Below are 57,671 nucleotides of genomic sequence, written 5' to 3'. Positions count from 1 at the left end.
TCTGGTTCGAGCACCGGCTCCGGAATACTCGACGGGTTCGCCGGCGGACCGGGCAAGAGCTACCGGTACCAGTGGGAGACGTTCCTGACCGACAACCTGCGCTGGGCGCTGCGCGACCGGCTCGGCTTCAACCCCAACCGTAATGGCGCGTTCGGTCTGTCGATGGGTGGCAGCGCCGCGCTCACCCTGGCGGCCTACCACCCCGATCAGTTCAGCTACGCCGGTTCGTTCTCCGGATACTTGAACATCTCCGCGCCCGGCATGCGTGAGGCGATTCGCGCGGCCATGATGGATGCGGGCGGCTACAACGTCGACTCGATGGCGCCGCCGTGGGGCCCGCAGTGGCTGCGAATGGATCCGTTCGTCTTCGCGCCCAATCTGGTTCGCAACGGCACGCGCCTGTGGATAGCGGCCGCCAGCGGCCTGCCCTCCGCGACCGACCTGCCGAGCTTCAGCACCCTCAACGGCATGGGCCTGGAGACGCTCGCACTGGCGAACACCCGGGCATTCCAGGTCCGGATGGCCACGCTGGGCGGCGGCAACGCCGTCTACTCTTTCCCGCCCTTCGGCATTCACGCCTGGAACAACTGGGCGGATGAGGCAATGCGGATGATTCCGGACATGTCGGCGAACATCGGCTGAGCTGTGTCCGATGTGCGGCGCCTGCGCCGCCGCGTGTCCGCGGCCCCTTGTGGCTCGTGTCTGAGCGACCGCCGCCTGCGACTTCGTCGCGTGCGCGCCGGCCGCTCAGGCACGAGCCGGGCCGCAAACGATCAATGCTTTGTCTTGTTGCGCTCGAAAATGGGAGTCTCGCCTCTTACCTCGAGTGGGCAGCCGCAGGACTTTCCGCCTTCGGTGTCCGGTCGCCGACTGACCGCTGAGCGCAGCCAGTCTCGGCATCGCCAGTTGACTGCATAGTTGCCGCGTGGGTGGGGGCGGCCTCGGTCCTTGGTCGAACGCACCCGTTCGCAGCGGCTATCACAGCAGATCACGGGCTTGATCACGGTTGCGTCTCGTGGTGCGTAGCCTGGTTCGGCTGATGGTGCGCCTTCAAGCCGCCTCCTCATATGTCCACGACCGCCGCTCCGGCAAGATCTCGGGTCGGTGACAGTTCCCGCCAGCGCCCGAATATCTCGGCTTTCAACACGACATCACCCTCTGAACGCGATAAGGTCACCGCACCATTACCTTGCGTGAACGGACGGATATCGACCACTGGAAAGACCCCGACCTTGCTAAAGCGAAGGGCGTCGAATATCGTCCAGCGAGCGCAAGTGTGACCAGATCGTTGTAGCGCCGTCACAGGACCGGATAGTCGGGACCGTGCCCGTGATATGCGTCTCGTTGGCAACACGGGTGCCGCTTCGCCCTACGGGGCGACGAGTGGCACCACAACAGCAGAAAGAGAGCAGGATTCATGCGTTTCGGCAGGGCGGCCGCGCCGAAGAGAACACAGTCGGGACGGCGAGGCGCGCCTCGCGGTTGGCGTAATCGAATTCTGGCTGTCGGTGCCGCCGTACTGGCGCTACCGACCGCCGCCGGACTGGCGACCCCGACTCTCGCCACCGCGGCACCGTCGGCGCATGCGCCGGTGTTGCGGGCACCCGCGGGTGGCTTCGAGGACCTGATGGTTCCCTCGAGCATGGGTCCGATCAAGGTCCAGGTGCAGTGGGCCTCGCGCGGTGGCAGCGCGGCGCTCTACCTGCTCGACGGCCTGCGTGCCCGGGACGATCGCAACGCCTGGTCGTTCGAGACCAACGCGTTGCAGCAGTTCGGCAACGACAACATCACCCTGGTGATGCCGGTCGGCGGCCAGTCCAGCTTCTACACCGACTGGTACGCGCCGTCGAACTTGAACGGCCAGAAGACCACCTACAAGTGGGAGACCTTCCTCACCAAGGAGCTCCCGGCCTTCCTGGAGGGCTACGGCGTTTCGCGCACCAACAACGCGGTCGTCGGCCTGTCCATGGGCGGTAGCGCTGCGCTGGCGCTGGCGGCCTACCACCGCGACCAGTTCAAGTTCGCCGCCTCCTACTCGGGCTACCTGAACATCTCGGCGCCGGGCATGCGCGAGGCGATCCGCATCGCGATGCTCGACGCGGGCCGCTTCAACGTCGACTCGATGGCGGCTCCGTGGAGCTCCCAGTGGCTGCGGATGGACCCCTTCGTGTTCGCGCCGCAGCTGCGCGGCCTGCCGATGTACATCTCGGCGGCCAGCGGCCTGCCGGGCCAGTTCGACCAGCCGAACTCGGCGGTCGGCGTGTACAACACCGGCAACGCGATGGCGCTGGAAGCGCTTTCGCTGGTGAACACCCGGGCGTTCCAGGCTCGCCTGAACTCGCTCGGCATCCCGGCCCGGTTCGACTTCCCGGCCGCGGGCACCCACTCCTGGAAGTACTGGGAGGGCCAGCTGTTCGCCTCGCGCAACATGATCCTGGACGCCACCGGCGGCTGGTGATCTGATTCGCTCCTGACGCGTTCAGGCCGCACCGATCTCGGTGCGGCCTGAATTGCGTTTGGGGGGCTCGACCGAAGCGGACAGAGTTTGCTGTGCAGCGCGTGTCTCGCATGAACGCCGCCGTAACCGGAGTACAAAGCTCATGTGACAGGGATAACGCGCGGTAGCTGGGGCAAATTCGGGCGCCTCGTCGCTCGTTCGGCACGCGGGCGGCTCGCGCTGCTCGCCACCGCCTTGGTGGTCCCGCTAGCCGCGGGCGCGTCGGTTGCCGCTCCCGCCGTCGCGCAGCCCGCCGCGGTGTCGGCCGCGCCGGTCGTGCAGAAGGTCCACTGGCTCAGCGACCGTCGCGTCGCGCTGTGGGTGATCTCGCCGTCCATGGGCGCGCCGATCCAGGTGCAGCTGCTGCTGGCCAGGGACTGGAACGCCAGGCCGGAGGCCCGTTTCCCCATCTTGTTCCTGCTCGACGGCCTGCGCGCCACCGAGGACGAGAGCGGCTGGACGAAAGAGGCCGGGGCGGTCGAGTTCTTCGCCGACAAGAATGTCACCGTCGTGCTTCCGGTCGGCGGCCAGTCCAGCTTCTACTCCGACTGGCTGGAGCCGAACAACGGCCGCAACTACAAGTGGGAGACCTTCCTGACCAAGGAGCTCCCGCCGCTGCTCGAGAGTCAGTGGCGCGCGTCTGATGTGCGGGGCATGGAAGGCCTGTCGATGGGCGGCACGGCCGCGATGTTCCTCGCCGCGCGCAATCCCGGGTTCGTGCGGCACGCCGCGTCCTATTCCGGCTTCCTGACCACGACCACGCTGGGCATGCCGCAGGCCATCCAGTTCGCCATGCGTGACGCGGGCGGTTTCGACTCGGCCGCCATGTGGGGCCCGCCGACGAGCTCGCAATGGGAAGGACACGACCCGTACGCGCTGGCCGACAAACTGCGGGGCGTCAGCCTCTACGTTTCCAGCGGCAGCGGTTCGATCGGTCCCTTCGACCAAGCCTCTTCCATCCCGGGGGTGAGCACCAACTTCGCGGGCATGGGCCTGGAGATCCTGTCCCGGCTCACGTCGCAGAACTTCGTCACCAAACTGGCCAACCTGGCCATTCCGGCGCAGGTGAACTACCGCCCGTCCGGCACCCACTCCTGGCCGTACTGGGACTTCGAGATGCGCCAGTCCTGGCAGCAGGCCGCGACCGCGCTCGGCGTCGACCTCGGCAAGCCCGCCTGCCAGGCGGGCGGCGCGATCGGCGCGGTGACCGCGGCGGCCGGCTGGCTCGGCGAGTGCCTTACCGGCGAATACCCGGTGGCGGGCGGCATTGCCCAGGACTTCGAGGGCGGCCGGGTCTTCTTCGTGCCGGGCAGCGGCGCGTATCCGGTGGGCGGCATGATCGGCGCCGGTTACCAGGCCGCCATGGGCCCCGGCGGCCCGCTGGGGCTGCCGACGGGCGGCGAGCGCGCCCTCGAGGACGGACGCGGCAGGCTGCAGACCTTCCAGCACGGTTCGCTGTACTGGACGCCGCCGACCGGCGCCCAGATGGTCCGCGGCGCGATCCTGGAGGAATGGGGCAAGCAAGGGTTCGAGCGCGGACCCGCGGGCTATCCGACCGCGCCGGAAATCAAGACGCCGCATCGAGACGGCGCCGTGCAGGCGTTCGAGAACGGCCCGTTCTACTACAGTCCGGCCACCGGCGTGCATCGCGTCCAGGGTTTGATCCTGGGCAAGTACGCCCATCTCGGCTACGAGAACAGCCCGCTGGGGTTCCCGGTCGCCGAGGAGCAGCCGCTGAAGGATCTCGGCCGGTTCAGCCGCTTCGAGGGCGGCAACATCTATTGGAGCCCGCTGTCGGGAGCCTGGGCGGTGCGCAACGGTCCGGTACTGGACGCCTGGCACGAGACCGGTTACGAGAACGGCAGACTCGGCTATCCGATCAGCGACGAGTTTCCCATTCCTGGTGGCATGCAGCAGAACTTCCAAGCCGGATTCATCACGGTGCGCAATGGCAAACCAGAAGTCCACGGCATTTGAAACGTCGGTATTCCGTTCGCTGCGAGTCCGCCACCCGCAAGCCCGCCTGCGCAGCTCCACCGGCCCATCCCGGCTTGGAGCGGCGGGCTTACCGGCAAGCAGCTGACATCCGGTCCCACGGTTCCCCGCCCGCGCTCGCATGGCCCGAGCCCGTCCGACCGAAGCGAGATCGACATTGCCGGTGCGCCGCCCGGACGCGAGCCTAGAGTGATCCGGAACACGCGGCGGCGTGGGCGCTGCAAATTCGACACAGCTAGCCTGGTGGGCGACCCGACCCGCTTCGCGACAGATCGAGGACAAGAATTCATGCATCGGACCCGTGGAAAGGTATGCGGCGTGGTTGCGGCGATCGCCGCAACCGGCCTGCTCGCCGCGTGCGGCGACAATGATTCGACCGCGACGAGCACGCCGACGCCGGCCCGCACCACGACGGTGACCCAGTCGCCTGCCGCGACGACGCCCGCCGACACCGCGCAGCCCGCACCCGCGCCGGAGCAGCCCACCGCGACCGAGGCGCCCGAACGTCCGCAGCCGGTGCCCACCGAGGCCGTCCCGCCCGCGGATACCTCGGGTCTCTCCGCCAAGGACAAGCGTTTCCTCGACGAGCTGGCCAAGCAGGGCATCACCCCGTCCACCCCGGACATCGCGCTCAGCATCGGCGCGTACGTCTGCCAGGGCACCGCCGCGGGGGCGTCCGACCAGGATCTGATGACCTTCGTGAACGCCATGGCCGGTTCCGACCCGTCCTTCGATCCGTCGAAGATGCCGGTCGAGAAGGCCGGACAGATCTACATCTCGACCGCGCGCGCGACGTACTGCCAGTGAGTTCGCGTGTCCGTTCGGCGTCCCGCCGGTCCAAGCCGGCGGGATGCCTGATCGCGATCGGCGGCATCGTGCTGATCGTCCTCGTCGTCCTGCTGCTGTGGTACCTGCTCGCGGGACGGTTGCGCCCGCCTGTTCCCGGTCCGAAGCCGCCGGAACGGCCGACCTCGCAGCCGGCGAGTTGCCCCGATGTGCAGATGATCTCGGTGCCCGGCACCTGGGAGTCGAATAGCTACGACGACCCGCACAACCCGACCGCCAACCCGTTGTCACTGATGCTCAACGTCTCCGGCCCGGTCGCTCAGCGATTCCCGGCGGAGCGGCTGGATGTGTACACCGTCCCGTATGTCGCGCAGTTCTCCAACCCGATCGCGATTCCGCCGGATGGCCAGCAGTCCTACAACAACAGCCGGTCCGAGGGCACGCGACGGATGGTCGATGCCATGGTCGCCCGGCATCAGGAGTGTCCGCTGACCACCTACGTGCTCGCCGGGTTCTCCCAGGGCGCGGTGATCGCGGGTGACGTCGCCGCGCAGATCGGCGCGGGGAAGGGGCCTGTGCCCGCCGACTTGGTGCTCGGCGTGACGTTGATCGCCGATGGACGGCGTACCGGCGAGACCGGCCCGGGTCAGGCGATCCAGGTGGGAACGCCGCCGCCCGGCGTGGGTGCCGAAGTCGCGCTGCGAGGGTTGAATGTGCCCGGCATCACGATGACCGGTCCGCGTCAAGGAGGCTTCGGCGCGCTCGCCGACCGCACGTACACCATCTGCGCGCCCGGCGATCTGATCTGTGACGCGCCGCGTGAGGCACTGAGTCCGTGGAACATCGTGGGCAGCGTGAACGCGCTGGTCCGGGCGGCGGGCAACCCGGTGCACGCGCTCTACAACGGCTTCGTCGTCGACCCCGATGGCAGCACCTCGACGCAGTGGACGGCCAACTGGGCGGCGGGCCTGATCGAGGCCGCGCCGCATCCCGCGCACTCGTGAGAATTCACAGCGCGTGAGATACCCCGCACCCCGTTGGCGTGACAAGCGCAACTCGAGTTCGGCAGCACGCTGTAAAGTGCGCTGGTGATCGCGACGCCGGGCAACGCCGCAGCAGACCTCGGACGGGCGTCGCGCCCGTAATTCCTTACAGCCAGGAGCATGAGTTCATGACAGAAGCCGCCGCACCGGCCACCACGGCGAGCCGCGACGCGGATGCTGCGTTGACCGCGCTGGGCACTCCGTTGCGCCCGTTCCGCTTCGCGGCGGCCGGCGAGGGAAACAAGCAGGAGGGCGGGGCCCGCAAGTTCGTCCAGACCGCCCAGCAGGCCGAGGAGTACGGCTTCGACAGCTTCGTCGTGCCGGACCACCTCGGTGAGCAGATCGGCCCGATCGCCGCGCTCGGCGCGCTGACCCAGGCCACCGAGAAGATCCGGCTCGGAACCTCGGTGCTGGCGAACGGCTTCCGCCACCCGGTAGTGCTGGCCAAGGACCTCGCCACGATCGACGTGCTGTCCAAGGGCAGGCTCGAGGTCGGCCTCGGCGCGGGCTGGATCAAGGAAGAGTTCGAGAACGCCGGCATCCCGTACGAGTCGCCCGGTGTCCGGCTGGAGAAGCTGGACGAGGCGCTGACCATTCTCGACGTGCTGCTGCGCGGCCAGGAGTGCACCTTCGAGGGCAAGCACTACCAGGTGCGCGGCGTCAAGGGGACTCCTCGGCCGCGGCAGGGCCCGCGTCCGCCCATCTGCACCGGCGGCGGCGGCCCGAAGATGCTTCGCCTGGCCGCCAAGCACGCCGACATCATCTCCGTCGTTCCGGTCACCACCAAGAACGGCAAGGGCCTGCTCTCCGGCATCACCATCGAGAAGGCCGTCGAAAAGGTGAATCTGATCAAGGAGGCCGCCGGTGACCGGTTCGCCGACATCGAGCTGAACTGGGCCATCACCGCCATCGTGATCACCGACGATCGCGAGAAGACCGCGGAGATGGCGCTGTCGGCGTTGGACCGGGGACTGCACCCGAATCTCGAGGTAGACGTTCAGCTGTCCGTCGAGGACATCCTGAACTCGCCCTACGTGGCGATCGGCACGTTCGAGGAGATCGCCGAGCAGATCCGACGTGTGCGGCAACTCACCTCGATGTCCTACGTGGGCGTTTTTCCCACCCAGATGGACGCGTTCGCCCCCGTTATTCCCCTGCTGCGGGACGAGTGAGCCGGTCTTCTCTGTAACATGACTCTGGTTTGAGTACATCTAGCCGATAAGCGGTCACCGCGCAGACCGCACAAAATCTGCAGGCTGGCTCTGCACTTGGAGCACCCGCGGGCGAAAGCGAGTCGGGGCCTCACAGGTAATAGCGGCGATCTCGCCGTCTTGCTGCGTGTGCCTCGGAGGAGAAGAAGGAATGGAAGAGACTTTCGACGACTACCTGGACGAAACCGGGAACATCCGAATTCCCGAGGATCACACCCTGGTTGATCACGTCGAGAAGCACACTCGGAACGACGCGAACACCCTGGCGTATCGCTACATCGACTACTCGCGCGAGCGCGACGGCGAGGCGCAGGAGCTGACGTGGCGTGAGTTCGGTATTCGGCTGCGCGCGGTGGCCGCTCGACTGCAGCAGGTGACCAACCCGGGCGACCGGGTCGCGATCCTCGCTCCGCAGGGCTTGGACTACGTGATCTCCTTCTTCGCCGCGATCTACGCGGGCACCATCTCGGTCCCGCTGTTCGACCCGGACGAGCCGGGCCACACCGACCGCCTGCACGCGGTGCTCGGCGACTGTGAGCCCGCCGCCATCCTGACCGCGAGCTCCTCCGCGGCCGGGGTCCGGCAGTTCTTCCGCTCGCTGCCCGCCGCCCAGCGCCCGCGCATCATCGCGGTGGACGCGATCCCGGACAGCGTCGGCGAGGGCTGGGTGCGTCCCGACATCGCCATCGACGACATCGCCTACCTGCAGTACACCTCGGGCTCCACCCGGGTTCCGGCCGGTGTCGAGATCACGCACCGCGCCGTCGGCACCAACGTGCTGCAGATGGTTGACGCGATCAAGCTGGACTGGAACTCGCGCGGCGTCACCTGGCTGCCGTTGTTCCACGACATGGGCCTTTTGACGGTGATCCTGCCCGCGGTGGGCGGCAAGTACATCACCATCATGTCGCCGAGCGCGTTCGTGCGCCGCCCCTACCGCTGGATCAAGGAGCTGGCCGCGGTCTCCGACGGCGCCGGAACCTTCGCCGCCGCACCCAACTTCGCCTTCGAACACGCCGCGGCGCGCGGTCTGCCGAAGCCCGGCGAGTCGCTGGACCTGTCGAACGTCATCGGCCTGATCAACGGCAGCGAGCCGGTGACCACGTCGTCGATGAAGAAGTTCAACGAGGCGTTCGCGCCCTATGGCCTGCCCAAGACCGCTATCAAGCCGTGCTACGGCATGGCCGAGGCGACTTTGTTCGTCTCCGCCACCAAGTCCGAGGACGAGGCCAAGGTCACCTACGTCGACCGCAAGGAGCTCAACGGCGGCCGCATGGTGAAGGTCGACCCCGGTCATGAGGACGCGATCGCGCAGGTGTCCTGCGGTTACGTCGCGCTCTCGCAGTGGGCGACGATCATCGACCCGGAGTCGGTGGAATCCGAGGGCGGCGGCCGCGAGCTGCCCGACGGCTCGGTCGGTGAGATCTGGCTGCACGGCAAGAACATGGGCATCGGTTACTGGGGTCGTCCGGACGAGACCACGTCGACGTTCCGGAACAAGGTCACCCACCGGCTGCCCGAGGGCAGCCACGCCGAAGGCACCGAGCCGGGCGCGAACTGGATGCGCACCGGCGACTACGGCGTGTACTTCGAGGGCGAGCTGTACATCACCGGCCGCGTCAAGGACCTGGTGATCGTGGACGGGCGCAACCACTACCCGCAGGACCTGGAGTACTCCGCGCAGGAGGCCAGCACGGCGCTGCGCCCCGGCTTCGTCGCCGCCTTCTCGGTGCCCGCCAACCAGCTCCCGGCCGAGGTGTTCGAGCAGGGCAGCCACTCCGGCCTGAAGTTCGACGCCGACGACGGCTCCGAGCAGTTGGTCATCGTCGCCGAGCGCGGCCCCGGTGCGGGCAAGGCCGATCCGCTGCCGATCGCCGACGCGGTGCGGGCGGCGGTCTCGCAGCGCCACGGCGTGACCGTTCGCGACGTGCTGCTGGTGCCGGCGGGTTCGATTCCGCGCACGTCCAGCGGCAAGATCGCCCGGCGGGCCTGCCGGGCCGCCTATCTGGAGGGAACGCTGCGGGGTGGTTACACCCAGCAAGCTTTCCCCGATGCACCGGAAGAGTAGATGCCAAGGGCGGCCTCGGACCGACCATTGACGCTCGGCGCCGACCTTCCCACGCCGAGCGTCAATTCACGGTACGCCCGGTTCGCAGACAGGTAGCTTGAGGAATTGATGGCTGACAACGAGGGCACGCCCACCCAGACGACCGACACCCCGCCCGCGGAAACCGTCGCCGATGCGACGGCCCCGGCCGAGTCCGCGAAGGGCGGCGCGCAGACCGACATGTCGGTGGCGGAGCTGCGCGAGTGGCTGCGGCGGTGGGTCGCCGACGCGACCGGACAGCCGATCGAGCAGATCACCGTGGACCGGCCGATGGAGGAGTTCGGGCTCGCCTCGCGCGATGCCATCGCGCTCGGCGGTGACATCGAGGAACTGACCGGGGTGATGCTGAACGCGACCATCGTGTACCAGCATCCGACCATCGCCGCGCTCGCCGAGCGGATCATCAACGGTGAGCCGGACGTACCGGCGGAATCATCCGACGACGCCTTCTATACCGCGGGCTTCACGCCTGGCGAGGCGCACGACATCGCCATCGTCGGTCTGTCGACCCGCCTGCCCGGTGCGGGCAGCACGCCCGAGTCGACGTGGGAATTCCTCATCGGACGCGGCGACGCGATCCGGGAACGGCCCGAGGGCAGGTGGTCGGAGTTCGCCGACGATCCCGTGGCGGCCAAGGCGATCGCCGAGGGCAACACCCTCGGTGGTTATCTCGACCAGGAGGTGGTGAAGAGCTTCGACGCGGAGTTCTTCGCGATGTCGCCCATCGAGGTGGAGCGGGTGGACCCGCAGCAGCGCCTCATGATGGAGCTGACCTGGGAGGCGTTGGAGCACGCCAGGATTCCGGCCAGCGAACTCAAGGGCGAGCAGGTCGGCGTCTTCATCGGCACCTCTACCAGCGACTTCATGCTGATCGCCGCGCTCGGTCTCGGCACGGACGACCCGTCCGCACCCGCCTCGGCCGCAGCGTACGGTCTCACCGGCAGTTCGTCGTCGATCATCCCGAACCGCATCTCCTACTTCTACGACTTCCGCGGTCCCTCCGTCGCGATCGACACCGCGTGCTCGTCCACGCTGGTCGCGGTGCATCAGGCGGTCCGGGCACTGCGCAGCGGTGACGCCGATCTCGCGCTGGCGGGCGGTGTGAACATGCTGCTGGCTCCGATGGCCACGCTCGGCTTCGACTCCGTCGGCGCGGTCGCGAAGAACGGCAGGATCAAGGCGTTCTCCTCGGATGCCGATGGCATGGTGCGTTCCGAGGGCGGCGGACTGGTGGTGCTCAAGCGCCTGGCCGACGCCGAGCGCGACGGCGACCGGATCCTCGGCGTGGTCAAGGGTTCGGCGGTCAACTCCGACGGCCGCTCCAACGGCATCGTCGCCCCGAACCCGGACGCCCAGGCCGACGTGCTGCGCCGCGCCTACCGCGACGCGGGCGTCCCGCCGTCCAAGGTCGACTACATCGAGGCGCACGGCACCGGCACACTGCTCGGCGACCCGATCGAGGCCGACGCGCTCGGCCGGGTGGTGGGCCGTGGCCGCGAGGCCGACAAGCCCGCGCTGCTCGGCTCGGCGAAGACCAACTTCGGCCACCTGGAATCCGGCGCGGGCGCGGCCAGCCTGGCCAAGGTGCTCATGGCATTGCAGCACAACGTCATCCCGCCGAACGTCAACTACGCGGGGCCGAACCCGTACATCCCGTTCGACCAGGCCCACCTGAAGGTCGTCGACGAGCCCACCGAGTTCCCGCGCTACAGCGGCAAGGCCACCATCGGCATCTCCGGCTTCGGCTTCGGCGGCACCAACGCGCACGTCGTCGTGCAGGAGTACGTGCCGCCCGCCGCGGCTCGGGCGCAGGCTCCGTTCGCCGAGCTCGAGACGCAGTTGGACGAGGACGCGTTGAATGAGGACGCGCTGGACGACGAGACCACCGACGTGGTCGCGGAAGCCGACGCCGTCGTCGCCGCGGCCGAGGTGGCCGCCGTCGCCGTGGCTGCCGAGGTCGCCGACGTCGATGCCCCCGTTTCCGAATGGACCGCCGAGCGCGCCGAGCCACTGCCGCTGATCCTGCCGGTGTCGGGCTATCTGCCCTCGCGTCGCCGCCGCGCCGCCGCCGAGCTGGCCGACTGGCTGGAGTCCGAGGCGGGCGCGCGGACCCCGCTCGCCGATGTGGCGCGGTCGCTGGCCAAGCGCAGCCACTGGCGTTCGCGCGGCGTCGTGCTCGCCAAGACGCACGAAGAGGCGGTCGCCGGACTGCGCGCCATCGCGGCGGGCAAGCCGGGCACCGGCGTGTTCACCGCCGATGCGCCCGCCGCCGTCGGCCCGATGTGGGTGCTGGCCGGCTTCGGTGCGCAGCACCGCAAGATGGGCAAGCAGCTCTACCTGGAGAACTCGATCTTCGCCAAGGCTGTCGACGAGGTCGACGAGCTGGTGCAGGACGAGGCCGGATACTCGGTGCGCGAACTGTTCCTGGACGACAGCCAGGACTACGGCGTCGCCACCTCGCAGGTCGGTATCTTCACCATCCAGATCGGCTTGGCCGCGCTGCTGCGCGCGCACGGCGCGGAACCCGAAGCCGTAGTGGGCCATTCCATGGGCGAGGTCGCGGGCGCGTACATCTCCGGCGGCCTGAACCTCGAAGACGCCGTCCGGGTGATCTGCGCCCGCTCCCGCCTGATGGGCGAGGGCGAGCAGATGATCAGCGACGACGACGTGCGCAACATGGCGCTGATCGAATACAGCGCCGAGGACGTCGCGAATCTGCTGCCGGAATATCCGGATGTCGAGGTCGCCGTCTATGCGGCGCCGACCAACACGGTGATCGGCGGCCCGCAGGAGCAGGTCGCGGCGATCGTCGCGCAGGTGGAAGCGGCGGGCAAGTTCGCCCGCGTGCTGCAGACCCGCGGCGCGGGCCACACTTCCCAGATGGATCCGCTGCTCGGCGAGCTGGCCGCGGAACTGGCCGGTATCGAGCCCAGCAAGCTGAAGACCGGTCTGTACTCGACGGTGCACAAGGAAGAGTTCTTCCGCCCCGGCCACGACCCGATCCACGACGAGGCCTACTGGGTCAAGAACATGCGCCACAGCGTGTACTTCACCAACGCGGTGAAGCTCGCGGTGGACGCGGGCCACACCACGTTCCTGGAGCTGGCGCCGAATTCCGTCGCGCTGATGCAGGTGCTCGGCACCACCTTCGCCGCGGGCGTGCACGACGCGCAGCTCATCCCGACGCTCAAGCGCAAGGAGGACGAGTCCGCCGGCGTGCTCGCGGCGCTCGCCCAGCTCTACGTGCACGGGCACAAGGTGGATCTGCCCTCGCTGCTGAGCGCCGGTGACTACGCCGACATTCCGCGCACCACGTTCCTGCGCAAGGAGTACTGGCCGAAGGCCAGGATGTCGTCGGGCGGCAACAGCCGGATTCCCGGTGCGCACGTCGCCCTGCCGGACGGCAGGCACGTCTGGGAGGTGCAGGCGTCCTCGGTGACCGATCTCGCCGCGCTGGTGCGGGCCGCAGCGGCGCAGGTACTCAGCGACGTGTCGCTGGGCGCGTCGATCCCGCACGCGCCGATCCCGGCCGCGGGCACCCTCACCACCACGCTCACGCCGCACCTCGGCGGCGCATCGGTGCAGGTGCACGGCAAGGAGGGCAATAGCTTCCGGCTGGTCTTCGACGCCGTGGTGACCTCCGGCGCCCCGCTGCCCGAACCCATTGTGGCCGAGCCGGTTGCCGCCGTGGCCGCGGCGCCGCAGAGCGACGCGGACATCGAGATCGTGGAGACCTTCGGTGAGCGGTGGGATCCCAACGGCACACAGACCGTCGAGGAGCGGCTCGCGCTGATCGTCGCGGAATCCATGGGCTACGCGGTCGAGGACCTGCCGATGGAGATCCCGCTGATGGAGCTCGGCCTGGACTCGCTGATGGCCATGCGCATCAAGAACCGGGTCGAGTACGAGTTCGACATTCCGCAGTTGCAGGTCCAGGCCGTGCGCGACGCGAGTCTGCACGAGGTCGGGAAGGTGCTGCGCTACGCCATCGAGCACCGCGACGAGGTGCAGGCGATGGCCGACCAGCAGGCCGCCGACAAGGCCGCCGGCGGATCGGGTGAGCTGGCCGTCGACGCCGATTTCATGGCTGCGGCCAGGGCGGCGCTTGCCACCGGCGCCGACCCGGTCGCCGCGGTGAAGGGTGCCGCGACCACGTCGCCCGGCGAGGCCACGTCAGAAACCACTGCGCCCGAGACCCACTCGGCTCCCGTCGCAGCGGCCGCCACGACACCGGAAACGGCTGCCGACGCGGCTCCCGCAGCGCAGGCGATTGCGGAGCCCACACCGGTCGAGGCGGCTCCGGCCACACCGGCCGCCGTCTTCGGCGGCCAGCCGTCCGCTGCTGCGGAGGACGACGTCCCGCCGCGCGACGCCGCCGAGCGCCTGACCTTCGCCACCTGGGCGGTGGTCACCGGCAAATCCGCCAAGGGCATCTTCAACACGCTGCCGATCCTCGACGAGGACACCGCGGAGAAGATGGCCGCGCGCCTGACCGAACGGGTCAAGGCCGAGGTCACCGTCGATGACGTGCTCGACTGCGAGACCATCGAGCAGCTCGCCGACATCGTTCGCAACTTGCAGGACAGCGGCGCGGATGTGGATGGTTTCGTCCGTCCGTTGCGTGCGCGGCCGGAGGGATCGAACGCCGTACCGGTCTTCGTGTTCCATCCCGCGGGCGGTAACACGCTGGTGTACGAGCCGCTGCTGAAGCGGTTGCCCGCCGACACACCGATGTACGGTTTCGAGCGCGTCGACGGCGCGATCGAGGAGCGGGCCCGCCAGTACGTGCCGGAACTGCGCAAGTTGCAGGGCGACGGACCCTTTGTGCTCTACGGCTGGTCGCTGGGCGCCGTGTTGGCCATGGCGTCGGCGCAGATCCTGCGCGCGGAAGGCGCGGACGTCCGCGTGGTCGGCTTGATCGACCTCGCGATTCCGAGCGAGCCCGAGAACAACAGTCCCGAGGAGCGAATCCGTCGCATCGAGCGGTACCAGGCATTCGCGAAGAAGACCTACAACGTGCAAGGCGAACTTCCGCCCGAGCAGTTGCAGGAGCTCGCCCTGGCCCCGGACGACGAACAGATCAAGATGATCACCGACCTCGTCAAGATGACCGGTGCCAAGATTCCCGGTGGCGTGCTGGAGCACCAGCGCACCTCGTGGATCGAAAACCGTGCGCTCCAGCAGGTCCGGCCGACCCGCTACGACGGCGATGTGGTGCTGTACCTCGCCGATCGCTACCACGACGGCGCGATCGAGTTGGAGCCGCGCTACGGCGAGCGGCTGCCCAACGGCGGGTGGGACGACTACCTGACCAACCTGGAGGTCGTCCACATCCCGGGCGATCACCTGCAGATCATCGATGAACCGCGGATCGGGAAGATCGGAGCCGACCTGACCGCGAAGCTCGCCGCGATCGAGGCGAAAGGGGCCAAGTGAGCACTACTGCCGAAAAACTCGCCGACCTGCGCAAGCGACTGGAGTTAGCGCAGGAGCCAGCGGGTGAAGCGGGGGTGGCCAAGCGGGCGAAGAAAGGGATCCCCAGCGCCCGCGATCGGATCAACATGCTGCTCGATCCGGGCACTTTCGTGGAAATCGGTGCGCTGGTCCGCAAACCGGGTGACTCCGCCGCGCTGTACGGCGACGGCGTCGTCACCGGGCACGGCTTGGTCGAAGGCAGGCCGGTCGCGGTGTTCTCGCACGACCAGACCGTCTACGGCGGTTCGGTGGGTGAGATGTTCGGCCGCAAGGTCGCCGGGCTGCTGGAGTACGCGGCCAAGGTCGGCTGCCCGGTGGTCGGTATCAACGACTCCGGCGGGGCGCGCGTGCAGGAAGCGGTGACCTCGCTGGCGTGGTACGCGGAGCTGGGACGGCGTCAGGAGCCGCTGTCGGGTCTGGTTCCGCAGGTCTCGATCATCCTCGGCAAGTGCGCGGGCGGCGCCGTGTACGCGCCGATCAACACCGACGTGGTGGTGGCGACCGACGAGGCGTACATGTTCGTCACCGGTCCGAAAGTGATCCGCGAGGTGACCGGCGAAGACGTGAGTCTCGAGGAGCTCGGCGGCGCGCGCAGCCAGGCCGAGTACGGCAATATCCACCACGTCGCCAAGGACGAGGCGGCCGCGTTCGAGTGGGTGCGCGACTACCTGAGCTACCTGCCGACCAGCTGCCAAGAGCTGGCGCCGATCGTGAATCCGGGTCTCGAACCGGGCACCACCGACAGCGACCTGGAGCTGAATTCGATTGTCCCGGACTCCGACAACGCCGGGTACGACATGCACGAGATCCTGCTGCGGATCTTCGACGACGGCGCGTTCCACGAGGTGGGCGCGTCCGCCGGCCGAAATATCATCACCGGTTTCGCCCGCGTCGACGGGCGTAGCGTCGGCGTAGTCGCCAACCAGCCGATGGTGTACGCGGGCGCGTTGGACGCGCGGGCATCGGACAAGGCGGCGCATTTCGTACGGCTGTGCGATGCGTACGAACTCCCGCTGGTTTTCGTCGTCGACACGCCCGGGTTCCTGCCCGGAGTGGAACAGGAGAAGATCGGCGTCATCAAGCGCGGCGGGCGATTCCTGTTCTCCTACGTCGAGGCCAGCGTGCCGAAGGTGACCGTGGTGATCCGCAAGTCCTACGGCGGCGGCTACGCCGTGATGGGATCCAAACAGCTGGGCGCCGACGTGAACCTGGCCTGGCCCACCGCGCGGATCGCGGTGATGGGCGCCGAGAGCGCGGTCAGCCTGATCGGCGGCAAGCAGATCGAGGCCGCGCCGGAGGACCAGCGGGCGGCGATCCGCCAGCAGATGATCGACTTCTACAACGCCACCGTGGCGACGCCGTGGGTGGCCGCCGAGCGCGGGTACATCGACGCGGTCATCGAGCCGTCGACCACCCGGCTGGAACTGCGCCGCGCGCTACAGCTGTTGCGAGACAAGGCGGTTACCCGCAACCCGCGCAAGCACCACCTGCTGCCGCTGTAGCGACGCCGGAACACGATCGGGCCGCACCCTTTGGGGCGCGGCCCGATTCACGTTCGGTGTAGCGAAAGATCAGCTGACGCTGGCGGATTCGATGACGACATCATCGACCGGCACATCCTGGTGCATGCCGGCGGAGGAGGTCCGGACGCCCGCGATCTTGTCGACCACGTCGGCGCCTTCGGTCACCGCGCCGAAGACGGCGTAGCCCCAGCCGGCCGGGGTGGGGGCGGAGTGGTTGAGGAAGTCGTTGTCGGAGACGTTGATGAAGAACTGCGCGGTGGCCGAGTGCGGGTCGTTGGTGCGCGCCATCGCGACGGTGTACTTGGTGTTCTTCAGGCCGTTGTTCGCCTCGTTCTGAATCGGAGCCTTGGTGCCCTTCTGGCGCAGGCCGGGCTCGAAGCCGCCGCCCTGGATCATGAAGCCGGGGATGACGCGGTGGAAGATCGTGCCGTTGTAGTGGCCTGAGTTCACGTAATCCACGAAATTGCGCACGGTGTTCGGCGCCTTCTGATCATCCAGTTCGAGGACGATCTGTCCGTAGTTCGTCGAGAGATTCACCTTGGTCATACCCCCACCTTTCCATCGTGGCCGCCGTAGGTCAGCATGACGGGGGTCGAAGCGTTGGTTCGCGGTGATTTCGAGGCGAATAATTCTCGCCGTTCGGCCCAGCACTCCCGCGGTCGGCTCCGAACACTCAAAGAGCCTCGAATTCTCCGGCGTACGCTCTGCCCGCTCGGACATGTGTGCCGCTAGCATTGCGAACCGTGCCCGACGCCGCTACCGCTGTTCTGACGAAACCCCCCGCCACCCCGGCGGTGAAACCGAACGATTACCGGACCGCGCGATTGATCGCGCTGGTCGCCGGGGTGCTCGGCGCGCTGTTCGCGCTGGCGACGCCGTTCTTGCCGGTCACGCAGACGACCGCGGTGCTGAACTGGCCGCAGAGCGGAACGCTCGGCAACGTACAGGCGCCGCTGATGTCGCAGGTCCCGATCGAGCTGACGGCGACGATTCCGTGCGACACGATCGCCCAGCTGCCCGAGCGGGGCGGCATGCTGCTGGCCACCGCGCCGCCGCAGGGCGACCGCGCCGCGCTGGAGGCCATGTTCGTGCGGGTCTCGGAGAGCACGGTGGACGTGGTCGACCGCAACGCGGTCGTGGTGTCGGCCGACCGCGCGCGGATGGGCGAGTGCACGTCGCTGAGCATCAGCTCGGACGCCGATCGCACGTACGCGGTGTTCAACGGCCTCACCAAGCAGGTAGAGCGGCCGGTCGAGGGTGGGGCGCCCGAGACGGTGACGGTGCCGGTGGAGGGCCAGCTGAGCGGCGATCTGCGGCCCCAGGTGGTGGGCGTGTTCTCCGACCTGAAGGGCGCGGCGCCCGCGGGGCTGGAGCTCCACATGACCGTGGACACCCGTTTCTCCTCCAGCCCCACGGCGATCAAGCTGATCGCGATGCTCGCGGCGGTGCTGTGCACGCTGGTGGCGCTGGCGGCGCTGGCCCGGCTCGACGGTAGTGACGGGCGCGGGCACCGCCGGTTCCTCCCGGCGAACTGGCTGAAGCCGACCTGGGCGGACGGCGCGGTGATCGGCACACTGCTGCTCTGGCACTTCGCGGGCGCGAACACCTCCGACGACGGCTACATCCTCAGCATGGTGCGGGTGGCCCCGCACGCGGGTTACATGGCCAACTACTTCCGCTGGTACGGCGTGCCGGAGGCGCCGTTCGGCTGGTACTACTACGTGATCCAGGTCTTCTCGGAGATCTCCACGGCCAGTCCGTGGGTGCGGCTGCCCGCGCTGGCCTGCGCGATTCTGTGCTGGCTGGTGATCAGCCGCGAGGTCGTGCCGCGGCTGGGCCGGGGCGTGCGCACCAGCAAGGTGGCGCTGTGGACCGGTGGATTGGTGTTCCTGGCGTTCTGGCTGCCGTTCGACAACGGTCTGCGCTCGGAACCGATCGTCGCGCTCGGCGCGCTGCTGACTTGGGTTTCGATCGAGCGGGCCATCGCGACCGGTCGCCTGTTGCCCGCGGCGGTTGCCGTGCTGGTGGCGGCGTTCACCTTGGCCGCCGCGCCGACGGGTCTGATGTGCGTGGCGGCGCTGCTGGCGGGCATCCGGCCGCTGGTGCGCATCGTGGTGCGCAGGCACCGGCGGTTCGCCGCCGAGGGCGCCGGCCGGTGGGGTTCGACGCTGCCGCTGCTCGCGCCGATCGCCGCGGCCGGTGTCCTCGTGCTGACGGTGGTCTACAGCGACCAGACCTTCGCCGGTATCCAGGAGGCCAACCGCGTGCGTCAGGTCACCGGGCCGAACTTGGCCTGGTACGAGGACTACCTGCGCTACTACTACCTGTTCGTGGAGACCGTCGACGGCTCGCTGTCGCGCCGCTTCGCCTTCCTGGTGATGCTGCTGTGCCTGTTCACCACCATGCTGGTGCTGCTGCGGCGCAGGCAGGTGCCCGGCATCGCGAGCGGGCCGACCTGGCGGCTGATGGGCGTGGTCTTCGGAACGATCTTCTTCATGATGTTCAACCCGACCAAGTGGACCCACCACTTCGGCGCGTACGCGGGTATCGCGGGCTCGCTGGCGGCGGTCACCGCAGTCGCGGTCTCGGCGAGCGCGCTGCGGGCGCGCAAGAACCGGGCGATCTTCCTGGCCGGGTTGCTGTTCGTCCTCGCAGTCGCCTTCTCCGGCATCAACGGCTACTGGTACGTGTCCAGCTTCGGCGTGCCGTGGTTCGACAAGCGCATCTCGCTGCACGGGTACCAGTCGAACACGCTGATGCTCGTGCTGTTCGGCTTGGCGCTCGCGCTGGTCGCCTGGCACGCGTTGCGTGAGGACTACACCAAGCCGCAGCCGTCGGCGAGGACGGCCCGGGGCAGGCGGATTCGCCGGTTCGCCGCGATCCCGCTGACCGTGGTCGCCGCGGCGATGGTGGCGCTGGAGGTGCTGTCGCTGGTCAAGGGCGCGGTGTCGCAGTACCCGGCGTACTCGCTGGCCCGCTCGAACATCGACGCGCTCGGCGGCAGCACCTGCGGCCTGGCCAACGACGTGCTGGTGGAACCGGACCCGAACGGCGGCAGGCTGGAGGCGATCATCGATCCGGCGCATCCGCCGACCGATCCGGCCGACCCGCTGGCCGGCATCGACCCGGTCGGTTTCGCCCCGAACGGCGTGCCCGACGACTTGTCCGCCGACAGCGTCGAGGTGAAGCCGGGCACCGGCAACACCTCCACCCAGTCGGTGGGCGCGGCGTTCGCCGAGGGGCAGAGCGCTGGCACCGGTGGCGGTCAGGGCGCGCGCGGTGTCAATGGCAGCACCGTGGCCCTGCCGTTCGGCTTGGACCCGGCGACCACGCCGATCCTCGGCAGCTACCAGAACGGTGTGCAGCAGCCCGCGAGCGTCACCTCGAGCTGGTACCAGCTGCCCTCCCGTTCGGCGGACACGCCGCTGGTCGTGATCTCGGCGGCGGGTCGCATCCTCTCCTTCGATGACACCGGCGCGATGAAGTACGGCCAGTCGCTCACCGTCGACTACGGCAAGCGGCTGCCCGACGGCAGCGTGCAGAAGCTCGGCACCTACCTGCCGCGCGACATCGGCCCGTTCCCGTCCTGGCGCAACCTGCGGGTGCCGCTGGATGAGATCGCGCCCGATGCCGACGCGGTCCGCATCGTCGCCAACGACCCGATCCTGATCGGTGACCAGTGGCTGGCGTTCACCCCGCCGCGGATGCCGAAGCTGCAGTCGCTGAACAGCCTGCTCGGTTCGCAGCAGCCGATTCTGCTGGACTGGGCGGTTGGCCTGCAGTTCCCGTGCCAGCGGCCGTTCGACCACGAGAACGGCGTGGCGGAGGTGCCCGGTTACCGCATCCTCCCGGACCGCCCGCTTGCCATCAGCTCTACCAACACCTGGCAGGCCGAGGAGTTCGGCGGCCCGCTCGGCTTCGCGCAGATGCTGGGGAAGTCGGTGACCGTGCCCACGTATTTGAAGAACGACTGGGCGCGCGACTGGGGTTCGCTGGAGCGCTACGACCAGTACGACCGCAACGCGGTCCCGGCCACGCTGGACACCGGGACGGCGACCAGGTCGGGCCTGTGGTCGCCGGGCCAGCTGCGGGTGTTCTGAGGCCGAGTGACGCGCGCGACTCTTCCGAATGTGTATGTCCTCGACGAACTGGCTGAGCGCGCCGTGAATGGGGCTCGACGTGTCCTCGCTGACACAGGCCGATTCCGCGCGGGCAGTTCGGCCGGTGACTGATTCCGGTCAGATCGTTCTTTTCGACGGTGTCGCGAGGAACTTCGGCGACCTGGAAATCGGCATGGGTGCGTGCAAGGCTGCCGGTAGTCTCGGGGCATGACGAGCAGCGCGCCCAGCGACTGGTACCGCTGGATACCGGACCAGATCACCGCGCGGGAATATGAACTGCTGCCCGCCGACTTCTGCCGAACCATCGAGGTCGTCGACGGCCATATCGTGAAGTGCGAAAGCCCATCACGGCTACACAACCGGGTGGCGCGGCGCATGGCGGCGCACATGGAAGCAGCGCGCAAACCAGAGCCATGCTTGATGGTCGAGACAGACGTCGATGTCCGCCTCAGCGATGTTCCGCTCAGCCTCCGTCGCCCGGACATCGTCGTATATCGCTGTCTGGACGATGATGCGAAGCTCTACGCCGATGACGCCGTGCTTGTGGTTGAGATCGTCTCTCCGGACAGTTCGCATCACACCGATACGGTGGAGAAGAAGGCTGCGTACGCAGCGGCCGGTATCCCGGTTTACCTCATCGTTTTTCTCACCGAGCCAGGCGACGGAATCGAGCAGATCGAGGAATATCGGCTCTCCGAGGGCCGGTATCACCTGGTGTGCCTGCATACTCGTCGATTGACCGCGGACGTGCCGATTCCCATCGACGTCGCGTTCGGCGAGCTGAGCACGGGTTAGGAGCCCGTACCCGGACACAGGGCCGCCGCGCAGGCAATCCTGCGCGGCGGCCCTGCCGTTTGTTTCCGGTGCGATACCGGGCGCTCAGACCTTCAGGCGAAGACCGAGCTCGCGCCGGAGCACCTCTTGCGAGGGGAGGCGGTTGAGCACACGCAGCACCGCAGGCCGCAGCTCCCGTTGTTCCTCTTCGCTGAGCAGTCCGACAAGATCGCGCAGATCCATATCATCGAATGCCGTTGTCATGAATCTCAGATTAAGGCCATGAGGCCGATTCGTCCTGCGATGCATCGCCACAGGTGGGAGCATGTTTTCATACCGTACAACCGGTTTTTTCCCGCCATGTCGTGTCCGTCGCTGGACGCGTAATTGTTCATCCGTGTGGCTACCGCCCAGCTTCGTCGGCGCCAACGGTCGGCTGCACAATTCCTGAGTCCACTGAGTGCGTAGCCGAAGCGGCCCGCTCTCTCGGAGCATACGAAAAGCCATGGCTCCAAAGTGCCGGTGCCCTGATAAACCGAGCCTAGTGCGCCGTAGCAGCAAGTCGGGGTACACGTTTCGTGCGCCCCGACTTGGTCAGCGGATTCGGATCGGGTCGTCGTTGGCCAGCCCGTTGCGGGTCTCGACGGTGACGTCGATGGTGGCGGGCCCGGCCTCCGGGTCGTAGGGGGTGAACTTCTCCAGGGAGCCCCAGTCGCGGGACCAGTCTCGGTTGAGGTAACTCGGCACGGTTTGGGACTTCAGCAGGAGGCCGGTCCAGCCGAGGGGGCCGCCGCCGATGTCGTCCTGCCAGGCGTTGGAGGCGTCGGAGCCGACGCGGTCGGGCAGGATGCGCCAGTTCGGGATCTCGGCGACGCCGTCCTTGTGGTCGAACGGCCGCTGGCACGGGAAGGCCAGGCCGACGTGCCAGTCGAGCAGCACCGGATCCTGCGATCCGACCACCGAATTCAGCGTGGCCAGTTTGGGCAGCCGGGGCGGGGTGACGGCCAGCCACTGCTTGGGCGTGATGTCGTTGTCGATCGCGACCAGCCGCACCGCGTTCACCTCGACCGGCAGTTGGTCCAGCGGCACGCGCAAGTTGCGCCAGGACGGCGCGGGTCCGATGTCGAGCGGGTCGACGGAGCCGAGGGTGCGCACGTCTCCGTTCTGGTCGCGGACGCCGTATTCCAGATGCAGTTCTTGCCCGTAGGTGAGCACACCATCGGCGTCGACCGAACGGATGCGGCCCGCCGCGGTGATCGCGAGTACCTGGTAGGCGGGGTCGTGGCGCATGCTGTCGGTCAGGTCGAGCCGGTACCACTGCGTGGTCAGCTTCGCCTGCTGCTGCTCGCCGTCCTGGTAGCTGCCGAGCACCGGAGTCTCGGCCGGGTCGAGACCGAACGGCAGCGCGACGGTGCTGCCGTTGATGCCCGCCTGTTCGGTGGTGCCGCCACCCGTACCAGCGCCGGTGGTCTTGGTGGTCTTGTTCTCGGAATCTTTCTCCACCGAGTTCGCGCCGCCGCTGACCGTCTCCTCGGCGTCGGCGGTGAGGTCGCGGGCGACCCCGTTCGGCGTGAAACCTTTATTCTGCGCGGCCAATCCGTCCGCGGGCGCGCCGGTGTAGGGCTGCAACAGCGAGTCCGCGGTGTCGGTCTCCACCAAGACATCGTTGGCCAGCGCGCACGAATCGCCTTGCACCGATTCCACGTTCGACTTGGTGATCGAGTACGCGGGGTACTGGCCGGCCGCGGCCTTGGCCAGCGAGGCGACCTCGAAGATCACGAGCAGGGCGGCCGCGATGGTCAGCGGGGCCGATGCCCACCGGTCGAAACGCCGTGGCGCCGCGGTGCTCTCCCGCCGATACGGCTCCCGATAGTGCTGCCAGATGGCGATCAGCAACGCGACGCCGCTGAGCCCCAAGAAAAGCGTTGACAGTCCTTTACCCGCGACCAGCGGCGCCTTGTCCCACCACGGGACGCCGTAGCTGGAGACGTACCACCACCCGTTCGACCCGGTAAAGGTCACCGCGAGCAGGAACAGCACCGCGGCGGCGAACAGCGAGCGATTGCGCGGCGAGCGGATGCCGGTGGTGCCCACCGCGACCGCCGCGAGTGCCGCCAGTGACCCGGCCAGTCCGGCGTACACGCCGAAGTGATGCGTCCACTTGGTGGGGGTGAACATCATCAGGAACAGCGACGCGAAGACGATGCCGAGAATGCGCACCGACGGACCGCGCGAGGTGCCCGGGATCCGTCCTTTGCGCAGCACCTGCAATACGCACACCAGCAGGCACAGCAGCATCACCAGCACGCCGAAGCGCCGCGCCAGCGAGCCGTCCGGCGACAGCATCAGCAGTGAGTCCCAGCGGGTGCGCTCGTCGAACCACGCCACGTTCGGGCCGACGATCGTGCGCACCCTGGTCGCCTCCAGCACCGTCGCCAGCGTCTGGTCGGCGAAGATCACCACCAGCACGAGCGTGCCCGCGGCCAGGCCCGGCGCGAGGAGCGCTGCGAACCGGAACACGGTGGCCGCCCGGGATGGCTTCCGTGCGTCCGCGGGGGCATTCACCGAGGCCGCGGCATCCGTGGAACCAGCGGCGGCCGCATCCGCGTCCGGTCCGGTCCTGGTCGGCACCACCCCGCGCGCACGCTTGATCAGGATCAGCAGCACCGGACGGGAGCCTGCGATCAGCGCCGCGATGCAGATGAGGCCCGTCGGGCCTGCCGCGAGCGAGAACGCGGCGATCAGAACGGCCACCGCGGCGGGCAGCAATCGCCCGGTCGCGATGGCGCGTTCGATCGAACACCAGGTGAGCAGCGCGCCCGCCGCGATCAGCGGCTCGGGACGCAGACCGTTGTCGTAGGGCAGCCAGAACGCGAGGAACACCAAGCCCGCCGTCCACAGCGCCACCTTGTTGCGCCGCACCCGGGCGCCGAGACGCGGCAGCACTTCCCGGCTGATCACCAGCCAGCAGACGATGCCGGCCGCCAACGTGGGCAGGCGCATCCACAGGCTCGCGTCGGAGATCCCGGCCATCCACGCCAGCACCTCGTAGGACCAGCCGAAGGGCGCTTCGGGCACCGCGAACCACCGGTAGTAGTTCGCCATGTAACCCGCGTGCTCGGACGCGCGCGCCATGTTCAGGATGTAACCGTCGTCGGAGGTGTTCGCCCCGATGACGTGCCACAGCGCCAGCGTGCCCAGTACCACACCGTCCGCGGGCGTGACCCGCCACCAGTGCGCGGGCAGGAACCGCCGCGGTCTGCGGCCGTCGCTGGCGTCCAGCAGATGCAGTGCGATCAGTGCGATCAGCGTGAACACGGCGGCGGCGATCATCGCGGCCAGCTTCAGCGGCGTCGGCGTCGAAGAGAATCGCGAGTCGATGTCCGCGTGCACCCGCGCGCCGTCGAGGCGGCCGGCGTCCAGATCGGTGAACACGCCCACCAGTTGCGGCCGGATGTCACGGCTCACCGTGGCCCCGAATGGTGTCCCATCCTGCCGGGACACTCCGGTGAGTTCCGCGGTGGTGGCGGCCGCGGTGGACTCGATGGTGAGCGCCGCGCAGGACCCGATCTCGGCCAGTGGCGCCGACAGCAGCGGGATGTCCCGCAGCACCACCGAGAGCACGCCGTCGGCCACCGAGACGACCAGGCCCTTGGTCGCCGCCTGCCCGGAGGCCGGGGGAACGGTGGACAGCACCGTGCCCCCGGCGGCCGATCCGGTGAGTGAGCAGGGCAGCGTCGCGTTGAACCGCAGGGGTTCATAGGACACCAACGGCGCCGCGACGCTCGCGGTGCCGGACTCGGGCCAGTCCAGGCTCGCCCGATCCTGCCGTACGTGCAGCAGCGGGGTCAGCAACGCCAGGAGGAAGCCGAGGAGCCCTGAGACGAGGGCGATCAATCGGTTACGGGTGAACGCTCGTGAAGCTCGGTCCGGTCGCACGGTGGTTGATGCTAGCTACCGTCCGATGTGACCCGGACTACCGCAGCATGTGAACGTCCCACAGCCAGACGTCCTCGACGCGGGTCGGTGCGAATCCGAACAGCTGGGTGACGGTTTCGCGGAGCACCTCGCCGTTCGTGGTCGGCGGTAGCACCACCACGTCGGCGTGCCAGAAGCGCAGGTCGCTCAGGGCGCGGGCGCGGGTGTCCGCGTCGATCCGCGGCACCACCCCGGTGTCCTGCGTCTGCACGAGCAGCGCGGTGGTCGGGCGGGTCTCCGGGCCGTAGATCCCTTTTTTGGTGGCGCCGGTCGGGCCGACGAAATAGCCCCCGGCCAGCGGGAAGGTGAAGCCGGCGTCGACCTGCCAGCGCAGCGCCCGCGCGTCCGGCGGTCGCGGGGGCGGCACCATGACCACCGAACCGTCCCCGACGTAGCGCCCGACCGCGCCGTCGGCGAAGAAATCCGGTGTCGGCACCCGATCGACCACCGGGAGGATGGTCGGAGTCAGCGGTAGCAGCGCGCAGATGACCGCGGCGAACCAGGCCAGCGGCCGCCAATCCGCCTCCGACTGCCGCCAGGTCGTCACCGCGCGCTCGGTGCCCAGCGCGAGCACCGCCGCGATGGCGGGGATCGCGGCCATGCTCAGCCTGCTCTCCAGCACCGTTTTCAGCAGCGGCACCTGCTCGGCCCATCGCCACGGCAGCGCGATGCCGGTGGGCTGCTTGCCGATGGTGACGACCCCGCCCAGCGACAGCACGCCGAAGACCGCGATCACCATGCTCGCCGCCCGTACCACCCGGTCACGCCACAGCAGCACCACCGTGAGGGCGACCAAGAGCAGCAGCGGCCAACCGAAGTAGGCATTTTGCTCGGTGGGGTTGATCGCCACGTTCTCGCCGGGAGCGAAGACGCCGCCCAGCGATTCGGACGGGAACTGGACCAGCGCCTGGAGGTCGTTGCCCATCGGACCGTGGTCGATCGAGCGGTAGCTCTGCGGGCCGAAGAACTGCCACCAGAGCGGAATCTCGGTGAGCGCCAGCGTGATCACCGCAGCCAGCGCGAGCGTGGGTGCGATCCCGCGCACCACGCGCAGCGCCGTGCGCGGTGTGTGCAGGTAGTAGACGACGGCGAACAGTCCGAAGGCGAGGGCGAAGATCAGCAGCGGTTCTTCGCCGAGCGCGATCTGCAACGCGACCAGCAGTCCCAGCACCAGCGCGTCAGGAACCCGCCCGCGCGGCCGATCCGGTCCGATTCCGCCGGCCTGCCGCGCCATCCGGATCACCCGTCCCGCGATCACCGGAAGCAGTAGCAGGACGACGAAATTCGGGTGCGCGCTCGCGTGCGAGATCATCCCTGGCGCGAAGCCGCAGAAGAGGCCACCGATCACCGCCGCGACTCGCGCGTCGACGAGTTCACGGCAGAACAGCCGGTACCAGGCGAACGCCGTCCCGGCCAGGCCGGCGGTGAGGACGAGCACGAACGTCACGGTGGGTCCGAAGAGGAGGGTGACCGGTGTGAGTGGCACGCCGACGCCGAACATGGCCGTATTGGCCATCATGTTCACCCCGGCCGGGAAGTTCTGCAGGTCGGTGCCGAGTGGGTTCTGCAGGTTGGCTACCGCGTGCGCGGTGACCGCGAAGAACCATTCCCACATCGTCTGGTCCTGACCACTTTTGATCAGGTAGCCACTGCCGGTGTTGCGCCACTGACCCGATAACACGGTGGCCGCGAGCGCCAGATAGCCGATCGCGACGAGAAGGTCGGCGCCGCTGAACCGGATCCGGGTGGGGAGGCGCGGGCGCGCGGGTCTGGTGAGCACCTCTGCCGCTGTGACCACCGCGACGGCCGAGTCCGCCCATTCGGCGGTTTCGACGTCTTGTGCCTGTTTCACCTGCACATCTCTCCTCGCCAGCGGTGCGGCAGCCGCCCACCGTAACCAACCACGCGGTGCGTGGACTCACAAACGGAGTGGTTATCCACTGGGCGGCGGGTTCAACCTCCGCGCTCGGCTCGGCTTGCGGGGCGGAACAGGTCAGCGGCGGACGGTGACGAGCGTGAACGGGCCGATGTCGGTCGTGGTGAAGCCCGGGTCGGCGAACAGCTCTTTGGGGAAGCTCACCGTGTAGCGGGCCACGTTCGGGTCGTTCGGGTAGACGTCCTTGGCCAGCCGCAGCGTGTACGTGTCGCCGCTGCGGCGGAACAGGAACGCGTCCGGCGCGCGCCATGGGCTCGTCGCCAGTGCGTCGTGCAGTTCCAGGGGCGTCTTCAGTTTGCTCCAGCGTTCGATCGACGCCGCGCGGCCCGCGAAATCGGCCAGCGGGTTGGCGTAGTGCGAGGTGAGCGCCTGGAAGCCGAAGTAGGGGTAGAAGGAGAGGAAACTGGTGTCGGCCGTGAGCACCACGGTGTCCGAGCGCGGGCGTCCGGTCTGCGCGGTGAGCGCCGCGTCCACGTCGCGGTAGAACGAGACGGCCGAGGGGGCCCGTTGGTCGGCACGCCGTCCGTCGCCATCGGTGTCGGTGTAGGCGGTGGTGATCTCCGGCGCCAAGACGTGCGGGATGTCCTGGGTGAACGCCAGCGCACCGACCGTCGCGACGATGATCGCCACGAGCCGGAACCGGGCGGGCTCGTTCAATGCTTGGTAGATCGCCCGCGCGCCCTCCACGAACCCGAACGCCCCCGCGACCGCGAGCAGGACCAGCAAGACCGGTTCCAGCCGGAACGACAGCAGCGTGGTGCCCGCCGCCGTCGCCGCCATGGACAGCAGCGCCCACAGATAGATCGCGGCCACCCCGATGCCAAGCGCCTGTGCCCGCCGTGACGACGCGGCACGCAGTACCAGCCACGCCGTGCCGATCAGGCAGAGGGCACCGAGCAAGGAGAAGTCGAACATCGGCAGCGGCAGCTCCGAACCCGCTTCCGGCAGGTAGTGCAGCGCGGTGCCAGAGCTGGCGGTCGTGCTGCGCAGCGCCTTCGCCAGGTACGGCGCCCACACGACGAGCGCGACCACTCCGGCAATCGCCCCGATCACCCCCAGACGCACCAGCGGTGGCGCCGCCGCGCGCCAGGGACGACCGGTGCCCGCCGCGTCCCGGGTGCGGCGCGGATGGTCGGCGGCGCGCTGTTCCCGCACCGCCAGCACGGCCGCCAGCAGGCCCATCAGGCCGACCGCGAAAGCGGCCACAAGGAAGTACAGGGTGTAGAAAGTGGCCGCCCAGCCGAGAAACAGCCCGGTGCCGACGACCGCACCCCATCCACCGGCCGTGCGTTGCGCGGCATCCTCCGGCGTGCTGCCCGACCGGACGTCCTCCAGCGGCCGGTACAGCGCGCCCCAGGCGAGCACGAGAGCGGGCGGAAGCAGCACCACGATAACGGCGCTATAGGCCTCCGGCGCGGCGTACGCCACCGTGACCGCGGTGCTCGCCGCCGCGACGCCCACGGCCCAGTCCGCGCGGATCAGCTTCGACCACAACACCAGCGCGACGACCGCGGCCACCGCGAGGAAGCCGATGGCGTACGGCTTGAAGACCTCCCAGGCGTCCATCCCGAGCAGATTCGCCACCCGCCCGCCGATCCAGAACCAGCCCGCGGGGTAGAACGACGGCAGGTCCGCGTACGTCATGTCGCGCAGCGCGGCGGAATCGGTGAGCCGGGTGAGGAACTCGGTGCGGAACTCCTGGTCCACCGAGACGCCGAACAGATACAGCTTGGTCGCCGCCAGCGGCATGCCCAGCGTGACCGTGACGAATGTCGAGAGCCCCACCCAGGAAAGCAGTCTCGCGGCCCAAGGCCATTTGCGCAGCCGCAGCAGCGCGATCGCGACCGCGAGCAGGACCGCCGCGACGACCTGCCCGACCGTGGTCAGCGCCCGCGTGACGTTCGAGGAGTTGAAGGCGGGCCATTGCACCATGGAGAACGCGACGAGCCCGGCCGCGGCCACCACGGCCGCCACGACCGCCGCGAGCGCGGCCTCCCCCAGACCGGCGGCGATCTGCCGCACCAGCAGCGTTGTCCGCCCTGGCGCCGGCGCGGGATCGGCGGAGCGCGATGGCGCCTCGCCCGTCGCGGTGACCGTGCTCAACGGACCGCTCCGCGCTCGTCGCACTCGATTACTCGCATGGCGCCTCCGGATTCACTGGGGTCGACTCCGTCAGACGATAGGTGCCCGCGTGATCGAGGATCACGCGGGCACTGGGTCCTGGCCCGATCGCCGGATCAGATGGGCAGTCGGCGGAAGATCGAACGCGGGATGTGCCGCAGGACCATCATCACGTAGCGGAAGCCGCCCGGCGCCCAGACCAGTTCCTTGCCCTTCTGTGAGGCCGAGACCGCCAGCACCGCGACGTCTTCCTTGTCGACGGTGAGCGGGGCCTCTTTGACGTGCGCCGAGAACTTGGTGCGCACCATGCCGGGCCGGATCACCAGCACACGCGGGCCGTGCGGGCGCAGCGCCTCGCCGAGTCCGAGGTAGAAACCGTCCAGGCCGGCCTTGGTCGACCCGTAGACGAAGTTCGCGCGCCGTACCCGTTCACCGGCGACGGAGGACATGGCGATGATCCGCCCGAAGCCCTGCGCCTTCATCTTCTCGCCGACCAGCACACCGACCGAGACCGCCGCGGTGTAGTTGATCTGGGCCACCTGCACGGCCTTGCGCTGGTTCTGCCACAGCTGTTCGGGGTCGCCGTCGAGGGCGAAGGCGACGATGGCGACGTCCACGTCGCCGGAGTCCCACGCGGCGTCGATCACCTTCGGGTGACTGTCGGTGTCCAGCGCGTCGAAGTCGATGACATCGACCTGGCTCGCGCCAGCGGCCTTCATCTGGGCGACCGCGTGCTCGCGCAGCGGATCGCCGGGCAGCGCCGCGAGGGTGATGCGCGCGGGGCCTTTCTTCAGGTACTCCGCGCAGATTGCCAAGCCGATCTCCGAGGTGCCACCCAGCAGCAGAATCGACTGCGGATTGCCAACGGCATTGATCACTGCAGCTCCAGCCTTCTCGCCATATCGGACATGAAAACGCCTGTGGGATCGACGCTGCGGCGGACCTTGATCCACTCGTCGATCCGGGGATACATCTGGTGGAACGTCTCCGCGGTGGTCCGCGAATCCTTCGCGGTGTACAGCCGGCCGCCGAATTCGAGCACGCGCCGGTCCAGTTCGCCGACCAGCTCGTTCAGGCCCCGCTTGATCGGGAAGTCGACGCAGATGTTCCAGCCCGGCATCGGGAAGCTCAGCGGGGCCTGGTTGCCCGGGCCGAACAGCTTGAACACATTCAGCGCGGAGTAGTGCCCGGACGCCTGGATATCGATGATGATCCGCTTGAACTCCTCGACCGCCTCGGTCGGCACCACGAACTGGTACTGCAGGAAGCCGTTGGAGCCATAGCCGCGGTTCCACTCCGCGATCATGTCCAGCGGGTGGTAGAACTGCGTCAGGTTCTGCACCTTGCCGGTGTAGTTGCCGCCCATCCGGTAGTACGCCTCGCCGATGGACATCAGCGTGACCTTGTTCATCGTCCAGTTCGGGAAGATGTCCGGGACGGTCATCAACTGCGGCGCGTCGAACTTCAGCGGCTTGCTGCGCAGCCGCTTGGGCAGCTCGTCCAGCTTCGCCAGCCTGCCGCGGGTGATGGTGGCCCGGCCCAGCTTGGGCAGCGGGCTGATCACATCGAACCAGGCGCTCGAGTAGGTGTAGTTCGCCTCGCTGCCGTCGCTGTGCGCGGCGATGGTCTCGTCGAGCGTCGTGGTCTTCACGCCGTCGTTGAGGAAGTACGCGGTCTCCGTCGGCGCCATCTCGATGGTCGCGCGCAGGATGATGCCGGTGAGCCCGTTGCCGCCGACGGTCGCCCAGAACAGTTTGGCGTTGCGCTTCGGCGTGATGTGCTGCACCTGCCCGTCGGCGGTGAGCAGATCGATCGAGCGCACGTGGTTGCCGAAGCTGCCCTCGCTGTGGTGGTTCTTGCCGTGGATATCGGAGGCGATCGCGCCGCCGATGGTCACCTGGCGGGTGCCGGGCAGCACCGGTACCCAGAGCCCGAACGGCAGGGCTGCCTTCATGAGCTGGTCCAGGCTGACGCCGCCGTCCACGTCCACGATCCGCGTATCGCGGTCGATCCGGTGGATGTTGTTCAGGGCGGTCATGTCGACGACCAGGCCGCCCGCGTTCTGCGCGTGGTCGCCGTAGGAGCGGCCGAGGCCGCGGGCGATCACACCGCGCCGCAGGTGGGCGGGCTTGCCGTCGTTGTCCTCGGCGACCATGGCGACTGCCTTGGCGATCAGTTCGGGATCGCTGGTCGAGAGCACTTCGGAAGAGGTGGGTGCGGTGCGACCCCACCCGGTCAACGTACGGGTGCGCGTCGGAAGAGTGAACGCGTTCCCCGCGGCCGGGCCGTCGTTCGTGACGCCGGCGCCGTTGTCGTTCCCGGTTGTCGTGGTGGCGGTCGGAGCTTTCGTGGACATCGGCATAGAGGCTACAGGTATGACGCCGGATCCGGTCGGGGTCGCTGAACCCACGGGTAGTGACGTACACGTCGCCCGAGAACCGAATCCATCCCGCGGGCCGGTCGGCGCTACGCTCGTCGGCGTGCAAGCCGAACCCCACCTGCCGCTCCCGGCCGAGCTGCCGCTGGTCGACGAGCCGGGCGGCACCGATGTCGACCTCAAGACGCAGATCATCCGGTTCACCCTCACCGGCGGGTTCTCGGCCGTCGTCGACTACGGGCTCTACAGCCTGCTGCTCAACCTGGTCGGCCTACCGGTCAGCGTGGCCAAGTCGATCGGCTTCGTGGCGGGCACCACGACCGCCTACCTGATCAATCGCCGCTGGACCTTCCAGGCCCCGCCCAGCCGCCTGCGCTTCCTCGCGGTGGTCGTGCTCTACGCGGTCACCTTCGCGGTGCAGGTCGGCATCAACGCGATGCTCTACCACGCCTTCGACGAGGTGTGGTGGCGTCAGCCGCTGGCCTTCGTCGTCGCCCAGGGCACCGCGACGGTGATCAACTTCGTCGTCCAGCGCCTGGTCATCTTCAAGATCGGGACCGGACGCTCGGCGGCGTCCGGCGAACGCGGGACCGGGGCCGAAGCAGTCGGCGGGTGATCCGGGGTTCGGCCGTCTTCGCGGCTCTCCGCTTTGGCGCCGAAGTAATCCCCGCCCTTGGCGCGCATGTTGTCGGTGCCCCACTCGCGTTGCTCGCGTGCGGCGGGTACCAGGTGCGGGATGTGTTTGCGGCAGTGGATATATGCCTCTTCGACGTCGACCACTACCCACTGCTGCGCGACGCGGCCCTGGTAGTTGGAGGGTAGGTCGCTCACACTGGCGCGTAGCACGGGGTCGGCGACGATGCGCGCCGAACCGTTGATGTGCAGTCCGATGAGATCCTGCACGAAATCGATCAGCAGAATGCCGACGTGCGGGTTCTCCAGGATGTTGCCGAGGCTGGCCATCACGCCGTTGCCTCGGTATTCCGGATAGGCGATCGTACGTTCGTCGATGACGTGGAGAAACCCGGGCGGTCCGGCGCGAAAACTCGCGTCGCATTCGCCGTGTTCGTCCGCCGTGGCGACGAAGGCCATCTCCATGCGGCCGATGAATTCGATCATGGCGGCATTCAGCCGGTCCAGCAGCTGATCGTCGTAGAACCGCTGGGCACGGTCTTGTGTGCCATACCTTTCCTGCAGTTCGCGCTCGCCGACACTGCCAGTGTGTGTCCCTCGCATCTCCGCCCCTCTGGTCGTCGGAATCAGGATCCACGAGGCTCGACGTTGAACCGCGGTCGCACCGGAAATCCTGTCCATTTTAGATGAAACCCGCACGGCAAAACTTCGAAATCAACGTTGAGAATGCACGGAATACTTCGGTGGCGCAAGGGTTTCCGAAGAGTAGCCAAAAGCCGACCGGACGGAATTTTCTGGGCGGTTCAATTGCCTACCAGCCGCGAAGATCTGGCGTCCGAGCGGCCGCCGCGCAAGCGACGAAGTCGCCAGCGGCGGTCGCTCGGACGCGAGCCACGAACACGCAGCGCCGTAGGCGCTGCGAATCAGACAGAGCTCAAGGTGACCGGGACCCCGTTGAACACGGCGTTGCCGGACGGCACGTCGACCACCGAATCATCGGTGAGCACATTGGCGTTGACCCCGGCGTGTGCGCGGGCGACGGTTTGGGCGCTGTCGACGTGGCCCCAACCGTGCGGCAGGCTCACCACCCCGGGCATGATGGCGTCGGTCGGTTCCAGCGGAACCGTCAGCGTCCCGGCGGCGGACTTCACCACGGCGTGGTCGCCGAGTCCGAGCCGCGCCACGTCGGCGGGATTGATCTGCAGCGTGCAGCGATTCGATCCGCTGACCAGCGGTGCGATGTTGTGCATCCAGCTGTTGTTGGACCGCAGCTGTCGTCGCCCGATCAGCACGAGTTCCGGTGCCGCGTGGTCGAGCCGGTCGCGCATCCGCGCCACATCGTCGAGCAGCGGCTGCGGCGCCAGATCGACCTGCTCGGTAGCCGTCCGCAACACGCCGGGCAGCCGCGGCCGCAGCGGGCCGAGGTCGATGCCGTGCGGGTTGTCCAGCAGTACTTGCAAGTTGAGCGTGCCGCCGTTCCACTCCCCGTATGGACCCAGCCGCAGCATCAGGTCGATGCGCTGCTCGGTGCTGTTCTCGCCGAGCAACTCGCCCCGACGGTCCGCGAGCCCGGCCTTGTGCAGCAGACCCGCGATGACCAGTTCGTCCACGGCGGTGAGCGGGTCGACGCCGTCGGCTCCGTCGTGCGGACGGCCGGTGAGCGCAGCGGCCAGGCGGGCCAGGACGCCGGGCTCCGAAGGCCGGTCGCCCAACGGCACCAGCGGACGCGAATAGCGCGCGTAGTTGCGGACCGCGAACTGCAGCAAGGCGAAATCGTAGTGCGGCGATTGGGTCGGTCGCGGCGGCGGCAGGATCACGTCGGCGTGCCTGGTGGTTTCGTTCACGTACCGGTCCACGCTCACCATGAAGTCCAGCTGGGCGAATGCCGCGTCCAGGCGGGCGCCGCTCGGCGCGGACAGCACCGGGTTCCCGGCGACCGTCACCAGCGCCCGGATCTGTCCATCGCCCGGCGTGGTGATCTCGTCGGCGAGCGTCGCGACCGGCAATTCGCCCATGGCCTCGGGCAGCTCGCGCACCCGGCTGGTCCAGCGCCCGGGGCGAAACGGCCTGGTGCGGGGAATGCCGCCCGCGGCAGCCATGGCGAACATCGCGCCGCCGGGAGAGTCGAGGTTGCCGGTCAGCGTGTTGACCGCGTCGACCAGCCACTGAGTGATCGTGCCGAACTCGGCGGTGCAGGTGCCGATCCGGGCATAGACCGCCGCGGTCGGCGCCGCGGCGAGCTCGCGGGCGAGGCGCACGATCGTCGACGCGGGTACCCCCGTGCGGGCCGCCACCGTTTCCGGGTCGAATGCCGCCGCGGCCGCGCGCAATTCGTCCAGTCCGGTGACCTCGACGCGCACGTCGGTCAGCTGCTCGGCGAACAGCGTGTGCACGATCCCGAACAGCAGATACGCATCGCTGCCGGGACGGATGAACAGGTGCTCGTCGGCCAGCTTCGCGGTGCGCGTCACCCGGGGATCGACCACGACGAAGCGGCCGCCCCTGCGCCGCAGCGCCTTCAGCCTGCCGGGAAAGTCCGGTGCGGTGCACAGCGAGCCATTGGATTCCAGCGGGTTCGCCCCGAGCATCAGCAGATAGTCGGTGCGGTCCAGGTCGGGTACCGGCACGGTCAGCGGATCGCCGAACATCAGCCCGCTGGCCACCTGCTTGGGCATCTGATCGGCCGTGCTCGCGGAGTAGATGTTCCTGGTGCTCAACGCGCGCAGGAGGATCGGTACGTACAGCGTGCCCGCGACGGTGTGCGCATTGGGGTTGCCCAAGTAGGCCGCCGCCGACTGGTTTCCGTGCTCGGCCACGATGGCGGGAAACCGCTCGGCGATGTAATCGAAGGCTTCGTCCCAGGAGGCGGTGCGCCAGGTATCGGTGGTGCGGTCGCGGATCAGCGGTTCGGTCACCCGGTCCGGGTCCTCGTCGAGATGCCCGAAGCTGGCCCCTTTCGGGCAGAGGAAACCCTGGCTGAAGGGATCGTTCCGGTCGCCGCGGACCGAGGTGACGTGGTCGTCGGCATCGAGGGTGAGTTCGAGTCCGCAGACCGCCTCGCAGAGCGGGCAGGTCCGCAGCAGGGTGCGCGATTGCGTGATCGGGGCCATACCCCATCTTGGCGTCCGGCGGTGAAACTGAAAAGAGAACGCTCGATATCCGAAACGCCGAACGACCGGCACCCGGCGGCGCTCTGGGGTGGGGAGCCAGAGCGCCGAGACGGATACCGGTCGCGAACAGGCCGGTCAGCGCGGTCCCGGCCCGCGATCAGCAGGTGAACTGGATCTCGGAAGCGTTCTTCAGCAGGCGATGGTCAGCTTCGCGCGGCGCGGCGCGCGGGCGGCACGGACGGCGGCGGCGACCGCGACGACCGGCGGTACCCACCGGGCCTCGGCGGGCGCGACACCCCAGCAGGCCGAGCCGGCCGAGAGCTGGGTGGGCGGCAGCGGGATGCCCGCGCCGTCGCTGTACACGGTGGCGCCGGCCTCGCGCAGCGCCTGCAGCGCCATGGCGGCCTTGCGGACACCGGTGACCAGGTGGATCTCGCGACGCTCCGCGCCGGGGATCTCGATCACCGGGCCGGACAGGTTGTTGGCGCGCAGGAAGCGGCGGACCTCGTCGGCCAGTTCGCCGGTGACCTCGATGCCGGACAAGTCGTCGTCGGTGATCAGGCTCAGACCGTTGGCCGTTTCGGCGACCGTCCATCCGCGCTGGTTGTAGTCCTGCGCAGCGGCGGTCATCTGGGCCGCCGAGACGGAAGTCGGAAACGTGGTGCGCACTGTCTTCTCCATTCCCCGGTAGATCTCTGGGTCCTGCGTTCATGGGTCGTATCGCCAGGGGCCGCCAGGAGCGTTACGCGATCTTCGGAACAATTTTCTGGAGTGTCGCCTAGGTCTCATTTCCCAGCGGAACGACCGTGTGCCGCCGAGCATCCCGCCGTGGCTCGCAGGTGTTGTTACGCAGCCACTTTCGCTCGCCGACCGAAACACGCGCTGGGTCGGAGCTGTGAAACTGCTGGGGACGGTGTGATTGATGTTGCATGCGCGAAAACTTCCCGGTCGGCCCCGTTTCCGGGCTGGATCGCGCCGCGGCGAACGGGGAGGATTCTCGGCATGAGGGAGCGCAGCGAGCGAATCATCGACACGGCGCGCGTCGCGCATGCCGAGCCGAGCGTCTGCGAGGCGGGGGCATGAGCGTCAGGCCTGGAGCGGATGAATCGAACGACGCCGGGGTGCCTGCCGGCGGCGGGCACGCGGAGGAGTTCGAGGCCGAGTCGCGATGGATCGCGCGGAAGGCGGCCGAGCGGTACGCCCGCGAGGAGCCCGAAGAGGAACTCGCCGAGCCGTTCGGCAGCCCGCGGGCGTTCATGCAGTGGAGCGAGGCCGCCGCGCGCGCCCTGCTCGACGTGCAGTTCCATCGGCCGGCCACCCGTACGCTGCTGCCGCTGGCCTACATCCTCGGGTTGGTGTTCGCCATCGCCGTGCCGATCGCGCTGACTGTCTCGATGTGGCGCGTGTCGGCGGTGTTCGGTGTGCTCGCCGCGCTGCTCGGGGTTCCGCTCGCCCTGACCATCGCCGCCGCCGTGCGCCTGATGCTCGAATTCCTGGTGAACGCCTCGCGTCTGGCGACCAGGGTGGAGCACATCAGCGAGCTGGCCGACGATCTGTTCCAAGCGCTGGCCGATGTGGCGGAGCCGGTCAACCAGCTCTCCGAAGACGTTCGGGCGGTCCAGTTCTGGCGTTTCCGCAAGCGCACCCCGCGCAGGTAGGAGCGCGAAATACGTTGCGCGGCCGCCGTTTGGCGCCGAAGTGACACCGGCCTGACTGAGACACGTGCCGTGACCGGTGTAAGTTTCGCTGTGAACAATGCTGTTCGGATGGCCCCGAACATCCAGGGGGTATCCGAGAAGGTGGGCCGCGTGCCGACCGGACGTGATCGGTCGCAGCGCGGTCGGTGTACGGATAGAAGGGGGGAAGTATGGGTCTATCGCAGGGGACCACCGGTTCGACCATGCCGCGGCGGCAACTCGGCCGCCAGCTCCGCGATCTGCGCAACCGGGCGGGGATGACCACGCGGGTGGCCGCGCAGCAGCTGGAGTGGTCGGAGGCGAAGATCTGGCGGATCGAGACCGGGCAGACCTCGCTGCGCGGTCTGGACGTCGAGGCGATGTGCAAGATCTACGGCGCGCCGTCCGAACTGCTGGAACCGTTGACGGCGTTGGCCCGCGACACCAAGGCCAGGGGGTGGTGGACCGCTTATGGCGACGTCATCCCGGAGGGCTTCGAGGTCTACATCGGGCTGGAGGAGGCGGCCGCCCGGCTGTCCACCTACGAGAACGAACTCGTGCCAGGCCTGCTGCAGACCGAGGGCTACACCCGCGCGGTGCTCTCGGCGGCCCATCCGGAACTGTCCGCCGACGCGGTGGACCGCCGGGTGCGGCTGCGTCAGGCCAGGCAGGCGCTGGTCACCCGCGCCGACGCGCCGTTGCGTTTGGATGTGCTGATCAACGAGGCGGTGCTGTGGCGGCGTGTCGGCAGCCCGGTGGTGACCGCCGAGCAGCTCGATCACCTGCGCCGCATGTGTGATCTGCCGAACGTCCGAATCCGCGTGGTGCCGATGGATTCCGGGTATCACGAGGGGATGAGCACGGGCAGGTTCGTGCTGCTGGAGTTTCCCGAGGTCGGTACCGGGGAACTGCCCGAACCGCCCGTGGTGTACGTGGAGGCGTTCACCGGATCGATCTATCTCGACAAAGAGCACGAGATCACGCGCTTCCGCGCGGCTTTCGCGAGTATCGAGGCAGTGGCGGTCGACGCGCGTGCGGGCATCGAGAACGTGCGCATGGACCTCGGATAGCGCCGCGCGTCAGCACTTGGGCGGGCCCGGCAACTCCCACGTTTCGTTCAGGACGGCCCGATGGGTGGGCAGCGCCTGCTCGTAGACTTCGCGGCCCTTGTCGGTCAGGCAGACGAACACGGCGCGGCGGTCTTCGGCGCACATGGTGCGCCGCACCAGGCCGTCGCGCTCCAGCCGGGCCACCGCGCGCGACAGCGCGCTCTGGCTCAGGTAGATGTCGCCCGCCAGATCGCTCATGCGGTAGTCGCCGCAGTTGGCGTCGATCAGCCGGTCCAACGTCTCGAACTCGCTGAGTCCGATTCGATGCCGGCCCTGTAGTGCTTTCTCCAGCGCACAACTCACCGCCGCGTGCCGGTCGAGCAGAGCACGCCACTCGTCGACCAGCCCGGCCGGCGCGGCGGTGCGCCGGGCCGTGTGCACCGTGGACTGCTTCGACATGGGCTCATCTTAGTGGTCCGCGCAGTCGTATGCAACCGCATTAAATGTGTTGGCATTTAATGCACACGCATGTAATGTCCTCCGCATGACTTCACCAGCAACGCTCTCGGCCGCCCCGGCGACCGATCCGACCACATGGTCCGCCCGGCTTTGGGGCATGCTGATCACGCTGTGCATCGTGCTGTTCCTCGATGGTCTCGACGTTTCGATGATCGGTATCGCGCTGCCGTCCATCGGCGCGGAACTCGATCTGTCCACCTCCACCCTGCAGTGGCTGGTCAGTGGCTACGTGCTCGGTTACGGCGGTCTGCTGCTGCTCGGCGGACGCACCGCCGACCTGCTCGGGCGGCGCAAAGTGTTCCTGATCGCGCTGGCGCTGTTCGCCCTCGCCTCGCTGGTCGGTGCTCTGGTCAGCTCCGGTCCGCTGCTGATCCTCACCCGGTTCGTCAAGGGCCTGGCCGCCGCGTTCACCGCGCCGACCGGCCTGTCCATCATCACCACCAACTTCGCCGAGGGACCGGCCAGGAACAAGGCGCTGTCCATCTACACCGTGTTCGGTGCGGGCGGCTATTCCATGGGCCTGCTGTTCGGCGGTCTGATGACCGGTGTCGGCTGGCGCTGGACCTTCCTGCTTCCGGTGCCTGTGGCGCTCGCCGCGCTGGCCGCCGCCTACGTGCTGGTTCCGAAGGACAAGCCCGCTGAAGAAGGCGGCCACGACCTGCTCGGCGCGCTGCTGTCCACCGCCGCGATGCTGCTGCTGGTCTACACCGTTGTGTCCGCGCCGGAAGCGGGCTGGGCCTCGGTGCGCACCATCGGCTCGTTCGTCGCGGTCGCGGTGCTCTTCGCCGGATTCATCGCGGCCGAGCGGCGGGTGCGCTACCCGCTGGTGCGCCTCGGCATCCTGCGCAAGTCCTCCCTGGTGCGTGCCAGCCTGGCGATCGTCGCGGTGGCCGGGTCCTACTTCAGCTGGCAGTTCATCGTGACCCTGTACCTGCAGGACACCCTGGGCTGGTCGCCGCTGAAGCTCGCGATGGCGCTGCTTCCGGTGGGTCTGCTGGTCGTGCTGTCGGCGTTCTTCTCCGACCGGCTGGTCGATCGGTTCGGCACCGGGCCGGTGATCGCGGTCACCATGGTCGTGATGGCCGTCGGCTACCTGCTGTTCCTGCGGCTGGACACCACGCCGTCGTATCTGACCATGCTGCTGCCCGCGGTGCTGCTCATCGGCATCGGCTGGGTCGGCTTCCCGGCCATCAACATCCAGGCCACCAATGGCATCGATGACGACGAACAGGGCTTGGCGGCGGGCGTGTTGCAGACCGCCATGCAGGTCGGCGCGGCCATCGTGCTCGCGGTGACCACGGCGATCATCTCCTCCGGCGCGCACGCCGACATCTCGGCGGCCGGGATGCTCGACACTTACCGGCCCGGCCTGGAGTTCGTCGCCGGCGTGTCCATCGTCGGCGCGCTTGTCGCCCTGCTGGCCTTCGTGCCGAAATATCGCGGGCAGCAGCAGGCGACGGCCGAGACGAAAGAGCTCGAGCTCGTCGGCTGATCACCGCGCGTCGAGCGCCGTCACCGTACCGGGTGGCGGCGCTTCGGCGTTTGCGGCCGGCTCGAGCCGTCGCTCGGCCCGGCACCACGGGCTACCCGGATGCGCCTTCGCAGCTCAGGAGAACGGCGGGGCCACCGTGTCTTTCGCGGAACGGATGAAAGTCAGCTCCTGACCGTCGCGACCGACCCGGGGCCACTCGATACCCAGCGTGGGATCGAAGGCGTCGATGTCCCGGTCGAACTCGGGCTGATACTCCAGCGAGCACAGATAGGTGACCGTCGACCTGTCCTCCAGCGAGAGGATCGCGTGCCCGAGGCCCTCGGACAGGAACACCGACCGCCGGTCGACGTCGTCGAGCAGCACGCTGTCCCAGCGCCCGTAGGTCGGCGAGCCAGGGCGCAGGTCGACGACCACGTCGAGGAACGCACCGCGCACACAGGTGACGTATTTCGCCTGACCCGGCGGATCCTCGGTGTAGTGGATGCCGCGCAGCACCCCGGCCGCCGAGACCGAGCAGTTCACCTGCCGCAGGTCGAACGCCCGCCCGGTCGCCTTTTCGAACTCCGATGCCTTGAATCCTTCGAGGAACATGCCGCGATCGTCGCCGTGCTGGCGCGGGGTGACCACCCACGCGCCGGGCACCGCGAGTTCTCGGAACTCCATGCTCACCAGTCCCGTCCGCGTTCGAGCAAATCGAGCAGGTAGCGGCCGTAGCCGGAGCGGATCATCGGTTCGGCGAGCGTGCGCAGCTGCTCGTCGTCGATGAAGCCCATCCGCCAGGCCACTTCCTCGGGCACGCCGATCTTCAGGCCCTGCCGCTCTTCGATGGTGCGCACGTAGTTGGCCGCGTCCAGCAGTGAATCGAAGGTGCCGGTGTCCAGCCACGCGGTGCCGCGGGCCAGCACGTCCACGCGCAGCCGCTCCTGTTCCAGGTAGGCGCGGTTGATGTCGGTGATCTCGTACTCGCCCCGCGCCGATGGCCGCAGCGACCGGGCGATCTCGACGACATCGTTGTCATAGAAATACAGCCCGGGAATCGCGTAGTTCGACCGGGGAGCCTTCGGCTTCTCCTCGATGGACACCGCGCGCCCCTCGGTGAACTCCACGACGCCGTAGGCCGTCGGATCCGAGACCCAGTAGGCGAAAACCGCGCCGCCGTCGATCCCGTGGAAGCGGCTGAGGCTGGTGCCGAGCCCGGGGCCGTGGAAGATGTTGTCGCCGAGCACCAGTGCGGCGCACTGAGTGCCGATGTGGTCGGCGCCGAGAACGAAGGCCCTGGCCAGGCCGTCCGGCTCGGGCTGGACCACGTAACTCAAGTCGAGGCCGAACTGGCTGCCGTCACCGAGCAGCCGCGTGAACGCGTCGGCGTCCTCCGGTGTGGTGATCACCAGGATGTCCCTGATCCCCGCGAGCATCAGCGTGGAGAGGGGGTAGTAGACCATGGGTTTGTCGTAGACCGGGACCAGCTGCTTGCTCACCCCGCGCGTGATCGGGTGCAGCCGGGAGCCGGTGCCGCCCGCCAAGATGATTCCGCGCATGGTTGGAGTCTGCCAGTTTCGCGGCGCCGGGATTCGATGAGGTTCCGACTAGTCTTCGATTCGATTACGGACGTTTCGTTTCCTCCTGCGTCAGGCGATCCTGTTGCGTAGGTCACGTGTGCACGGTGTTCTGAACGACATCGTGCGAGATGTCAGCGCCGACAGCTCGCCTGGGCGACCTCGGTCCGGTCGTGACTCGGCGCGCCAGTGTGAGGTAGGTGCGCGATGTCCGACCTTGACGCCCAGTTCGGACGCCGGCATGGCGTGCGAGCCCCTGCCGGAGACGGCGAGCCCGGCGTGGTGATGAATCCGGAGGGCCCCAGCGCGCAATCACGCTTGCTGTTGGCGGCGTGCATGGGTGTGCTGCGGCCCGTGCTGCGGACGTTCCCGGTCACCAAGGCGACCATTCCGATCGGCGCCGCCTCGGTGAACGGGCTGGCATGGTTGCGGCCGGAGCCGCGCGGCATCCACCGGGAGCAGGTATCGCTCAACGGGTTCCACTTGGAGATCATCCGGCCGGCAGGCGCGGCGCGTGCGCTGCGGCACGGCGCGCTGCTCTACACGCATGGCGGCGGTTTCGCGATCTGCAACACCCGCAGCCACCGGCCGATCGCGGCGAGCCTGGCCCGCCGTACCGGACTCCCGGTGATCAACGTCGAGTATCGCCAGTTGCCCGGCCGGCGCATCGAGCAGTCGGTGCGGGACTGCCTGACCGCCTACCGATGGCTGCTGCGCCACGGCGCGAATCCCGCGCGGATCTTCTTCGTGGGCGACTCGGCGGGCGGATACCTCGCTTTCGCGACGGCACTGCGTGCGCTGGCCGCGGGACTGCCCGCGCCGGCTGGGCTGGTGGGGCTGAGCCCGCTGCTGGATCTGGACTATGGCGCGAAGCGGGACTACATGAATGCCGCGCGCGATCCGTATATCCCGTTGTCGGCGTTGGAGGCGGTGGTACGCATCGGTGCGGAGGTCGACGGTGTACTAGATCCGGCCCTGTCACCGGTGAACGCGGCGCTGTCCGCGCTGCCTCCGGTGCTGCTGATCGCCGCCGAGGCCGAGCTGCTGCGGTTCGACTGCGAGCTGATGACGCAGCGGCTCACCGCGGCGGGCGTGCCGAACGCGCTGGAGCTGTGGCGCTGCCAGGTGCACGCCTTTATGAGCATCGCGCCGAACCTGCCGGAGAGCAGGGCGGCGCTGGCGCGGGTTTCGCGGTTCGTGCGGGCCCGCATCGAGGACGAACAGCAGGCTCGGACGGCCTGACCGCCCGGCCTCTCCGAGGCGAGCCCCGCCCCGCATCTGGACGGGACGGGGCTCGCGTCCGTCCGGACTCGTTCGGCGTCGGGCGAGGCGCGACCTGGCCCGCGCAATGGAGATTAATTTCCAAATCGAAGTTCATCGGACCTAATAGGGCAGGTCACGGCTATAAAAATAGTCGTCGTTCGGTATTTGTTCAGCATTTGTTCATCTTTGCCATAGCCGTCATGAATAGCAAAGCCCCGCCGCGTAGCGCAGCGGGGCTTTGCTCGGTTTTCAGTTGTATGCGTTCAGCCGCGGATTACTTGGCCGGCGGGTTGAACGGCTGGTTGATCGTGGTGAAGTACTGGATCGCCGCACCGATCGCGACCGGGGCGGTGATGAACAGCTGGCCCGCGACGGTGCCGAGGGCGCCGACCGCGATGATGCCGCCGAGGCAGCCGATGGCCGCGGCCGGGATGAACGCGCCGAACAGGCCGACGATGGTCGCCGAGGCGACGGTCGCGCCGGCGATGCCACCGAGGACACAGCCGACGGCCGCGCCGCTCAGGCCCCCGACCAGGGTGCCGATGGAGGCGCCGGTCGAGATGGTGTCCTTCATGCGGTTGAACGCGGCCGTTTCACGGTCGTACTCGGTCTTCCACGGCGCCTTGTCCTCGAACGGCAGCGCGACCGGCTTGTAAACAGCCTTTTCCATGTCGAGCTGCGGGGTGAGGGTGGCGGTGCGGTCGGAGATGTCGGCGGCGATCGGGAACTCGAAGTCGTCCACGCGGAAGGTCAGCGGCGCGCCGGCGACGACGGCGCCGTTGGCGGCCTTGACCTTGAAGACGCCGTCCTCGACGACCATGGAACCGGCATCGGTCGTGATGATGGACTGGGTGTCGGTCGCGTGCGCGGTGAAGTTCACCGCGCCGCTGTCGGCTTCGGTGTCCGGAGCCGCGTTGACGGTGCCGGCGGTGACGCCGAGGGCGGCGATCAACAGCGCCGACGTCGCGGCGAATTTCCTCATCAGCATTTTGTTTCGAACCTCGATCTGAAGCATTCGGAGGGGACTAGACGAGCAAAATCTAGAGCAGCTAACGAGTGGTGAACCCGTTGTGACTGTTTATTCAAATTTTGTTCACCGCGCGGACTCGCGGCTCGGTGGGGTTGTGGAAATCTGGGCGTTGACCGGGCATTTCCGCAACAGACCGAACCTGCGGTTCTCATCGATGGGAAAGAGATGAGACGAAGGTCACAGATCGAAACCCTGGAAGTTCCTCTGCGGCACCGGGCTTCGAGTCCGTGGTCGGCGCGACCGTACCCGACGTAGAGTCATGGGGTGCGATTGCTCGTCACCGGCGGAGCCGGATTCATCGGCGCCAACTTCGTCCAGCAGACCGTGTCCGACCATCCCGATACGACCGTCACCGTCCTGGACGCCTTGACCTATGCCGGGAACCGGGCCTCGCTGGATCCGGTGGCCGACCGCATCGATTTCGTGCACGGCGACATCGCCGACCTGGATCTGGTCGACGAGCTGGTCAGCGGCGTCGACGCGGTGGTGCACTTCGCGGCCGAGTCGCACAACGACAACTCCCTCGCCGAGCCATGGCCCTTCGTGCAGACCAATATCGTCGGCACCTATTCGCTGCTGCAGGCCGTGCGCCGCCACGATGTGCGCTACCACCACGTGTCGACCGACGAGGTATACGGCGATCTGGCGTCGGACGACCCGGCGTTCACCGAGACCACGCCGTACAACCCGTCGAGCCCGTACTCGGCCACCAAGGCGTCGAGCGATCTGCTGGTGCGTGCGTGGACTCGCTCGTTCGGTGTCCGGGCCACCATCTCCAACTGCAGCAACAACTACGGGCCCTACCAGCACGTGGAGAAGTTCATCCCACGCCAGATCACCAACCTGATCGATGGGGTGCGTCCCCGTCTCTACGGCGCCGGGCACCAAGTGCGCGATTGGATCCACGTCGACGACCACAACCGCGCGGTGTGGGAGATCCTGCGGCGCGGCCGGATCGGGCAGACCTACTTGATCGGCGCGGACGGGGAATTGGACAACAAGTCCGTGGTGCGGCTGCTCCTGGCGGAGTTCGGGCGAGATCCCGACGACTTCGACCACGTCACCGATCGGCCCGGTCACGACCAGCGCTACGCGATCGACGCGACGCTGCTGCGCACCGAACTCGGCTGGCAGCCGCGCTACGCGGACTTCCGCGCCGGACTGGCGGCGACCATACAGTGGTATCGGGACAACGAATCCTGGTGGCGGCCGGTCAAGGCCGACACCGAGCGCGCCTATCACGAGGCGGGAGAGCGGACTCTCAGCGCGGCCGGAGACTGAGCGGCACGAATAAGAAACCCCGCCCGCACTGAGATGCGCGGGCGGGGCTTCGGTTCGTTTTAGTTGTGCACGCCAGGTTGTGGATTACTTGGCCGGCGGGGTGAACGGCTGGTTGATCGTGGTGAAGTACTGGATCGCGGCGCCGATCGCGACCGGAGCGGTGACCAGCAGCTGGCCCGCGACGGTTCCGAGCGCGCCGACCGCGATGATGCCGCCGATGCAGCCGATGGCGGCGGCCGGGATGAACGGACCGAACAGGCCGACGATCGTGGCGGCGGCGACGGTGGCGCCGGCGATGCCGCCGAGCACGCAACCGACGGCCGCGCCGCCGAGGCCGCCGACCAGGGTGCCGATGGCGGCGCCGGTCGAGATGGTGCTGGTCAGGCGCGACCAGGCGGCCTGCTCACGGTCGTACTCGGTCTTCCACGGCGCCTTGTCCTCGAAGGGCAGGGCGACCGGCTTGTAGACCGCGTGGGACCGGTCGAGCTGCGGGGTGAGGGTGGCGGTGCGGTCCGAGACGTCGGCGGCGATCGGGAACTCGAAGTCGTCCACGCGGAAGGTCAGCGGCATACCGGCGACCACGGCGCCGTTGGCGGCCTTGACCTTGAAGACGCCGTCCTCGACGACCAGGGAACCGGCGTCGGTCTTGATGATGGACTTGTTGTCGGTGGCGTGCGCGGTGAAGTTCACCGCGCCGCTGGCGGCTTCACCGGCCGGGGCCGCGTTGACGGTGCCGGCGGTGACGCCGAGCGCGGCGATCAGCAGTGCCGACGTCGCGGCGAATTTCCTCATCAGCATTTGTTCGGAACCTCGATCTGAAGCGTTCGGGGACTAGACGAGCAGAAACCTAGTCGAAGAGTGGCCAGATCGTGACGTGTCCGTGATTGACTATTAATTGATCTTGTGCTGGATGAAGCGTCGAACTCCTACGCCCGCTTGAGTTTCCGCGATAGGTAACATGCTGTTCACGTGAATTATGTGATACATATCACATTCATTCGGCATGAATTGCCGACTCGACCTGGCATACGAGCAGGTCAGCGGTGTTCGGATGGTGGTCCGTGGGAGCGCGCCGTCCGCCTGCCCCCGCACCTCGAAGTTGTCGGCGGAGTTGCTGAGGTGATCGGCGATAGGTGCTCGACCCTGCTGCGCGCCGAACGGTGGCTGTCGGCCGCGCGATCCGGCCTTCCGTATCGCACTCGCGGCGACCGTCGAGTGGTATCGGGCAACGAATCCTGGTGGCGGCCGGTCAACTCCGATGATGGCGGCCGGTCGATCCGATCCCTGCGCGCGCCAGGAGAGCGGACGCTCAGCGCGGCCGGAGACCGAAACGGCCGCGGTGCCCGGGTACGAATCCCGTGCGCCGCGGCCGAATGAGGTTGCCGCTCAGCCCCACACGATGGTGTAGTACTTCGCCGCCGCCGCGATGAGCGCCGCGCTCGTCGTCACGAGCACGGTGACGGCCGGACCCACCGTCGGGGTCTTGCCCGCGGTATCGGTGAGCCGCAACGGCATCCAGCGCAGCAGCACCGCGAACGCGATGATCGCCAGCGGCACGAAGTAGCGGCCTTGTACGCCGTCGACGATGTAGTAGCCGACCGGCGTGAACGACATGTAGAGCGTCACGTAGATCATCGCCACGCTCGCCGCCACGGTGAGCGCGACGATCAGCGTGCGGCGGAAGGCGGGGGCGTCCATCCGCTCGGCGATGCCCAGACTCACCGCGAACGCGAGCAGGCAGGCCAGCATCGAGATCGCGGGAACGTCGATGTAGGCGAAGCCGAGCTCACCGAAGAACTGGCTGAACCAGCGCTGGTCGCGCAGCGCGATGCTCTCGCCGAAGACGTGCACGAACTCCGGCGGGTCACGGAGGATGCCGCTGAGCTGGTCACCGGGGCGCACCGAGTGCCACTGGTGCTGCGGCCGCATCAGGCCCATGCCGTCGCCGGTCGGCGCCGCGATCTTCATCCACACCGCGAATGCGAGCGCGCCCGTCGCTGCGAAAACCCATGGGATCCAGCGCTGCCAGCCGCGGAATCCGAAACGGTCGGCGGGCACCAGCACGACGAGCAACGCGAGCAGCACGTACGTGGGCTTGCTCACCGGCAGCAGGACCGTCGCGGCCAGCAGCGCGCCGATCTCCGCCCGGCCCAGTCGCTCGCCGAGGAACACTGCCTTCACCAGCAGCGCGGAAACCATGATCGCCAACGCGTTGGTCATGGTGTCGGCGGTGACCGTGCCCGCCTGGAACACCGCGATCGGCAGCACCGCGACGGTGAACGCGAGCCACTGCACCCGGTGCGCGCGCAGCGCGTACAGGCCGAAGCCGACCACCGCGAGGTAGGCCGCCAGCCCGGCGAGCCGGGTGAGCAGGAGCAGGCCGCCGACATCGAGCCCGAGCAGTTCGCCGAGCCGGATGCCGATCGCGGCCGGGGTATAAGGCACCGGCGAGTAGGCGGCGGTATTGGTGAACCACACCGGTTCGGTGGCGTCCGAGACCGCGGCGCTCGTCAACTGCTCGTAGTGGGCGGGGCTCTCGACCATGGGGTCCGGCTCGTCCGGGTTGGTGGTGTAGTCCTTCAGTGCGTAGCCCATCAGCACGGTGATGCTGGAGGGAACCTCGCCGCCGTAGGCGATGCCGCGGTCGTCTTGAATCCGCTGCGGCAGGAAACCGCCGTGCGCGACCTGGTAGGCGCGGCCGAACTGGGTGATCTCGTCGTGACCCCAGAACGGCGGCGTGAGCACCGTGAACAGGGCGCCGAAGATCGCCGCGAGCATGGTGAAGGCGATCGTCGCAGCGCCGAAACGCGCCACGGCTCGGTGGGCGAAGCCTTGCCCGGACCCGCCCGCAGGTGTCGGCTGCGTCGCGTCGGTCGCCGGTAGTGGTGCGGTGTCGGTCGCGGGTAGCGGCGCGGTGTCCGCGGGAGTTGTCAGATCCTTGTCAGGCGTCGCGGTCCGATCCGCCGATGTGGTCAACGCCCGGCTCCGCCGTCGCTGGCGGCGTCATAGGTGTCGTTCAGGCGCTGATCGTCCGCGCCAACCGCGGCGTACCGCAGGTAGACCAGGCGCGCGGCTTCGTGCCTGGAACGCCGGATGCCGTCCAGGATCAGGCCCGCGGTCCAGGCCAGGCTGCCCAGCAGCAGCAGGGTGAAGCCGAGGAACAGCGTCGGGAACCGCGGCACCTCATGGGTGTTGTAGAACTCGACGACGATCGGGATGGTCAGGATGATCGAGACCAGCCAGCTCAGCGTGCCGAACAAACCGTAGAAGGCGACCGGCCGCTCATGCCTGGCCAGCCCGATGATCAGCGCGAGGATCTTGAACCCGTCGTGGTAGGTGCGCAGCTTGCTCTCACTGCCCGCGGGACGGTCCCGGAAGCCGACCGGTACCGCGGTCCGCGGCACCCGCAGATGCAGTGAATGCACGGTGAGCTCGGTCTCGATCTCGAACTCGCGGGAGACCGCGGGAAAGCTCTTCACGAAACGGCGGGAGAACACCCGGAAGCCGGAGAGCATGTCCTCGACGTTCTCGCCGAACACCTTCCCGACCACGCCGTTGAGCACCTTGTTGCCGGTCTCGTGTCCCGCGCGGTAGGCCGAGGCGCCCTCGTCCTGCTTGCGCACGCCGAGTACGTGATCGTAGGGGCCGTCCAGCAGGGTCTTGATCATCAGCGGCGCGGCCGACGCCTCATAGGTGTCGTCGCCGTCGATCATCAAGTAGACGTCGGCCTCGATGTCGGCGAAGGCGCGGCGCACCACGTTGCCCTTGCCCTTGGTGTACTCGTGCCGCACGATCGCTCCGGCCTCGCGGGCCCGCTCGGCGGTGGAGTCCGTACTCAGATTGTCGTAGACGTAGACGACGATGCCCGGCACAGCGGCCTGCAGGTCGGCGACGACCTTGGCGACCGAAGCCTCTTCGTTGTGACACGGAACCACGGCGGCAATACGAAGCTCGGTGGAGTCCACCCCGGTCAATCCTCGCGATCGGTGCTGAATGTGGGAACACGGGGAGGGTACAGGGAACCCACCGCGGACGCGTGGCCGACCTCACCGCGTGCGGAGACGGAATTTCCCCTTACGGCCGGTTCCGCCGGGCTGCGGTACCGTCGGGCCGTGCCATCCCGTGAGTCCACCGCACCCGCCGCCGAGCCCGTGACCAAGGAGCCGGGATCGCTCGTCCGCACGGTGCTCACCGCGCTGCGCCGAGGCGGCGCCTTCCTGGTCGTCGGCGCGATCGGGTTCCTGGTAGACGCGGGCACGTACAACCTCCTGGTGTTCTGGGGCGGCGAGGGCCTGCTCTATCACTACCCACTGCCGGCCAAAATCATCGCGATCGCGGTGGCAACGGTGGTGACCTACTTCGGCAACAAGTGGTGGACCTTCGCCCACAAGCAGACCGGCAACCCCGGGCGCGAGTACCTGCTGTACGCGATGTTCAACGTCGTCGCGATCGGCCTGCAATTGGGCTGCCTCGGTTTCTCCCGTTATGTGCTCGACCTGTCCACCCCGCTGTCGGACAACATCTCGGGCACCCTCATCGGGCAGATCGTGGCGGTTGTGTTCCGCTATTGGGCGTACGACAAATTCGTGTTCACGGGGGCTCGCGAGGATACGGGCAACACCACGGACAACGAATCGGCGAACGTTCAGCAATAGTTCAGGCAACGGGCGGCGCGGCTACACGGCGGGCACGCCGACAGGCCGGTTGATATCCTCACCCCCGCCGTGAAGGCATCCAGGGGCGTGTCTGTCCCGTCCGGCACAATGAGAATTTCGAGGATTTCATGGATCAGTCGGCTACCCAGGCCGTTACCGAAACAAACGATCGCTCGACGGCCGCTGACGCGCCTGCCGCACTGCGCGCCGACCATCGGGCGCCGGACCGGCTCGTATTACAGCGCGGCATCTTCACCGGCCCGTCGGCCAAGGTGAGCGACGACCTGTATGCCGTCGTCAAGGGGGGTGCGCATCGGGAACGCCTGACGCTGCGACTGGACAAGGGCGCGACCGCGCACACCAATACCTACTTCGGCCGATTCGCCGCCAGCTATTGGCAGCGCTGGACCACGGTCACCGAAGTGCGGGCCACCATGGTGCTCGACGTCGTCGCGAAGGCGAAGATCCGGCTGGTCGCCTCCGACATCGCGGGCCACCGCAGGATCATCGACACCACGCGGGTCGACGCGAGTGGCTCGGTGACCCTGACCGCTCCGCTCGACCAGTACGTCGACGGTGGCGCGCTGTGGCTGGAATTCGACGCCATCGGCGGCGCGCTCGGCATCGCCGAGCTCACCTGGACCGCCGTCGCGCCGGAGAAGGTGCGACCGGTCGCGATCGCCATCTGCACCTTCAACCGTGCCGAGGACTGCGCCGAGACCGTCGCCGCGTTGTCGTCCGACCCCACCGTGCTCGCGGCGATCGATGCGGTGTACGTCGTCGACCAGGGCACCGATCTGGTCGAGAACCGGTCGCGCTATCAGGAGGTCCTCCCGGTCTTCGGGGACAAGCTGCGCTACATCCGTCAGCCCAACCTGGGCGGCGCGGGTGGTTTCACACGCGGTCTGTACGAGGTGTCCGCCGTCAACGAGCACGCCGACGTCATCCTGATGGACGACGACATCCTGTGCGAGCCGGAGACGGTGCTGCGGCTCAACGCCTTCGCCAACCTGACGGTGGAGCCGACTTTGGTCGGTGCGCAGATGTTGTTCCTGCTCAACCCCGACTACCTCAACGTCGGCGCCGAGGAAGTGCACCTGCACCGGCTGCGGCACGGGCAGCGGGTGCCGAAGGCGCTGCGCAACACCAGCATGCTGAAGAAGAACCAGGAGCGCCGCGTCGACGCGGGGTACAACGCCTGGTGGACCTGCTTGATCCCGGCCGAGGTGGTCGCGAAGATCGGGCTGCCGATCCCGATCTTCTTCCAGTGGGACGACGTGGAATACGGCATCCGGGCGCGCGAGCACGGTTTCGTCACCGTCACGCTGCCCAATGCCGCCGTGTGGCACGCGGACTTCTATTGGAAGGACTACGACGACTGGGCGCGCTACTTCAGCACCCGGAACTCGCTGATCGTCGGCTCGCTGCACGCGGATCTGGACGCGAAGGAGATCACCCGGAAGCTGTTCCGCGAACTGTCCGAGCAACTGGTCGCGATGCAGTACGGCCTGGTGCACACCACCTTGCAGGGCATCGAGGACTTCCTGAAGGGTCCGAAGGTCTTGCAAGACGGCGGTATCGAAGCCCTCGCCGCCGCGCGCACCAGCCGGGGCGACTACCCCGAGACGATCAAGCACCCGGCCGCGACGCCCCCGGTCCGCTCGGCCGATATCCAATTGCGCCGCGCCGGTGGGGAACCCAGCCGCGCACTGCTGGTGCTGGTCAAGCGTGCGATCAATCAGTGGCTCGGCCGCACCCAGCACGGTGTCATCGGCGTCACCAGGGAAGACGCCTACTGGTGGCATGTCTCGCTGTTCGACCACGTGGTGGTCACCGACGCCTCGCAGTCCGGCGTGCGGGTGCGCCGGCGGGACAAGGCCCGCGCCCGTCAGTTGCTGCGCCGCACCCTGCGCGTGCTGCGCCGCCTGCGCCGCGAACTGCCCGGCGTGCAGGCGCAATACCGGGCCGCAATGCCGGAACTCACCAGCCGCACCAACTGGGAGCGGTTGTACGGCATCACGCGAGACTGATCAGAATGCACGCGGACGGCGCCGCCCGGGCTGGGTGGCGCCGTCGCGGACCGCGTCGAGCACTGCACGGTTCGATGGCTGACTCACCAGGTGCCCCCGTGCCCGATCAGGCCCCTTTCGTAGGACCTGAACGCAACTTTGGGGGCACCGGCGGTCGGCCCGAGCACGCCCGGGCGAGCTCAGAGAAACAGGTCGGTGGTCAGCTCGGCGTCGCCGGGCGTCACGCGGTACTTGTCCAGGTCGGTGATGCCGTGGGCCGCGAGGACGTCGTCATCGATGAAGAAGTTGCCGCTGGTCTCTTTGCCCGGCGAGGTGAGCACCAGGTAGGCGGCGTCGGCATAGATGTCGGGGGTGCGCGAGGTGGCGACCATCTCCTCGCCGCCGAGCAGGTTCTTCACCGCCGCGGTCGCGATGGTGGTGCGCGGCCACAGTGAGTTGACGCCGATGCCGTCGCCCTTCAGCTCCTCGGCCAGACCCAGGGTGGTCAGCGACATTCCGTACTTCGCGATGGTGTAGCCCAGCGCCATGCCCGCCCACTTGGGGTCCAGGTTCAGCGGCGGGGACAGGGTGAGGATGTGTGGGTTGCGTCCGGCCTTCGCCGATTCGCGCAAGTGCGGGATGCTCAGTTTGGACAACAGGAAGCTGCCTCGGCAGTTGATGTCCTGCATCAAGTCGTACTTCTTCATCGACAGCGCATCGGTGGGCGAGAGATCGATCGCCGAGGCGTTGTTCACCACGATGTCGATGCCACCGAACCGCTCGACCGTCTGGCGCACGGCCTCGGCCACCGACTCGTCGACGCGGACATCGCCGACGAACGGCAGCACCTGCCCGCCCGCCTGCTCGAGTTCCGCGGCGGCGGTGTGGATGGTGCCGGGGAGCTTGGGGTGCGGCTGGTCGGTCTTCGCGATCAGGGTGATGTTGGCGCCGTCGGCCGCGGCCCGCTTGGCGATCTCCAGACCGATGCCGCGGCTGCCGCCGGACATGATCATCGTCCGCCCCGCTAGCGGCTTGGATCCCGGTTCCGTCATGTGACCTGCTCCTTCGTGTGTGCCGCGGTCAGGACGTCCGCGGCGTCGCGCGCTTGCACACTAAGCGTAAACCTCGGCAGTATGCAATCAGTTGCATAGGGTGTGCGAAGAGAGGGCACCGGTATGCCGGTGCCCTCTCTTGTTCAGAGCGCAGCGAGCGTCAGGATGTTCAGCAGGATCAGCAGGCCGGTCAGTGCCCAGACGATGTACAGGAACACCATGCCCGGCGCCTTCTGCGGAACCGGGCCGATCGCGCCGTTGAGGAAGATCACCACCGGCGCCTTGTAGTAGAAGCGCGTGGCTTGTCCCTCGGCGATCGGCACCGTCACGTTCGCCGGACCCATGTCGAACAACCACGGGGTGGTCACGCGGACGTGGTACTGGCCGGGGCCGACCGGAATGTGGTTCGCGCCCCACCGGGTGTTGGGCACCTGCTGGCCGTTGACCAGGATCTTCGGCTTGGTCAACGCGAGCAGGAACGCCCAGCCCGAGTACGAGGCATCGATGGTGATGCCGGGCGGATCGGCGGGCTGGCCGTAACCCTGCTGCTGCCCGTACTGCTGCTGCCCGAACGGCGCGGGTTGACCATACGGCTGCGGCTGGCCGTACTGCGGTGCGGGCTGGCCGAATTGAGGCGCGGGCTGCCCGTACGGGGGCTGCCCGGCCTGCGGTTGCACGAGGTGCGGTTGGCTCGGATGCTGCCCGGCGGGCGGCTGCATGAGGTGCGGTTGGCTCGGATGCTGCCCGGCGGGCGCCGGCGCGTACTGCGCGGGCGCCTGCGGGGGCGGGTACTGGCCGACGGGCGGCTGCTGACCGAACGCCGGCTGTCCAGGCCATTGCCCGGGCTGCTGGCCATGAGGCGGGTACCCGCCGGGGTGACTCATCTATCCCTCCCAGATAGCGAACAGTGCGAGGGCGACCCTACCGTGCCTCCGGGGGTGTCAGCGCCGCGAGTTCTTCTCCCGGAACATCTTGCGATGCTGTTTGGTGATGTCCCGCCAGGCTCGCTCGCGTTCGGCCTGCAACCGCTTGTCGGTGCGCGCTTGGATCCACTCGTTCTCCCGCGCCAGTTTGCGGTAGCTGTCCAGCCTGCGCTGGGTCAGCTCGCCGTTGTCGATCGCGTCCCGCACCGCGCATCCCGGTTCGCCGCGGTGTGCGCAATCGCCGAAACGACACTGGGCGGCAAGGGATTCGATGTCGCTGAACGTCTTCTCGATGCCTTCGGTGGCGTCCCACAGTCCGACGCCACGAAGCCCGGGCGTGTCGATCAGCGTGCCGCCGCCGGGCAGCGGGCGCAGCTCCCGGTGCACGGTGGTGTGCCTGCCCTTCTTGTCCGCGTCGCGTACCGCGTTCGTGGCGAAGATCTCCGCGCCGAGCAACGCGTTGGCGAGCGTCGACTTCCCAGCACCGGAGGGTCCGATCAACGCGACCGTGCCCGCCAGCATCGCGACGAGCACATCGAGCCCGGTGCCGGTGTCCGCGCTCACCGCGAGCACGGCCGCGCCGGGCGCCACCGCGCGCACTTCGTCGAGCGGGAGGTGGGCCGCCGCGTCGGACTTGGTGAGCAGCACGATCGGCTGGGCATTGCTTTCCCAGGCCAGCGTGAGCATGCGCTCGATCCGGCCGAGGTCGACGTCGCCGTCAGCGGCGGTGCAGATCAGCACGGTGTCGACATTGGCGGCCAGCACTTGGCCCTGCGACCGGCCGGACACCGACGAGCGCACGATCGCCGACCGGCGCGGCAGCAGTCGCCGCACGGACGAATCGCTATCGATGCTCACCCAGTCGCCGGTGCACAGCCCGCTGACCTCGGAATCCGCGCGCGGACAGCGGGCCCGGGCGAGCCCGCTCGGCGTGGCCACGTCGCATTCGCTGCGGTCCATCCGGATGATCCGCGCGGGCACACAGCCTTCCTCGATCATCGAGGCGTAACGGGTGGAAACGGCTTCGGTCCAGCCGTAAGGGACGAGAAGGTCGTAGTCGACCATGGTGGAAGGAATCCTTCGTCGGGCGCCGAACCCGACCAGGGTTCAGCGAATGGAGAATGAGCAGGAGTTTCGTGTGGCCGAATGGGTAACGCACCCGGACACGACAATCCGAACGTTCCTCGTCACGGTCCACCTCCTTGCCTCTCTCGCAGTTGCCCTACCTTCGCACCCAACCCCTCACCCGCGCAACCGAATTTCCGATCGCACGGGCCGGCGACTATTCGGGCTTGCCGAACTGTTCGTGGCGGCCGAGGGAACGCAGGTGGAACCACTCGCGCAGTCCCGCGGGGTCGCGCCGAGTGACCAGGAAGAACCAGGAGAAGCGGATCCACTCCTGGGGCAGCAGTTTCCGCATGCCGGGCTGGGACATCAGATAGCCGCGGTTGCGGTAGGTGAAATAACGCTTCACCGGGTCGTCGGGGTACTGCGTGTGCATCCGGCCGCCGAGGATCGGCTTGAACTCGGCCGCACCGTTGGGATGCAGATACGCCGTCTGCAGGCAGGTGCCGAACGGCAGGCCGGAGCGCACCAGGCGGCGATGCACCTCGACCTCGTCGCCGCGGACGAACAGGCGCAGGTCCGGCACGCCGATCACGTCGACCGCCTTCGCGGAGATCAGCGCGCCGTTGAACAGCGAGGCGATCCCGGGCAGGAAGTCCTCGTCGCCGAGTTCCGAGCGCAGCCGCCGCCACACCACGCCCCGGCGCAGCGGGAAGGCGAGGCGGTCGGGTTCATCGATATCGCAGACCACGGGCGACACCTCGACCAGCCCGTGCCGGTCCGCGCAATCGAGCAGGGTGGACAGCACATCGGGACCTTCGGGCCTGCCGTCGTCGTCGGCGAGCCACACCCAGTCCGCGCCGATGCTCAGGGCGTGCAGCATGCCGAGCGCGAAACCGCCCGCGCCGCCGAGATTGTGCGCAGAACCCAGATAGGTGGACTCCACCGGCTGGTCGCGGACCAGCGCGGCCACCTCCGGTTCGTTGCCGTTGTCGACCACGATCAGGTGGTCCACCGGCCGGGACTGGGACGTAACGACTTTCAGCGACTCGGCGAGCAGTTCGCGGCGCTTGTGCGTGACGACGACGGCGACGATGCGTGCGCCCGAGCCGGAGCCCGGGGTCGCGGGGTGTCGAGCGCTGCGCGGGTCGTCGACGCCTTCCTCCGGCACGGAGCCAATCCGGGACTGCGCCCCTTCGTCGATCGGGGTTTCCTGCCCGGTCGGCTCACTCATGCCTGATTCCGCTCCAATTCTCGCTCGGTTCGCGAGGCCCGTTCGGCCTCCATTTCGCGTAGCACGGTCGCCACATGATTCCCCGCTTCCGGCCCCTCATAGGCTCGCACCACTTCTTCGATGCCGCCACGCAAGCGGATCTGGCCGTGGTCGATCCACATCGCCGTATCGCACAACTGCGCGAGGAATTCGTTGGAATGACTGGCAAAAACCAGGATGCCGGACCGGGCCACCAGCGACTGCAACCGGAGCCGGGCCTTCTTCATGAATTCCGCGTCGACCGCGCCGATGCCCTCGTCGAGCAGCAGGATCTCCGGATCGATCGAGGTCACCACGCCCATCGCGAGCCGGACCCGCATACCGGTGGAATAGGTGCGCAGCGGCATGGACAGATATTCGCCCAGCTCGGTGAAATCGGCGATCTCATCGATTTTCGACAACATCTGCTTGCGCGTCTGCCCGAGGAACAGGCCGCGGATGATGATGTTCTCGTAACCGGAGATCTCCGGATCCATGCCGACGCCGAGATCGAAGACCGGCGCGACCCGCCCGCGGATGCGCGCACTGCCGCGGGAGGGCTCGTAGATGCCCGAAAGCAACCGCAGCAGCGTCGATTTGCCCGCGCCGTTGTGCCCGACCAGGCCGATCCGGTCGCCCTCTTGCAGCGAGAGCGTGATGTCCCGCAACGCCTCGACCACGACGACGTCGGACTGGTTGCGTCCGATCGCACCGCCGGCCTTGCCGAGGAACGCCTTCTTCAACGAGCGCGATTTGGCGTCGAAGATCGGGAATTCGACCCACGCCTCCTGGGTCTCGATACTCACACGGCTCACGGGCGCTCCTATACCCAGTACGGTACGCGCGAACGGTACTGCTTCATGGCGAAGATCGCCACGATCCAGCCCAGCAGGGTGATCGCGCCGACGACCAGCCAGTGCCGCAGTTCCTGCGGTTCGCCGAGCAGGGGCGCCCGGACGATTTCGAGATAGTGGAATGTCGGCACGAGTTCGGCGAGCTTGGCGCGGTCGCCGGTGCCGACCTGCGATTCCAGGGTCTTGGTCGTCCACATTACCGGCGTGAGCACGAACAGCATCAGCGTGGTGCTGCCGAGAATCGGTGCGATATCGCGGTAGCGGGTGCTGAAGATGCCGAACACGATCGAGACCCACGCGCAGTTCAG

The 57,671-nt window shown here is 68.1% G+C and carries 42 protein-coding genes and 1 pseudogene (2 of these 43 running past the window's edge); 20 read left to right on the top strand and 23 right to left on the bottom strand.

All coding sequences use genetic code 11. The features are described 5' to 3' along the window. The 10 genes from IU459_RS12600 to IU459_RS12555 all read left to right on the top strand — a co-directional run. Positions 1-642: the 3' portion of an alpha/beta hydrolase gene (locus IU459_RS12600; protein WP_195129669.1), read on the top strand. It extends 420 nt beyond the left edge of the window; the window shows 642 of its 1,062 coding nt (coding positions 421-1,062); the start codon falls outside the window, past its left edge; it ends in the stop codon at positions 640-642. A 10-nt stretch (positions 643-652) separates the two neighbouring features. Further along, positions 653-706: a hypothetical protein gene (locus IU459_RS40055; protein ID WP_369123093.1), complete on the top strand. Its 54-nt coding sequence runs from the start codon at positions 653-655 to the stop codon at positions 704-706. 711 nt (positions 707-1,417) lie between these two features. Beyond that, positions 1,418-2,458, top strand: a complete 1,041-nt coding sequence (locus IU459_RS12590; protein ID WP_228837781.1) for an alpha/beta hydrolase — start codon at positions 1,418-1,420, stop codon at positions 2,456-2,458. Positions 2,459-2,602: 144 nt separating this feature from the next. Then, positions 2,603-4,474, top strand: a complete 1,872-nt coding sequence (locus tag IU459_RS12585; RefSeq protein WP_440446484.1) for an alpha/beta hydrolase-fold protein — start codon at positions 2,603-2,605, stop codon at positions 4,472-4,474. A 336-nt stretch (positions 4,475-4,810) separates the two neighbouring features. Further along, a complete protein-coding gene (locus IU459_RS12580) occupies positions 4,811-5,299 on the top strand; it encodes a DUF732 domain-containing protein (protein ID WP_324198844.1) in 489 nt (162 codons plus the stop codon). Then, positions 5,290-6,282 (top strand): cutinase family protein, encoded by a 993-nt coding sequence (locus IU459_RS12575; protein ID WP_440446487.1) that lies wholly within the window; start codon positions 5,290-5,292, stop codon positions 6,280-6,282. Before IU459_RS12580 ends, IU459_RS12575 begins: the two co-directional genes overlap by 10 nt. A 167-nt stretch (positions 6,283-6,449) precedes the next feature. Beyond that, positions 6,450-7,493 carry an LLM class F420-dependent oxidoreductase gene (locus IU459_RS12570; RefSeq protein ID WP_228837780.1) on the top strand — a complete coding sequence of 348 codons (1,044 nt, stop codon included), beginning with the start codon at positions 6,450-6,452 and terminating at the stop codon, positions 7,491-7,493. A gap of 190 nt (positions 7,494-7,683) precedes the next feature. Then, positions 7,684-9,600 (top strand): long-chain-fatty-acid--AMP ligase FadD32, encoded by a 1,917-nt coding sequence (gene fadD32 / locus IU459_RS12565; protein WP_195129666.1) that lies wholly within the window; start codon positions 7,684-7,686, stop codon positions 9,598-9,600. Between the two features lie 108 nt (positions 9,601-9,708). Further along, positions 9,709-15,075: a polyketide synthase Pks13 gene (pks13, locus tag IU459_RS12560; RefSeq protein WP_195129665.1), complete on the top strand. Its 5,367-nt coding sequence runs from the start codon at positions 9,709-9,711 to the stop codon at positions 15,073-15,075. Then, positions 15,072-16,616: an acyl-CoA carboxylase subunit beta gene (locus tag IU459_RS12555; RefSeq protein ID WP_195129664.1), complete on the top strand. Its 1,545-nt coding sequence runs from the start codon at positions 15,072-15,074 to the stop codon at positions 16,614-16,616. The genes pks13 and IU459_RS12555 overlap by 4 nt, the downstream gene beginning before the upstream one ends. A 69-nt stretch (positions 16,617-16,685) precedes the next feature. On the opposite strand, the gene IU459_RS12550 is transcribed toward IU459_RS12555, so the two are convergent. Further along, the gene (locus IU459_RS12550; RefSeq protein WP_195129663.1) at positions 16,686-17,183 is read right to left on the bottom strand and encodes a peptidylprolyl isomerase; all 498 of its coding nucleotides are present in this window, start codon (positions 17,181-17,183) and stop codon (positions 16,686-16,688) included. Between the two features lie 197 nt (positions 17,184-17,380). On the opposite strand from IU459_RS12550, the gene IU459_RS12545 reads away from it, so the two are divergent. Together IU459_RS12545 and IU459_RS12540 are read left to right on the top strand one after the other, a co-directional pair. Then, positions 17,381-20,737: an arabinosyltransferase domain-containing protein gene (locus tag IU459_RS12545; RefSeq protein WP_440446483.1), complete on the top strand. Its 3,357-nt coding sequence runs from the start codon at positions 17,381-17,383 to the stop codon at positions 20,735-20,737. Positions 20,738-20,965: 228 nt separating this feature from the next. Continuing rightward, the gene (locus IU459_RS12540; RefSeq protein ID WP_195129661.1) at positions 20,966-21,553 is read left to right on the top strand and encodes a Uma2 family endonuclease; all 588 of its coding nucleotides are present in this window, start codon (positions 20,966-20,968) and stop codon (positions 21,551-21,553) included. A gap of 84 nt (positions 21,554-21,637) precedes the next feature. On the opposite strand, the gene IU459_RS12535 is transcribed toward IU459_RS12540, so the two are convergent. The 6 genes from IU459_RS12535 to IU459_RS12510 all read right to left on the bottom strand — a co-directional run bounded on the left by IU459_RS12535 (position 21,638) and on the right by IU459_RS12510 (position 31,929). Next, complete coding sequence (locus IU459_RS12535) at positions 21,638-21,796, bottom strand: hypothetical protein (protein WP_169333839.1); 159 nt, start codon at positions 21,794-21,796, stop codon at positions 21,638-21,640. A gap of 330 nt (positions 21,797-22,126) precedes the next feature. Continuing rightward, on the bottom strand, positions 22,127-25,471 hold the full coding sequence (locus tag IU459_RS12530) for an arabinosyltransferase domain-containing protein (protein ID WP_195129660.1): 3,345 nt from the start codon (positions 25,469-25,471) through the stop codon (positions 22,127-22,129). Between the two features lie 37 nt (positions 25,472-25,508). Continuing rightward, complete coding sequence (locus IU459_RS12525; RefSeq protein WP_228837779.1) at positions 25,509-27,362, bottom strand: glycosyl transferase; 1,854 nt, start codon at positions 27,360-27,362, stop codon at positions 25,509-25,511. A gap of 141 nt (positions 27,363-27,503) precedes the next feature. Continuing rightward, entirely contained in the window at positions 27,504-29,459 is a 1,956-nt protein-coding gene (locus IU459_RS12520) for a galactan 5-O-arabinofuranosyltransferase (protein ID WP_440446486.1), read from the bottom strand. A gap of 224 nt (positions 29,460-29,683) precedes the next feature. After that, the gene (locus IU459_RS12515) at positions 29,684-30,445 is read right to left on the bottom strand and encodes a decaprenylphospho-beta-D-erythro-pentofuranosid-2-ulose 2-reductase (protein WP_195129658.1); all 762 of its coding nucleotides are present in this window, start codon (positions 30,443-30,445) and stop codon (positions 29,684-29,686) included. Then, positions 30,442-31,929, bottom strand: a complete 1,488-nt coding sequence (locus IU459_RS12510; RefSeq protein ID WP_228837778.1) for an FAD-binding oxidoreductase — start codon at positions 31,927-31,929, stop codon at positions 30,442-30,444. The genes IU459_RS12515 and IU459_RS12510 overlap by 4 nt, the downstream gene beginning before the upstream one ends. A 13-nt stretch (positions 31,930-31,942) precedes the next feature. Between IU459_RS12510 and IU459_RS38445 the strand changes: the two are divergent. After that, positions 31,943-32,497 (top strand): annotated as a pseudogene (locus tag IU459_RS38445) (GtrA family protein); the annotation flags it as partial. On the opposite strand, the gene IU459_RS12505 reads toward IU459_RS38445, so the two are convergent. From IU459_RS12505 to IU459_RS12495, 3 genes are all read right to left on the bottom strand, one after another. Beyond that, entirely contained in the window at positions 32,416-33,180 is a 765-nt protein-coding gene (locus IU459_RS12505; RefSeq protein ID WP_195129657.1) for a pyridoxamine 5'-phosphate oxidase family protein, read from the bottom strand. The pseudogene IU459_RS38445 and the gene IU459_RS12505 sit on opposite strands and share 82 nt — an antisense overlap. Positions 33,181-33,500: 320 nt before the next feature. Then, positions 33,501-35,687 (bottom strand): molybdopterin-dependent oxidoreductase, encoded by a 2,187-nt coding sequence (locus IU459_RS12500; protein ID WP_195129656.1) that lies wholly within the window; start codon positions 35,685-35,687, stop codon positions 33,501-33,503. 189 nt (positions 35,688-35,876) lie between these two features. After that, complete coding sequence (locus IU459_RS12495) at positions 35,877-36,356, bottom strand: hypothetical protein (RefSeq protein WP_324198843.1); 480 nt, start codon at positions 36,354-36,356, stop codon at positions 35,877-35,879. Between the two features lie 410 nt (positions 36,357-36,766). On the opposite strand from IU459_RS12495, the gene IU459_RS12490 reads away from it, so the two are divergent. Together IU459_RS12490 and IU459_RS12485 are read left to right on the top strand one after the other, a co-directional pair. Further along, a complete protein-coding gene (locus IU459_RS12490; protein WP_195129654.1) occupies positions 36,767-37,345 on the top strand; it encodes a DUF4282 domain-containing protein in 579 nt (192 codons plus the stop codon). A 209-nt stretch (positions 37,346-37,554) separates the two neighbouring features. Further along, positions 37,555-38,433 (top strand): helix-turn-helix domain-containing protein, encoded by an 879-nt coding sequence (locus IU459_RS12485; RefSeq protein ID WP_195129653.1) that lies wholly within the window; start codon positions 37,555-37,557, stop codon positions 38,431-38,433. A gap of 9 nt (positions 38,434-38,442) precedes the next feature. Here IU459_RS12485 and IU459_RS12480 read toward each other — a convergent pair whose 3' ends face one another. Further along, positions 38,443-38,871: a MarR family winged helix-turn-helix transcriptional regulator gene (locus tag IU459_RS12480; RefSeq protein ID WP_195129652.1), complete on the bottom strand. Its 429-nt coding sequence runs from the start codon at positions 38,869-38,871 to the stop codon at positions 38,443-38,445. Positions 38,872-38,956: 85 nt separating this feature from the next. Between IU459_RS12480 and IU459_RS12475 the strand changes: the two genes are divergently transcribed. After that, positions 38,957-40,423 (top strand): MFS transporter, encoded by a 1,467-nt coding sequence (locus tag IU459_RS12475; RefSeq protein WP_195129651.1) that lies wholly within the window; start codon positions 38,957-38,959, stop codon positions 40,421-40,423. Positions 40,424-40,537: 114 nt separating this feature from the next. On the opposite strand, the gene IU459_RS12470 is transcribed toward IU459_RS12475, so the two are convergent. Further along, on the bottom strand, positions 40,538-41,086 hold the full coding sequence (locus tag IU459_RS12470; protein ID WP_195129713.1) for a dTDP-4-dehydrorhamnose 3,5-epimerase family protein: 549 nt from the start codon (positions 41,084-41,086) through the stop codon (positions 40,538-40,540). A gap of 2 nt (positions 41,087-41,088) precedes the next feature. Beyond that, positions 41,089-41,961 (bottom strand): glucose-1-phosphate thymidylyltransferase RfbA, encoded by an 873-nt coding sequence (gene rfbA, locus IU459_RS12465; RefSeq protein WP_195129650.1) that lies wholly within the window; start codon positions 41,959-41,961, stop codon positions 41,089-41,091. Positions 41,962-42,186: 225 nt separating this feature from the next. Here rfbA and IU459_RS12460 point away from each other — a divergent pair, with 225 nt between their 5' ends. Next, complete coding sequence (locus IU459_RS12460) at positions 42,187-43,221, top strand: alpha/beta hydrolase (protein WP_195129649.1); 1,035 nt, start codon at positions 42,187-42,189, stop codon at positions 43,219-43,221. A 295-nt stretch (positions 43,222-43,516) separates the two neighbouring features. Here the strand turns inward: IU459_RS12460 and IU459_RS12455 are convergent, their stop codons facing one another. Then, the gene (locus IU459_RS12455) at positions 43,517-44,230 is read right to left on the bottom strand and encodes a hypothetical protein (protein ID WP_195129648.1); all 714 of its coding nucleotides are present in this window, start codon (positions 44,228-44,230) and stop codon (positions 43,517-43,519) included. 306 nt (positions 44,231-44,536) lie between these two features. On the opposite strand from IU459_RS12455, the gene rfbB reads away from it, so the two are divergent. After that, positions 44,537-45,553, top strand: a complete 1,017-nt coding sequence (gene rfbB / locus IU459_RS12450; RefSeq protein WP_195129647.1) for a dTDP-glucose 4,6-dehydratase — start codon at positions 44,537-44,539, stop codon at positions 45,551-45,553. A gap of 84 nt (positions 45,554-45,637) precedes the next feature. On the opposite strand, the gene IU459_RS12445 is transcribed toward rfbB, so the two are convergent. From IU459_RS12445 to IU459_RS12435, 3 genes are all read right to left on the bottom strand, one after another. After that, positions 45,638-46,351 carry a hypothetical protein gene (locus IU459_RS12445; protein ID WP_195129646.1) on the bottom strand — a complete coding sequence of 238 codons (714 nt, stop codon included), beginning with the start codon at positions 46,349-46,351 and terminating at the stop codon, positions 45,638-45,640. A 588-nt stretch (positions 46,352-46,939) separates the two neighbouring features. Then, a complete protein-coding gene (locus IU459_RS12440; RefSeq protein WP_228837777.1) occupies positions 46,940-48,529 on the bottom strand; it encodes a DUF2142 domain-containing protein in 1,590 nt (529 codons plus the stop codon). Then, a complete protein-coding gene (locus tag IU459_RS12435; RefSeq protein WP_195129645.1) occupies positions 48,526-49,518 on the bottom strand; it encodes a glycosyltransferase in 993 nt (330 codons plus the stop codon). Before IU459_RS12435 ends, IU459_RS12440 begins: the two co-directional genes overlap by 4 nt. A 147-nt stretch (positions 49,519-49,665) precedes the next feature. Between IU459_RS12435 and IU459_RS12430 the strand changes: the two genes are divergently transcribed. Beyond that, the gene (locus tag IU459_RS12430; RefSeq protein ID WP_324198842.1) at positions 49,666-50,208 is read left to right on the top strand and encodes a GtrA family protein; all 543 of its coding nucleotides are present in this window, start codon (positions 49,666-49,668) and stop codon (positions 50,206-50,208) included. Between the two features lie 128 nt (positions 50,209-50,336). Next, a complete protein-coding gene (locus tag IU459_RS12425) occupies positions 50,337-52,238 on the top strand; it encodes a glycosyltransferase (RefSeq protein ID WP_195129644.1) in 1,902 nt (633 codons plus the stop codon). A gap of 179 nt (positions 52,239-52,417) precedes the next feature. Here the strand turns inward: IU459_RS12425 and IU459_RS12420 are convergent, their stop codons facing one another. The 6 genes from IU459_RS12420 to wzm all read right to left on the bottom strand — a co-directional run. Next, positions 52,418-53,269 (bottom strand): SDR family oxidoreductase, encoded by an 852-nt coding sequence (locus IU459_RS12420; protein ID WP_195129643.1) that lies wholly within the window; start codon positions 53,267-53,269, stop codon positions 52,418-52,420. Positions 53,270-53,412: 143 nt separating this feature from the next. Beyond that, positions 53,413-54,153, bottom strand: coding sequence for a hypothetical protein (locus tag IU459_RS12415; RefSeq protein WP_195129642.1), 741 nt, complete (start codon positions 54,151-54,153; stop codon positions 53,413-53,415). A 57-nt stretch (positions 54,154-54,210) separates the two neighbouring features. Beyond that, entirely contained in the window at positions 54,211-55,257 is a 1,047-nt protein-coding gene (gene rsgA / locus IU459_RS12410; protein ID WP_195129641.1) for a ribosome small subunit-dependent GTPase A, read from the bottom strand. A gap of 217 nt (positions 55,258-55,474) precedes the next feature. Beyond that, a complete protein-coding gene (glfT1, locus tag IU459_RS12405) occupies positions 55,475-56,491 on the bottom strand; it encodes a galactofuranosyltransferase GlfT1 (RefSeq protein WP_228837775.1) in 1,017 nt (338 codons plus the stop codon). Next, positions 56,488-57,315: a galactan export ABC transporter ATP-binding subunit Wzt/RfbE gene (gene wzt / locus IU459_RS12400; protein WP_195129709.1), complete on the bottom strand. Its 828-nt coding sequence runs from the start codon at positions 57,313-57,315 to the stop codon at positions 56,488-56,490. Before wzt ends, glfT1 begins: the two co-directional genes overlap by 4 nt. 17 nt (positions 57,316-57,332) lie before the next feature. Further along, on the bottom strand, positions 57,333-57,671 hold the 3' end of the coding sequence (gene wzm / locus IU459_RS12395) for a galactan export ABC transporter permease subunit Wzm/RfbD (RefSeq protein WP_195129708.1). 543 nt of this gene lie beyond the right edge of the window; the window shows 339 of its 882 coding nt (coding positions 544-882); its start codon lies off the right edge, out of view; it ends in the stop codon at positions 57,333-57,335.

The sequence above is a fragment of the Nocardia amamiensis genome, assembly GCF_015477605.1.
Classification (GTDB): domain Bacteria; phylum Actinomycetota; class Actinomycetes; order Mycobacteriales; family Mycobacteriaceae; genus Nocardia; species Nocardia amamiensis_A.
The sequence above is the reverse complement of the archived record's forward strand: the minus strand, read 5'-3'. Positions and strand labels throughout refer to the sequence as shown.

Bases quoted from the DNA above. Each gene is read 5' to 3' on its own strand.
- IU459_RS12590 (WP_228837781.1), top strand. From the start codon at position 1,418: ATGCGTTTCGGCAGGGCGGCCGCGCCGAAGAGAACACAGTCGGGACGG.
- IU459_RS12570 (WP_228837780.1), top strand. From the start codon at position 6,450: ATGACAGAAGCCGCCGCACCGGCCACCACGGCGAGCCGCGACGCGGAT.
- fadD32 (WP_195129666.1), top strand. From the start codon at position 7,684: ATGGAAGAGACTTTCGACGACTACCTGGACGAAACCGGGAACATCCGA.
- pks13 (WP_195129665.1), top strand. From the start codon at position 9,709: ATGGCTGACAACGAGGGCACGCCCACCCAGACGACCGACACCCCGCCC.
- IU459_RS12550 (WP_195129663.1), bottom strand. From the start codon at position 17,183: ATGACCAAGGTGAATCTCTCGACGAACTACGGACAGATCGTCCTCGAA.
- IU459_RS12540 (WP_195129661.1), top strand. From the start codon at position 20,966: ATGACGAGCAGCGCGCCCAGCGACTGGTACCGCTGGATACCGGACCAG.
- IU459_RS12535 (WP_169333839.1), bottom strand. From the start codon at position 21,796: ATGACAACGGCATTCGATGATATGGATCTGCGCGATCTTGTCGGACTG.
- IU459_RS12510 (WP_228837778.1), bottom strand. From the start codon at position 31,929: ATGCCGATGTCCACGAAAGCTCCGACCGCCACCACGACAACCGGGAAC.
- IU459_RS12505 (WP_195129657.1), bottom strand. From the start codon at position 33,180: ATGCGAGGGACACACACTGGCAGTGTCGGCGAGCGCGAACTGCAGGAA.
- IU459_RS12500 (WP_195129656.1), bottom strand. From the start codon at position 35,687: ATGGCCCCGATCACGCAATCGCGCACCCTGCTGCGGACCTGCCCGCTC.
- IU459_RS12490 (WP_195129654.1), top strand. From the start codon at position 36,767: ATGAGCGTCAGGCCTGGAGCGGATGAATCGAACGACGCCGGGGTGCCT.
- IU459_RS12485 (WP_195129653.1), top strand. From the start codon at position 37,555: ATGGGTCTATCGCAGGGGACCACCGGTTCGACCATGCCGCGGCGGCAA.
- IU459_RS12480 (WP_195129652.1), bottom strand. From the start codon at position 38,871: ATGTCGAAGCAGTCCACGGTGCACACGGCCCGGCGCACCGCCGCGCCG.
- IU459_RS12475 (WP_195129651.1), top strand. From the start codon at position 38,957: ATGACTTCACCAGCAACGCTCTCGGCCGCCCCGGCGACCGATCCGACC.
- IU459_RS12470 (WP_195129713.1), bottom strand. From the start codon at position 41,086: ATGGAGTTCCGAGAACTCGCGGTGCCCGGCGCGTGGGTGGTCACCCCG.
- rfbA (WP_195129650.1), bottom strand. From the start codon at position 41,961: ATGCGCGGAATCATCTTGGCGGGCGGCACCGGCTCCCGGCTGCACCCG.
- IU459_RS12460 (WP_195129649.1), top strand. From the start codon at position 42,187: ATGTCCGACCTTGACGCCCAGTTCGGACGCCGGCATGGCGTGCGAGCC.
- IU459_RS12455 (WP_195129648.1), bottom strand. From the start codon at position 44,230: ATGCTGATGAGGAAATTCGCCGCGACGTCGGCGCTGTTGATCGCCGCC.
- IU459_RS12445 (WP_195129646.1), bottom strand. From the start codon at position 46,351: ATGCTGATGAGGAAATTCGCCGCGACGTCGGCACTGCTGATCGCCGCG.
- IU459_RS12425 (WP_195129644.1), top strand. From the start codon at position 50,337: ATGGATCAGTCGGCTACCCAGGCCGTTACCGAAACAAACGATCGCTCG.
- IU459_RS12420 (WP_195129643.1), bottom strand. From the start codon at position 53,269: ATGACGGAACCGGGATCCAAGCCGCTAGCGGGGCGGACGATGATCATG.
- IU459_RS12415 (WP_195129642.1), bottom strand. From the start codon at position 54,153: ATGAGTCACCCCGGCGGGTACCCGCCTCATGGCCAGCAGCCCGGGCAA.
- rsgA (WP_195129641.1), bottom strand. From the start codon at position 55,257: ATGGTCGACTACGACCTTCTCGTCCCTTACGGCTGGACCGAAGCCGTT.
- glfT1 (WP_228837775.1), bottom strand. From the start codon at position 56,491: ATGAGTGAGCCGACCGGGCAGGAAACCCCGATCGACGAAGGGGCGCAG.